Annotated in this window: 42 protein-coding genes and 4 tRNA genes; 26 read left to right on the plus strand and 20 right to left on the minus strand. The window is 69.5% G+C overall.

Going from position 1 to position 43,075, the window contains the following annotated elements; translation table 11 throughout:
* Window positions 1-168: 168 nt before the first annotated feature.
* The 6 genes from EBL84_RS14605 to folD all read right to left on the minus strand — a co-directional run bounded on the left by EBL84_RS14605 (window position 169) and on the right by folD (window position 5,482).
* Window positions 169-561: a biopolymer transporter ExbD gene (locus EBL84_RS14605; protein ID WP_123141487.1), complete on the minus strand. Its 393-nt coding sequence runs from the start codon at window positions 559-561 to the stop codon at window positions 169-171.
* A complete protein-coding gene (locus tag EBL84_RS14610; RefSeq protein WP_123141488.1) occupies window positions 561-1,208 on the minus strand; it encodes a MotA/TolQ/ExbB proton channel family protein in 648 nt (215 codons plus the stop codon). Before EBL84_RS14610 ends, EBL84_RS14605 begins: the two co-directional genes overlap by 1 nt.
* A 17-nt stretch (window positions 1,209-1,225) precedes the next feature.
* Complete coding sequence (locus EBL84_RS14615; protein ID WP_123141489.1) at window positions 1,226-1,747, minus strand: molybdopterin-dependent oxidoreductase; 522 nt, start codon at window positions 1,745-1,747, stop codon at window positions 1,226-1,228.
* A 26-nt stretch (window positions 1,748-1,773) separates the two neighbouring features.
* Window positions 1,774-3,756 (minus strand): TonB-dependent siderophore receptor, encoded by a 1,983-nt coding sequence (locus EBL84_RS14620; RefSeq protein WP_123141490.1) that lies wholly within the window; start codon window positions 3,754-3,756, stop codon window positions 1,774-1,776.
* A 368-nt stretch (window positions 3,757-4,124) separates the two neighbouring features.
* Entirely contained in the window at window positions 4,125-4,571 is a 447-nt protein-coding gene (locus tag EBL84_RS14625; RefSeq protein WP_123141491.1) for a PGPGW domain-containing protein, read from the minus strand.
* Window positions 4,572-4,624: 53 nt separating this feature from the next.
* Window positions 4,625-5,482, minus strand: a complete 858-nt coding sequence (folD, locus tag EBL84_RS14630; RefSeq protein ID WP_123141492.1) for a bifunctional methylenetetrahydrofolate dehydrogenase/methenyltetrahydrofolate cyclohydrolase FolD — start codon at window positions 5,480-5,482, stop codon at window positions 4,625-4,627.
* Window positions 5,483-5,646: 164 nt separating this feature from the next.
* Between folD and EBL84_RS14635 the strand changes: the two genes are divergently transcribed.
* The 9 genes from EBL84_RS14635 (at window position 5,647) to EBL84_RS14670 (ending at window position 8,762) form a co-directional block, all read left to right on the plus strand.
* Window positions 5,647-5,723: transfer RNA gene (locus EBL84_RS14635), tRNA-Pro, on the plus strand.
* A gap of 60 nt (window positions 5,724-5,783) precedes the next feature.
* Window positions 5,784-5,860 (plus strand) — tRNA-Arg (locus EBL84_RS14640).
* A 121-nt stretch (window positions 5,861-5,981) separates the two neighbouring features.
* Window positions 5,982-6,057 (plus strand) — tRNA-His (locus EBL84_RS14645).
* Between the two features lie 65 nt (window positions 6,058-6,122).
* Window positions 6,123-6,198, plus strand: a tRNA-Lys gene (locus tag EBL84_RS14650).
* 133 nt (window positions 6,199-6,331) lie between these two features.
* Entirely contained in the window at window positions 6,332-6,496 is a 165-nt protein-coding gene (locus EBL84_RS17125) for a hypothetical protein (RefSeq protein WP_190287981.1), read from the plus strand.
* Entirely contained in the window at window positions 6,496-6,888 is a 393-nt protein-coding gene (locus EBL84_RS14655; protein WP_123141493.1) for a hypothetical protein, read from the plus strand. Before EBL84_RS17125 ends, EBL84_RS14655 begins: the two co-directional genes overlap by 1 nt.
* Before the next feature lie 94 nt (window positions 6,889-6,982).
* Window positions 6,983-7,360 (plus strand): DUF4124 domain-containing protein, encoded by a 378-nt coding sequence (locus EBL84_RS14660; protein ID WP_190287982.1) that lies wholly within the window; start codon window positions 6,983-6,985, stop codon window positions 7,358-7,360.
* Between the two features lie 370 nt (window positions 7,361-7,730).
* Window positions 7,731-8,324, plus strand: a complete 594-nt coding sequence (locus EBL84_RS17395) for a superinfection immunity protein (RefSeq protein ID WP_223807029.1) — start codon at window positions 7,731-7,733, stop codon at window positions 8,322-8,324.
* A 3-nt stretch (window positions 8,325-8,327) separates the two neighbouring features.
* A complete protein-coding gene (locus EBL84_RS14670) occupies window positions 8,328-8,762 on the plus strand; it encodes a zinc ribbon domain-containing protein (protein WP_123141495.1) in 435 nt (144 codons plus the stop codon).
* Window positions 8,763-8,817: 55 nt separating this feature from the next.
* On the opposite strand, the gene EBL84_RS14675 is transcribed toward EBL84_RS14670, so the two are convergent.
* A complete protein-coding gene (locus EBL84_RS14675) occupies window positions 8,818-9,378 on the minus strand; it encodes a tetratricopeptide repeat protein (protein WP_123141496.1) in 561 nt (186 codons plus the stop codon).
* A 974-nt stretch (window positions 9,379-10,352) separates the two neighbouring features.
* Here EBL84_RS14675 and EBL84_RS14680 point away from each other — a divergent pair.
* Both EBL84_RS14680 and EBL84_RS14685 read left to right on the plus strand, forming a co-directional pair.
* Window positions 10,353-10,838 carry a pilin gene (locus EBL84_RS14680; RefSeq protein ID WP_082806176.1) on the plus strand — a complete coding sequence of 162 codons (486 nt, stop codon included), beginning with the start codon at window positions 10,353-10,355 and terminating at the stop codon, window positions 10,836-10,838.
* 67 nt (window positions 10,839-10,905) lie between these two features.
* Window positions 10,906-12,414, plus strand: coding sequence for a sulfatase-like hydrolase/transferase (locus EBL84_RS14685; protein WP_123141497.1), 1,509 nt, complete (start codon window positions 10,906-10,908; stop codon window positions 12,412-12,414).
* Between the two features lie 36 nt (window positions 12,415-12,450).
* Here EBL84_RS14685 and EBL84_RS14690 read toward each other — a convergent pair.
* A protein-coding gene (locus tag EBL84_RS14690; RefSeq protein WP_369958052.1) for an IS3 family transposase occupies window positions 12,451-13,558 on the minus strand; the annotation gives its coding sequence in 2 pieces (ribosomal slippage) (window positions 12,451-13,306 and window positions 13,305-13,558; 1,110 coding nt in all).
* Between the two features lie 41 nt (window positions 13,559-13,599).
* Window positions 13,600-13,983, minus strand: a complete 384-nt coding sequence (locus EBL84_RS14695) for a hypothetical protein (RefSeq protein ID WP_123141498.1) — start codon at window positions 13,981-13,983, stop codon at window positions 13,600-13,602.
* A gap of 498 nt (window positions 13,984-14,481) precedes the next feature.
* On the opposite strand from EBL84_RS14695, the gene EBL84_RS14700 reads away from it, so the two are divergent.
* A complete protein-coding gene (locus EBL84_RS14700; RefSeq protein WP_062273843.1) occupies window positions 14,482-14,748 on the plus strand; it encodes a hypothetical protein in 267 nt (88 codons plus the stop codon).
* Window positions 14,749-14,756: 8 nt separating this feature from the next.
* On the opposite strand, the gene EBL84_RS14705 is transcribed toward EBL84_RS14700, so the two are convergent.
* The 3 genes from EBL84_RS14705 to EBL84_RS14715 all read right to left on the minus strand — a co-directional run bounded on the left by EBL84_RS14705 (window position 14,757) and on the right by EBL84_RS14715 (window position 16,997).
* Complete coding sequence (locus EBL84_RS14705; protein WP_123141499.1) at window positions 14,757-15,599, minus strand: DUF3037 domain-containing protein; 843 nt, start codon at window positions 15,597-15,599, stop codon at window positions 14,757-14,759.
* Window positions 15,589-16,317, minus strand: a complete 729-nt coding sequence (locus EBL84_RS14710) for a hypothetical protein (protein WP_123141500.1) — start codon at window positions 16,315-16,317, stop codon at window positions 15,589-15,591. The genes EBL84_RS14705 and EBL84_RS14710 overlap by 11 nt, the downstream gene beginning before the upstream one ends.
* A 452-nt stretch (window positions 16,318-16,769) precedes the next feature.
* Complete coding sequence (locus EBL84_RS14715; RefSeq protein ID WP_123141501.1) at window positions 16,770-16,997, minus strand: hypothetical protein; 228 nt, start codon at window positions 16,995-16,997, stop codon at window positions 16,770-16,772.
* A gap of 349 nt (window positions 16,998-17,346) precedes the next feature.
* Between EBL84_RS14715 and EBL84_RS14720 the strand changes: the two genes are divergently transcribed.
* The 6 genes from EBL84_RS14720 (at window position 17,347) to EBL84_RS14745 (ending at window position 25,998) form a co-directional block, all read left to right on the plus strand.
* Entirely contained in the window at window positions 17,347-18,606 is a 1,260-nt protein-coding gene (locus tag EBL84_RS14720; RefSeq protein WP_223807031.1) for an efflux RND transporter periplasmic adaptor subunit, read from the plus strand.
* Between the two features lie 30 nt (window positions 18,607-18,636).
* Window positions 18,637-21,777: an efflux RND transporter permease subunit gene (locus tag EBL84_RS14725; RefSeq protein WP_123141503.1), complete on the plus strand. Its 3,141-nt coding sequence runs from the start codon at window positions 18,637-18,639 to the stop codon at window positions 21,775-21,777.
* A 10-nt stretch (window positions 21,778-21,787) separates the two neighbouring features.
* Window positions 21,788-22,057, plus strand: coding sequence for a hypothetical protein (locus EBL84_RS14730; protein WP_223806097.1), 270 nt, complete (start codon window positions 21,788-21,790; stop codon window positions 22,055-22,057).
* A 39-nt stretch (window positions 22,058-22,096) separates the two neighbouring features.
* The gene (locus EBL84_RS14735; RefSeq protein WP_123141505.1) at window positions 22,097-24,865 is read left to right on the plus strand and encodes an AMP-binding protein; all 2,769 of its coding nucleotides are present in this window, start codon (window positions 22,097-22,099) and stop codon (window positions 24,863-24,865) included.
* A 23-nt stretch (window positions 24,866-24,888) separates the two neighbouring features.
* The gene (locus tag EBL84_RS14740) at window positions 24,889-25,545 is read left to right on the plus strand and encodes a class I SAM-dependent methyltransferase (protein WP_148040308.1); all 657 of its coding nucleotides are present in this window, start codon (window positions 24,889-24,891) and stop codon (window positions 25,543-25,545) included.
* A gap of 123 nt (window positions 25,546-25,668) precedes the next feature.
* On the plus strand, window positions 25,669-25,998 hold the full coding sequence (locus tag EBL84_RS14745) for an SMR family transporter (protein WP_123141507.1): 330 nt from the start codon (window positions 25,669-25,671) through the stop codon (window positions 25,996-25,998).
* A 6-nt stretch (window positions 25,999-26,004) separates the two neighbouring features.
* Here EBL84_RS14745 and amrA read toward each other — a convergent pair whose 3' ends face one another.
* On the minus strand, window positions 26,005-26,619 hold the full coding sequence (gene amrA / locus EBL84_RS14750) for an AmmeMemoRadiSam system protein A (RefSeq protein ID WP_369958058.1): 615 nt from the start codon (window positions 26,617-26,619) through the stop codon (window positions 26,005-26,007).
* Window positions 26,606-27,388 (minus strand): AmmeMemoRadiSam system protein B, encoded by a 783-nt coding sequence (amrB, locus tag EBL84_RS14755; RefSeq protein WP_123141509.1) that lies wholly within the window; start codon window positions 27,386-27,388, stop codon window positions 26,606-26,608. The genes amrA and amrB overlap by 14 nt, the downstream gene beginning before the upstream one ends.
* Window positions 27,389-27,613: 225 nt before the next feature.
* Here amrB and EBL84_RS14760 point away from each other — a divergent pair, with 225 nt between their 5' ends.
* Both EBL84_RS14760 and EBL84_RS14765 read left to right on the plus strand, forming a co-directional pair.
* A complete protein-coding gene (locus tag EBL84_RS14760; RefSeq protein ID WP_123141510.1) occupies window positions 27,614-29,575 on the plus strand; it encodes a transglycosylase SLT domain-containing protein in 1,962 nt (653 codons plus the stop codon).
* A gap of 249 nt (window positions 29,576-29,824) precedes the next feature.
* Complete coding sequence (locus EBL84_RS14765; protein ID WP_132229271.1) at window positions 29,825-30,367, plus strand: hypothetical protein; 543 nt, start codon at window positions 29,825-29,827, stop codon at window positions 30,365-30,367.
* A 7-nt stretch (window positions 30,368-30,374) separates the two neighbouring features.
* Here the strand turns inward: EBL84_RS14765 and EBL84_RS14770 are convergent, their stop codons facing one another.
* Both EBL84_RS14770 and EBL84_RS14775 read right to left on the minus strand, forming a co-directional pair.
* Window positions 30,375-31,175, minus strand: a complete 801-nt coding sequence (locus tag EBL84_RS14770) for a sulfite exporter TauE/SafE family protein (RefSeq protein WP_123141512.1) — start codon at window positions 31,173-31,175, stop codon at window positions 30,375-30,377.
* A gap of 58 nt (window positions 31,176-31,233) precedes the next feature.
* Complete coding sequence (locus EBL84_RS14775; RefSeq protein ID WP_123141513.1) at window positions 31,234-32,391, minus strand: class I SAM-dependent methyltransferase; 1,158 nt, start codon at window positions 32,389-32,391, stop codon at window positions 31,234-31,236.
* Between the two features lie 152 nt (window positions 32,392-32,543).
* Here EBL84_RS14775 and EBL84_RS14780 point away from each other — a divergent pair, with 152 nt between their 5' ends.
* The 3 genes from EBL84_RS14780 (at window position 32,544) to EBL84_RS14790 (ending at window position 36,056) form a co-directional block, all read left to right on the plus strand.
* A complete protein-coding gene (locus tag EBL84_RS14780; protein WP_123141514.1) occupies window positions 32,544-33,044 on the plus strand; it encodes a DUF2452 domain-containing protein in 501 nt (166 codons plus the stop codon).
* A 34-nt stretch (window positions 33,045-33,078) separates the two neighbouring features.
* Complete coding sequence (locus EBL84_RS14785) at window positions 33,079-33,726, plus strand: heme-binding protein (protein WP_123141515.1); 648 nt, start codon at window positions 33,079-33,081, stop codon at window positions 33,724-33,726.
* A gap of 350 nt (window positions 33,727-34,076) precedes the next feature.
* A complete protein-coding gene (locus tag EBL84_RS14790; protein ID WP_123141524.1) occupies window positions 34,077-36,056 on the plus strand; it encodes a methyl-accepting chemotaxis protein in 1,980 nt (659 codons plus the stop codon).
* Here EBL84_RS14790 and EBL84_RS14795 read toward each other — a convergent pair.
* From EBL84_RS14795 to EBL84_RS14810, 4 genes are all read right to left on the minus strand, one after another.
* Entirely contained in the window at window positions 36,034-37,266 is a 1,233-nt protein-coding gene (locus tag EBL84_RS14795; RefSeq protein ID WP_123141516.1) for an NnrS family protein, read from the minus strand. The two genes, EBL84_RS14790 and EBL84_RS14795, sit on opposite strands and share 23 nt — an antisense overlap.
* 197 nt (window positions 37,267-37,463) lie before the next feature.
* On the minus strand, window positions 37,464-38,516 hold the full coding sequence (locus EBL84_RS14800; RefSeq protein WP_123141517.1) for a cytochrome-c peroxidase: 1,053 nt from the start codon (window positions 38,514-38,516) through the stop codon (window positions 37,464-37,466).
* Window positions 38,517-38,645: 129 nt separating this feature from the next.
* A complete protein-coding gene (locus EBL84_RS14805) occupies window positions 38,646-39,131 on the minus strand; it encodes a GNAT family N-acetyltransferase (protein ID WP_123141518.1) in 486 nt (161 codons plus the stop codon).
* 41 nt (window positions 39,132-39,172) lie between these two features.
* Complete coding sequence (locus EBL84_RS14810) at window positions 39,173-40,132, minus strand: DMT family transporter (RefSeq protein WP_123141519.1); 960 nt, start codon at window positions 40,130-40,132, stop codon at window positions 39,173-39,175.
* Window positions 40,133-40,274: 142 nt separating this feature from the next.
* Here EBL84_RS14810 and EBL84_RS14815 point away from each other — a divergent pair, with 142 nt between their 5' ends.
* From EBL84_RS14815 to EBL84_RS14825, 3 genes are read left to right on the plus strand one after another with little or no spacing between them, the layout of a single operon-like run.
* Entirely contained in the window at window positions 40,275-41,780 is a 1,506-nt protein-coding gene (locus EBL84_RS14815; protein ID WP_123141520.1) for a DNA-3-methyladenine glycosylase 2 family protein, read from the plus strand.
* A 45-nt stretch (window positions 41,781-41,825) separates the two neighbouring features.
* Window positions 41,826-42,308, plus strand: a complete 483-nt coding sequence (locus EBL84_RS14820) for a methylated-DNA--[protein]-cysteine S-methyltransferase (RefSeq protein WP_123141521.1) — start codon at window positions 41,826-41,828, stop codon at window positions 42,306-42,308.
* A 22-nt stretch (window positions 42,309-42,330) separates the two neighbouring features.
* On the plus strand, window positions 42,331-42,999 hold the full coding sequence (locus EBL84_RS14825) for a haloacid dehalogenase type II (protein WP_123141522.1): 669 nt from the start codon (window positions 42,331-42,333) through the stop codon (window positions 42,997-42,999).
* Window positions 43,000-43,075 lie beyond the last annotated feature (76 nt).

Genomic DNA, 43,075 nt, shown 5'->3' on the forward strand with positions numbered 1-43,075 from the left:
CGGGCGCGGCGGCGAGCCGCAGGCGTAGCGGGGTGTCCGCGGCGCGTTCGCCGCCCTCGGCCATCGGTACCCGCCCGGCGGCGAGCGCGAGCAGCGCGCCCTGGAGGACCAGGGCGAGGGTGCCGGCGAGCCACCAGGGCATCTCGGGCAAGCGCGGCGCGGGGGGAGTCATGCCCCGACCTCGCGGGTGGCCAGGGCGATGGCGGTGATCCCGGCGGCGCGACAGGCGTCCATCACCGCCACCAGGTCGGCGAGCGCGGCGGCGCCGGCGCCGGTGATGGTCACCTGGGTCCGCGGGCCCTTGTCGCGGAGCAGCGCGGTGAGCCGCTGGTGGTCGAGCGGCGCGCCGGCGACGCTGATCGCGCCGTTGCGGGCGAGCACGATCACCACGTCGGCGGGGTCGAGGCGGGAGGCCGTGGCGCTCGCCGGGAGCTGGCCGTCGAGCCCGCGCGCGGGGAGGGTCTCGAGGGTGGCGAGGATGAAGAAGGCGAGCAGGAAGAAGATGATGTCGATCATCGCCACCACCTCGATGCGCGCGCGCCGGCGGGGGGGATAGGCCATCAGCTCGCCCCCGCGCCGCCCGCGGCGCCGGCGAAGCGGTTGACCAGCATCACCTTGATGACCTCGAGCTGGTGCCCGGCGCGGCGCGCGCGCTCGCCGAGGGCGTTGAAGGCGACCAGCCCGAGCACCGCGATCAGCAGCCCGGCGGCGGTGGCGACCAGCGCCTCGGCGACCCCGCCGGTGACCGCCTGGGCGCGCCCGCTGGCCTCGCCGCCGAGCGCGGCGAAGGCGTGGAACATGCCGACGATGGTGCCGAGCAGGCCGAGCAGGGGGGGCAGGGTGACGGCGGTGTCGAGCACCCACAGGCGCCGATCGAGCTGTGGCTGGATGGCGAGGATGTGCTCGTCGAGCCGGGCGGCGAGGGCGCCGGCTGGCGCCGCCGTCTCCGGCGGCGTCAGCGCGCAGCGCAGCAGCGCGGCGTGGACGGCGTGGGGGCGGGCCTCGAGCAGCCCGGCGAGCCCGCCGCGATCGGCCGCGTCGAGCCCGGCGAGGGCGCGGGCGAGGCGCTCGCCGCGCCGATCGAGGCTGCGCAACGCCCAGCCGCGCTCCAGGCTCACCGCCAGGGTGAGGGTGAGCAGCAGCGCCAGCGGGTAGAGCAGGCCGCCGGTGTGCGCGGCGAGGCGCGCGAGGGTATCGAGCGATGGCATGGTCGGTCTCCGTCGCCTCAGCGCGCCAACTGGCGCACCTCGATGTGGTCGAGCCAGCGCACGTGGCGTGCGCCGGTCTGCTGGTCGGCGCTGGAGATCAGCGCGATGCGCCCCTCGGTGTCGTCGAGCGGTTGGCCGTCGTGTCGGAAGTACACCAGCACCTGCTCGCCGATCGGGGTGTTGAACAGCTCGCCCCAGGAGAACACCACCTGATAGCCGTCGCTGGCCCCGGCGGTGACGGCGAGGGTGCGCAGCCCGCGCGGGGTGTCGACCTTGGGGTGGGCGCGCGCGACCAGGTCGCGCAGCAGCACCCCCTCGAGGTGGTGCTTGTCGGCGATGTGCGCGCCGGTGTGGCAGATCACCGGCACCCGCTCGATGCGGTGCAGCGGCAGCTTGGCGAGGTCGGCGACGGTGAGCTGCTGTGGCTGCTCGACCGCGCCGTCGATCGCCAGACGGTGCGAGACGAAGGGGTTGACGGCCTGCGCCGGGGCGGCGGCGAGGGCGAGCAGCAGGGCGATGAGACGGGGTGATGGGCGCATGGGGGAGTCCTCCGTGGGCGTTGGGGTCAGAATCGGTAGTTGGCCTCGACGAACCAGGTGCGCCCGGCGGCGGGGTAGCCGGCGCTCGGCGCGTAGTTGCTGTCGGCGAGGTTGCGCACCCCGGTGGCGAGCGTCACCGCGCTGGCGGGGTGTACGGCGAGCTTGAGGTCGAGGGTGGTGAAGGCGTCGAGGCGCTCGCTGTCGGAGCTCCAGCGCGCGCCTTCGTGACGCAGATAGAGCAGCGTCTCCCAGCGCTCGGCGGGGATGAAGCGGGCGTGGGCGGTGAGCTTGTGCGAGGGCACCCCGGTGAGGCGCCGGTCGGGGTCGCTGCGGTTGTCGCGGTCGATCAGGGTGAGGTGGGCGCCGAGCTGCCAGCGCGCGCCGAGGTCGGCGTTGGCGCCGAACTCCATCCCGAACACCTGGACCTCGCCGACGTTCTGCATCTGGTAGCGGTCGGGCTCGACGTCGTCGACGCGCTGGATCAGGTCGGTGATGCTGCTGGCGAACAGCGCCGCCTCGAGTTCGAGCCCCGGGCGCGGGCTGCCGCGATAGCCGAGTTCGTAGTTGAGGGCGTGCTCGGTGCGCAGGTCGGGGTTGGGGATGGCGGTGTCGAGGCGCAGCGAATAGCGGTCCTTGAGCGTGGGGAAGCGGCTCTTGCGCGCCACGGTGGCATAGAGCAGGTCGTTGCCGTCGGCGTCGAGCGACCAGAACAGCCCGGCCTGGGCGTCGGTGGCCGATTGCGCGTCGGGCAGCGCGACCGGGTCGCTGATCTTGTCGACGCGCAGCGGGCGCATGCGGTGGTGGGCGAGGCCGAGGGCGAGACGCAGCCGTGGGCCGAGGGTGATGCTGTCCTCGAGGCTGATCGAGTTCAGCGCGTCCTCGAAGGCCTCGGTGCGCTCGATGGTGTCGTCGGCGTGGTGGCGCTGGTGCTTGTGGTGCAGCGCCAGTTGCAATTGGTGGTGGTCGAGCCGGGTGCTCTCGAGGGTGATGCTGCCGCCGAACACCCGGTCGTCGTAGATGCTGCGCCCGCTCGGGCCGAGGCTGCCGCGCCCGGAGGTCTTGCGGGTGGTGTAGCTGGCGTCGGTGTAGGCGTCGACGGCGTTGTCGTAGTCGTCGAGATAGAGGCGCAGGCGCAGCCGTTCGTGCTCGCCGAGCGCGGTGCGCGAGAGGAAGTAGACCCCCTCCTTGTCCCAATAGGGCCAGCGCCAGTAGCGCGCCGAGCGCGCGTCGGTCGACGGCGGTTGTCCCTTGGTGGCGTGCTGGCGGTAGTAGCTGATGGCGTACTCGTCGTCGCCCCGGGGTGTCCAGCCGAGCTTGAGCGAGAGGTGCGCGTCGCGCTGATCCGAGTTGTCGCGTCGTCCGCCGTCCTCGGTGGCGGTCGGCTGGAAGTCGTCGGAGAGCGGGAAGCCGTCGCTGTCGCGCCAACTCGCGCCGAACTGCAGGTACCACTGGCCCTGGTTGGTGCCGAGGTTGAGCGTGCCGGTACGGGTGTGGTCGGCGGCGAGACCGACGGAGAGATCGCCCTCGAGCGCCCGCTCGGGGCGGCGCGAGACCAGGTTGATGGCGCCGCCGAGGGTGTTGGCGCCATAGGCCATGGCGCTGAAGCCCTTGGCGACCTGGATCGCCGAGAGATCGGTGGTGGTGAAACGGCCGAGATCGAGATAGCCGTCATAGGGGACGGAGACCGGGATGCCGTCGATGAAGATCGGCACCTGACGGGCGTCGAAGCCGCGCAGGTCGAGGGTCTGCTCGTTGCGGCTGTTGGTGGTGACGCTCACCCCCGAGAGCAGGTCGAGGGCCTCGCCGAGGGTGTCGCGGTCGAAGCGGCGCAGGGTCTCGCTGGTCAGCACCGAGGCGACCTGGCCGCTGTCGAGCGCGCCGAGCGCCGGGGTCGGCGCGCTCACCGTGATGGTGCCCAGGGTGTAGACCTGCTCGGCGGGGGTGGCCTGGACGCCGAGGCCGAGGCCCAGCAGTCCGCCCAGGGAGAGGCGTTGCGTCCACGCGTTCACTGTCGTTCCTCCGGTCGGGGCGCCGGGGCGCCCGGGGATCAGGGCCGGGGAGGGTCGCTATATTCGTTGTTATATAACGCTAGACGTGGCCACCCCTCGGCTGCGGTCGTCGTGCGAGGGGCTTGAAGCAGGATCGGTGCCAACCATCGGGCATCGGCGGTCGATGAGGTGCTATCGCATTGTCTGGTAGGAGTTTTTTGGGTGAGCGACAGGCGGCGTCGCGGCGCTCGACGAGGGAGCGTTATGTCGTTTTGTATACAACGCGCCGCACGCTGAGGGGCGTCGCGCGTGCGGCATGCCCCGGAATGGGGCGCGGATCGGGGGTGCCCGGACGGGAACGGGGACCGTGCCGGGCGGGGCGGGGCGGCTCAGCGCCCGGCGTGTTCGTCCGGGGCCGGTGGCAGCACCGGCGCCAGACCCCGGCTGCGGCGCAGCCAGTTGATCGCGCCGAGCAGCTGGGGGTTGGCCGCGAGCCGGCGCTCGAGCCGATACTTGCCGGGGAAGTCGAGGAGGATCAGCCCCATCAGCATGGTCAGCAACCCCTGGCCCGGCAGCACCAGCATCAGCAGGCCGCAGAGCAGCAGCAACGCGCCGCTGAGGTTCTTGACCAGGCGCAGCACGGCGTGGACCAGCGGGTGATGACGGCGCAGCCGGTCGGGGCGGTGCGCCGGGGCGGCGAAGTAATCGACCGGGATCAGCGCCACCAGGAAGGGCAGCGAGAGCAGCGAGAGCAGGAACACGGCGACGGACAGGCCGGCGATCCAGGCGCTCAGCGCCTGGTGGACCTCCACCCAGTGCAGTGCGGTTTCGATCATGGTGACGGGGATCCTGAACGGGCGCCGGGCGCGACGGCGCCCGGCGCGCGGCCTCAGCCGGCGGCGTGCAGCTCGGCGGCCTGGAGGGTGTTCTCGAGCAGGCTGGCGATGGTCATCGGACCGACCCCGCCGGGCACCGGGGTGATCCAGGCGGCGCGCTCGGCGCAACCGGCGAAGTCGACGTCGCCGACCAGCTTGCCCTCATCGGTGCGGTTGATGCCGACATCGATCACCGTCGCCCCCGCCTTGATCCACTCCCCCGGCACGAAGCCCGGCCGACCGACGGCGGCGACCACGATATCGGCCCCGCGCACCTTCTCGGCGAGGTCCTTGGTGCGGCTGTGACAGATGGTCACGGTGCAGCGCGCGGCGAGCAGCTCCAGGGCCATCGGCCGACCGACGATGTTCGACTGGCCGATCACCACCGCGTCGAGCCCGGCGAGCGACTGGCCGGTGCGCGCGAGCATGGTCATCACCCCCTTGGGCGTGCACGGGCGCAGCAGCGGCATGCGCAGCACCAGGCGACCGACGTTATAGGGATGGAAGCCGTCGACGTCCTTGGTCGGCAGGATGCGCTCGGTCACCAGCGCCTCGTCGATCTGCTCGGGCAGCGGCAGCTGTACCAGGATGCCGTCGATGGTCGCATCGGCGTTGAGCCGGTCGATCAGCGCCAGCAACTCGTCCTGGGTGGTCGAGGCCGGCAGCTCGTGCAGCTCGGAGCGGAAGCCGACCTCGGCGCAGGCCTTGCGCTTGTTGCGGACATAGACCTGGGAGGCGGGGTTCTCGCCGACCAGCACCACCGCCAGGCCGGGGGCGCGCTGGCCGGCGGCGAGCAGGGCGTCGACCCGGGTCTTGATCTGCTGGCGGATGTCTGCGGCGATCGACTTGCCGTCGAGGAGTTGTGCGGTCATGGTCTTCCTAATGATACGGGGTCAATGGCGCATGATATCGTGCGCGACGGTGGCGATGGAATCCGTCGTCGGCGAATCGGACGATCATTGGTGCTTGACAGCGGGGAGGCGGCTGCGTAAATTAAGCGCTCTTCGATTTCGGGTCGAACTGATTCGATCGAAACCGGGGTATAGCGCAGTCTGGTAGCGCGCCTGCTTTGGGAGCAGGATGTCGGGGGTTCGAATCCCTCTACCCCGACCAAGGTCAGCCGCCAGGTCGCGAGCACGGACAGATGTCCTGCCCGCCGCTGCGCCGCCACGAGCGCCCGTAGCTCAGTCGGATAGAGCAACGGCCTTCTAAGCCGTGGGTCGCAGGTTCGAATCCTGCCGGGCGTGCCAATCGCAAGCCACGGCAACGAAAATCGGGCTTGGCGAAAAAAAGAGCTTGCATCTCTCCAAGGATTGGGTATAATGCACAGCTAATCGCATCGGCGATATCGACGAATGCGAAGTAGCTATGGTGGACGTAGCTCAGTTGGTAGAGCGCAGGATTGTGATTCCTGTGGTCGTGGGTTCGATCCCCATCGTCCACCCCAAATTAAAGAGTACGTAAGTTGACAAGGCAGCAAAAGTCCTTTAAGCTTAACGGCTCTAGAAAAACGGGCCGTTAGCTCAGCTGGTAGAGCAGTGGACTCTTAATCCATTGGTCCTAGGTTCGAATCCTAGACGGCCCACCAAATACGAAAAAGGCCCTCCGTTCGCGGAGGGCCTTTTTTATTGCTTGCGATTTCCAGTCGCCAGCCGCTTGGCCGACCTTGCTCGGAATGGTGCAGCGGACGGCGCCGGGCATGGGCCATGTCGAGGGCACGGATGACCAGCTCGGCGTTCATGCGTGCACGCATCGACCAGCCGAGAGCCCTCCAGTCGATGCTCGGTGCCGAGTTCGCCGCGCTCGAGGTCATCGGCAAGGTGCTGCTCGACCCGACCAAGACCGGCGCGGGTCGGTCCAGGTACTTCCGCGTGCAGATGGTCTGATGCGCCTCACCCGGCTCGACAGCGGCGCCACGCTCGAGCTCCCGGACGATCTCTACTGGGAGGACGAGCACGCCCGCACCGGCGTGCGCCAGAGCATCACCCCCAGCCTCGGCGGCGCGGCCCTGGTGCAGGTCGCCACCCTGCAGTATCGCGCCCTCACCCTCCGCCCCTGGGCCGAGGACGCCGCCTGGATCGACCGCGACCGGCTCGACACCCTCAGCGCCTGGGCCGCGCTCCCCGAGCTGGCGATGACCCTCGAACGCCACGGCCACAGCCATCAGGTCCGCTGGCGCTACGACGGCGACGGTCGCGCCATCCTCGCCGAACCCGTGCTCTATGCCGCGGATCAGACGCCGTATTGGCGGATGACCTTGATGCTGCTGGTGGTGTAGATCCACACGCCTCTCAGGTCAATCGCAAGGGAGGTGAATCATGCACGGGACAGCAATGACCTTGGCCGTCGTCGCCACGCTCTGGTGAGCGGCGGTGTGGGCGGGCGTCTACACGTGCACGGACCCCGACACCGGGGCGGTGACGTTTTCGCAGGTGCCATGTGCTGGCGAGTCCGAGCGCGTCAAGGTCTGGGCCGCTTCGGCCCGCGACACGTCTCGCCCGAGCATGGAGGCGCTTGCCGAGCACTGCGTCAAAGAGGCCCGTTTCAAGGATCCTGCGAGCGCCGAAATCGTCGAGATCGGTGATATGGGCTCAAAGATCATCACCTATGCCAATCGCGAGATCGTTGCGCAACGGCTGCCGATCAAGGTGAACGCGCGCAACGGCTACGGTGGATACGGCGGTGCGACCTGGTACGACTGCTACCTCAGTCGCGCAAGCAATCAGGTGTTCATGGTCGTCGCGCGGTAGCGGCCGCTGCGGCACGATCGTCTGATCGTGCCGCGCAACGGCCTTGCCGTTTGTACGAAAGGCCAGTGTCTGCAGGGTTTGCCGCTGCAAGGCGCGCAACGACCGGGAACACCGCTCGGCGATCCACTACCAGGCGTCTGCTGGACACCCAATGCCGTCTCGGCATCCACCCTCTTTGCTGCTCGGCGCGGGCGTGCCGCGACACGCTCGGGCGTCGATCCGGCGGCGCTGCGGCGACGGACGCGCCCGCCCCGCATGAAACCGTGCGCTATATATTGCCGAGTGGAGGCCTGGCCGATGACCGTGCTGTGCGCGTGGCCGGGCGGGTCTCTCGGGTGGCACAACCGATGATTTGCAAAGGAGCGCGGGCATGGGCGATACACTCGACGATAGCGAATGGCGGCGTTGCCGTGCGTGCCAGTGTCAGACGATGGTCGCGAGAGACGCGTCGACCTGGGTCTGTCGCAACTGTGGGGTGGAGAACGGCGGGCATCCGGGCCACCGCCCCCAGACGGCCCGTTCCGGGCAGAGCCCTCGTCGCGTGCGGCACAGCGCGGCACGCGTGCGGGCGAAGCGCGACGGGGGGCGTCGCGCCAGGGGCGGCGGGGGCGGTACGCTGTCCGTCGGCAAGGTGTTTGACATGGCCGTCCGAGGGGTGCTGATCCTTCTGGTCGGTCTGCTCGTCGTCACGCTGATCGGGCTGACGGCCGTGGAATCCGTCTCCTGGGCCGCGCTGCTCAACCTGGGCGCCATGGTGTTCGCGCTCGTCCTGTACTTCCTCCCCGCTCTGGTCGCGCAAGAGCGACGTCACACCAAGGCCGTGGCCATCTTCGTGCTCGATCTGTTCCTCGGCTGGACCTTCCTCGGTTGGGTCGGGGCGCTGGTCTGGGCCTTCACCGAGGACAATCGCGATCGGGCGACCGAAGCCGGGGTGAGCGATCCAGCCTCGACGGCGAGGGGCTGAACAATGGCACTGCTGATGCTGTGGGTCCTGTTCCCGGTCTTCAGCGGCGTGATCGCGAGTGCCCGCGGGCGGGACGTGTTGGGCTGGGGGTTGGTCGGGCTGCTGTTCGGGCCCTTCGGTCTGGTCGTCGGGTTGTTGCCGTCGCTCGCGCCCCGGCCCGCGCGGGGCGCGCTCGCGCCAAGGTCGATCGCCTGCAGCCAGTGCCGTGAGCCGATCGCCTTCGACGCCAGGCGCTGCAAGCACTGCGGCACGCGCTATCCCTACCTCCAGGAACCGGCCCGCTCACAGGTCGCGCTGATCGCCGATCGCTATGCGGCGTCGCGCGCGCCGGCGGCGATCGCCGAGGAGATGAACCGCAAGGGCATGCACCCCGCCGATCGGCGCGCGCGCTGGGCGCCGGCGGATATCGAGGCCATCATCGAGCACCACGTGCGCTGAGCCGCGACCCGGTGCGGCGTCAGCCGGCGGCCTGACTTCGGTCCGCGCGAGAGACCTACCCGGCGGTCGCCTGCAGCGCCTCGAGCAGCACCCGTCGCTCGGCGGCGTCGAGCAGCTGTTCGAGTGCGCCCAGGTCCTCGCGCGCACGCGCCTGCAGCCCGCTCGGGCTGCCCAACTCCGCAGTCAGCGCCTGCGCCAGCGCCGAGCCGCGCGCCGCCGCGCGCCCCAGCCAGGCGCTGCCCGCCGCCTCGTCGCGCGTGCCGCCCTCGCCGAGCACCAGATCGCGCCCCAGCCAACACATCGCATCGGCGTGTCCGGCGCGCGCGGCCTGCTGGAACCAGTCGCGCGCCTGGGGCGGGCGCGCGCGTTCGAGCAGCCACACGCCGAACTCGTACTGCGCGCCGGGGTCGCCCTGGTCGGCGGCGAGCGCCAGCGTCCGCTCCGGCTCGGTGAGCCTGGTGCCGGTCAGCGTCAGCAGCGCGCTCAACTCCACCCGGGTCTTGCCATCGTCACCGTCACGGATCGCCGTCAGCCGTCTCTCCTGGATGTAGCGCTGCAGCGTGCGTCGGCTCAGTCCGGTGACGGCGCTCGCGGTGTTCAGACAGATCGATGGCATCTCCAGTGTTCTCCCGGTTGCTCGACGCTGGCCCGTCCGTGGTCGTGGTCCTAAAGGTTGGGGTTGGCGCGACACCGCCCAACGCGTCGCCGACCATCGCGCCGGCGAGTGGTCACTGTTTGATTGGCAAGGTTGGGTTGTTTGCGTGTGGTGGTCGGCACTCCCTGCCCGAGCCATCGCTCGCTGCGACGCCTCCTCGTCCCCCCGACCGGATTGAACCGCAAAGCGTCAAGGCGCGCAAAGGCGCGAGGGCGAGGATGAGACCCCTTCGGCGATCAGTTGCCAGGGGGGAGAACCGCAACGCCGCGAAGGACGCGAAGAGACAAGGCGGAAAAGCCGCCAGCTGCCAGCTGCCAGCTGTCAGTCGCCGGTCGCCGGTCGCCGGTCGCCGGTCGCCGGTCGCCGGTCGCCGGTCGCCAGGGGATTGGACCGCAAGGTCGCGCAGCATGCCAAGAGGCGAGCGGAGCAGCCGTCGGCGGTCAGCCTCCCCGCAGCGGACGGTTGCGACCAGCTGTGGCGCGGGAGCCAGTCAACCGGTCTCCTCACGGGTGGCTGGCGACTGATCGCCGGGCACGCTGCGTTTTGCCCGGCCGACGCTTGGCGGTGTGCTTCGCGCCTTTGTGGTTCGACCCTGTCCCCCGTCACCGCCCACGCCCTCCGATCGGTCCCGCGCCACCGCCCCCGGCCCGCACCCACTGGTGGCTGATGGCTGGTGACGCGACTGTCACCCCCTTGGCATGTCAGTCTGTGGACTGTCACCCCTGCTGGCCGGACACGGGCCTGTGGATTGTCGCGGGGGTTCGGGTGACAGCCACTGCCGCGCTCATCCCCTGATCGCAAAAACAAAGGCTTGCACAGACCTCGCATGGTTGGCCCGGAACTTGATAACAGGGGCACCAGGACCGGCACCGCCATGTCGGCCCCGTCTCCCGACGAGACAGGCTCAGTTCATCCCAAAACCGGAGAACCACTCCATGAAGAAGCAACTACAAGCCGGCTTCACCCTGATCGAACTCATGATCGTGGTGGCCATCATCGGCATCCTGGCGGCGATCGCGCTGCCGGCGTATCAGGACTATATGGCCAAGGCCAAGATGTCCGAGGTCATTCTGGCGGCGAGTCAGTGTCGAACCACGGTTGCTGAGGTCTATCAGTCCGGTACTACCGCCAATGCACCAGCCGCAGGTGCCTGGGGGTGTGAATCGAGTTCTGGTACCCAATACGTTGCATCTGTGACGACTGGCGCGAATGGGGCGATTACCGTGACAGTTGCGAACGATAGTATCGACGCGGCGTTGAATGGTACTACGATCGTCTTGACTCCGACTACCGCTCCTGGTACTGCTGCAACAACCGCTGATATGCCGACTCAACTTTATGGGTTTGAGTGTGCAGGTGCAACTGGTAGTGGTACGGTTCCGGCAAAATACCTGCCTGGCTCTTGCCGTTCGACGCTCTGATCAGTTAGCGAGTAAATAAATGGGCAGCGGGCCTTAGTGGTTCGCTGTCTTTTTTTGTGAGGCGGAGATGAACCTGATTTTAATACCTGTTGTTTCAAGTCTTTTGCTATTTTTTCTTGCGGTGACACTGTTTTCTTCAGGTTTTGTTTTTTGGATTAGCATTTTACTTGCTTTTTTTTCTTTGTTGTTAAGTCTTTTTTTCTATGTGTCTGACAGATTTACAGGTGAGGGCGTCAATCAGGCTGTGTTTTTTCATCTGTATAAAGGTTTTGAGGGGGTAGATGTTTTTTCTTTTAAGTTCGAGTTGATCGTTTTTTTCTCGTTTGTTTTTTTGTCTGTTGTTTTTTTTGTTTTTATCGTTAATTTCAGGTGTCGGCGTCCTGTTTTTTTGATTTCCACTTTTACGCAGCTTGTGATTTCATTTTCAGTTGCCTGCTTCGCGGTTTTTTTGCATCCTTCCATCATAGAAGCAAAAATGATTTTAAGTCAGTGGTGGTCGCCGAGAGATTTGATTGTTTTAAACCATGAGATGTCTTCTTTTGAAGATTTTGATGTTGCTGTTAGTGGTCGTCGTGATTTGGTTTTTGTTTATGCAGAGAGCTTGGAGAGGACTTTTTTTGAAGATTCCTTGTTTCCTGGCCTCATAAGCAAGATTGAGCAGCTAGAGGCTGGAGGTTTGTCTTTTGCTGGGATTCGGCAGGCTCCAATGACTGACTGGACTATTGCTGGAATGGTTTCGAGTCAGTGCGGAATCCCTCTTGCTACATACAAGTCTAATCGAAACGACTTTTCTGATGGCCTCAGGTTCGTTCCTGGTGCGACCTGTGTTGGTGATGTTTTGCGGTTTAATGGCTACCGTAATGTTTATGTCGGAGGCGCTAGTCTAGATTTTGCGGGCAAGGGTCGCTTCTACAAAGAGCATGGATTTGATGAAGTCTACGGGATGGAAGAGTTGCAGGCTGTGGCCGAAAAGCCTTTGGCTACTTCTAAGTGGGGTGTTTATGATGATCATGTTTTCGAATTTTCGCTAGAAAAATTTAAGGAGCTTGCCGATGAGGGTGAACATTTTTCTCTGTTTGTCCTGACGCTAGATACTCACCCTCCGAGCGGGCATGTTACTCCTGGTTGTGATGATGTTGTCTATGGAGTTGGCGAGTATCCAATTCTTAACGCAGTAAAATGCGCGGACTCAATGATTTATGACTTTGTGCTTTCAATCGAAAAAGAGGCGAAATCCAGGGGGCGAGACGTTTTGGTGGTTGTCGCTTCAGATCATTTGATGATGAGGAGCGATGCGTCTGGCTTCTTTGAGGGTAAAGATGAGGAAAGAGCAAATCTTTTTATAGTGCGTGGGGAGAATGTTCCTAGTGGGGTTGTCGAGCGCGAATCAACAACATTGGATATTTATCCGACATTGCTAAGCATGCTCGGTTGGAATGTTGACTCTTTAGCCTTGGGGCGAAATCTTTTGTCTGAACAAGAAACGCTTGTTGAGAAGTACGGAAAACACAATTTTTTTGAGATGGTCAAGAAATGGAGAATGGGTTTGTGGAAGACTTGGTCTGCTGATTCTTGATGGGTAAATTTGAATGAAATTGTCAACTCCCACTTTTTAGGTCCGTCCATAAATAGACACTGCAGCATGTCCGCGGCGGTTGAGAAACTCGATTGGTGAAAGATCGCCGAGCGATTCGTGCGGTCGGCGCAGGTTGTATTCGTCGAGCCAGTCGTCTGCCTGTTGGCGAACCTCCTCGAGGGTGTTGAAGAGCCAGGCATCGAGGACCTCGCGGCGGAAGCTGCCGTTGAAGCGCTCGATGAAGCCGTTCTGGGTCGGTTTCCCGGGGCTGATGAAGTCGAGGGCGATGCCACGTTCGGTGGCCCAACGTTGGAAGGCGGTGCTGGTAAACTCCGGCCCGTTGTCGAGACACAGACGCTCGGGGCGCCCCCGGACGCTGATGACCTGTTCGAGTACGCGGATGACGCGCGCCGAGGTCAGCGAGACGTCGACCTCGATACGCAGCGCCTCGCGGTTGTAGTCGTCGATGAGGTTGAAGGTGCGATAACTCATGCCGCTGTTCAGCGCATCGCTCATGAAATCGGCCGACCATTGCAGGTTGGGACGGATCGGTTGCACCAGCGGTTGCGGCGGGCGGAGCGCCCGGAGCCGCTTGCGCCGACGCCGCAGATTGAGCTTGAGCGCGCAATACACCCGCCAGACCCGCTTGTGGTTCCAGGGATGTCCGGCGCGGCGCAGCCGCACATAGCGCTTGCGGAACCCGGCGGATGGATAGCGCTCGGCCAGCGTGCTCAGCGCCTTGATCAGCGGCCCGTCGTCACGCGGGCGGGCGTGATAGTCGAACACCGAGCGACTCAGCCCGAGCAGTCGACAGACGCGCCGCTTGCTCACACCCTCGGCTATGGACTCACCCACCAGGGCGCGCCGCGCCCTGGTGCTCAGCGCTTTTTTCGACGATCTCCTTCAGGATCTTGTGATCCAGGCTCAGGTCGGCGTACATGTGCTTGAGCCGGCGATTCTCCTCCTCCAGCGCGCGCAGCCGCTTCAGGTCCGAAGCCTCCATCCCCCCGTACTTCGAGCGCCATTGATAGAAGGTCGCCGCACTGACGCCCAGCTCCCGGCACACGTCCTTGACGGCCACTCCAGACTCAGCACGACGCAGTGCGTCAACGATCTGCTGCTCGCTGTACTTGCTCTTGCGCATGTGGGCTCTCCTCTGCTCGGCCACCATCATGCCGTCGGTCTCTACTTTTCGCTGGACCTATTTTTGGGGAAGGGGACAGGGGCGGTGGTGCGACGGTCCTTGTGCAGCAGCAGGACGAAACCGAGCACGATCACCAGGGTTGCGGGGAAGAAGCCATAGAGCCAGGGCTGTTGGTCGGGGCGGACGAGTTGCAGTGCGAGAGCGAAGACGATCGTCACCAGCGCGCGCACGAAGCCGTATTGCAGCAGCCGTTGCAGGATGGTCCCGGCCGTGTTGGCGGGTAATGGCAGGATGATCCCGCGCTTGAGCAGCGCGTGACCCAGCCCGAAGAACAGGAGCAGCGCGAACCCGGCCAGTACCAGCGGATGACGCAGCAGCGGGGCGAGTTGCGAGAAGTGTTCGATCAGCGCGGTCGGGTCGTCCATGAGGCTGGGGCTGTTCCAAGGGAACCGGCATCAAGGATCGCAGCTTACCCCCGCCGGAGTAAAGCACCGGGCACCGCGATCCGGTATCCGCGGAGCGGACGAGCGACCAGCTTCCAGCGGTCAGCCGCCAGCCGCCAGCCGCCAGTAAGGAGGGCCGACGCAGATGACCGGCGGTTGACGGGCAAGATCCCTCTGTTGCGGTTCGAATCAGCCACCAGCGATCAGCGATCAGCCTCCTGCCTCCAGTGATGAGTGCCGAGCCTGCCCTCCGGCTGACCGCTGATCGGTCATCACCCTTCGTGCCCTTTGGGTCTTTGCGGTTCTAGTCAGCCGCTAGCGATCAGCCTCCAGCCGCCAGTGCTGGTGGCTGATGGCTGGCCGCTGGAAGCCGATTGCATTCCCCCCTGGCGCCAGCGGTTAGAATGCCCCGCTCGGGTGTCGTTCGATGCCCATCGACGGTGGCGCACGGGACGGCGCGGTTGCTAACGAGGTAGAGGTATGAATGAGCTTTTCACCCGGCACGAGCTGGCCTGCATCCTGTTGCGGGTGCCGGAGACCGGGGATCTGTCGCTCGATCGCTTGATCGCGCAGTCGCGCGCGCTGGACCATCGCTCTCCGATGGAGATGGCGGTGGCGCTGGAGCAGTCGGTGCGGCGCGAGGGTGCGGTGCAGCAGGCGCGGCGCAAGGCGGCGATCGACGACGAGCTGGCCCATCTGCTGCGCGAGCAGCAGCGGGCGCGGGCCGAGGTCGGCGGGGCGGACTAGCGCCGCGCTCAGTAGGGCGGGGCCTTGATCTGGCCGGCGGCGTAGGCGATGCGGTCGAAGTAGGCGGCGCGCTCGTCGGCGTCGGCGTAGTTGTAGAGCTGCTGGGCGTAGTCCGAGAGCAGGTCGATGCTCGGCTGCACCGCCTCGAGGATCTCGTCGGTGGCCGCCTGGTAGACGACCAGCGGCACGGTCTCGCCCTTGAGCTTGCGCGCGGCGGCGTCGAGGGTCAGCGCCTTGAGCGCCGAGGCCTTGAACTTGGCCCCGCGCAGGGTGCTCGGCGAGCCGCTGAAGTCGATCGTCTCGGTGACGATCCAGCGCTCCTTGCGCAGCGCGAAGTCGACATAGAGGTTGCCGTGGCCCTCGATCGGGTACTTGGGCACCACCATGCCGCGGTCGATGTCGTCCTCCTGCTTGGCGAGCAGCTGCAGCACCTCGAACTGCTGGCGGATGACGGTCTCGAGCCGGGTGACGGGCTCGACGCGCTTGTGCTTGAGCGGCGGCTTGACCAGGTCGGAGAGGATCGACTGCACCTGCTGCTCGTAGTCCTGGCCCTGTTCGAGATGGAACTCGCCGAGCGCCGAGAGACGGATGCTGCCGAGGTTGGCGAGCACCTGGTGCTGCTGCTCGGGGCGCTCGATGCCCTCGATCAGGGCAGAGAAGTAGGGCGGGTAGTCGCGCAGCATCTGCTCGTCGAACCTGGGGTCGAGCGCGCGCACCTTGTGCAGCGAGGGCAGCAGGCGCACGTCGAGTCCCGCGGGGCGGAACACCACCACGCCGATGTTGACGGTCTCGCCGCGGCGGGTGTCGGGGACGACGCGGATGACGGCGTACTTGAGACGTTCAGAAGGCATGATCGATCACCGTGGCGACCTGCTCGAGCCGGGCGATGCGCTGGTTGCGCCACCAGTCGTCGAGCTTGACCGCGATGCCGTGCGGCAGCCAGTGCGGCGGCAGGTCGCGACAGCAGCGTTCGAGGGTATCGTTGGGGAGTGAGTAGAGCCGGCCGGTGACGCGCAGCGCGGCGTCGCGATCGAAGCCGTGCAGGCGCATCAGCGCGTGCGCCACCACCAGGGTGTTGCAGGTCGGCGAGAGCATCGGTACCGGCCAGCCGGCCATCAGCAGGGCGCGGCTGAAGTCGGTGGCGACCACCGCGGCGACGCTGTGGTTGGGGTCGCGCCGCACCAGGAAGTTGCCGAGATGACGGTTCTGGTTGCCGACGAAGAGGTCGAAGGCGAGGATCGCCGAAAGCACCTGGCTCGACACCCCGCCCTTGGTCATCAGCAACACCCGCGCCTCCTGGGTGGCGAGGGTGCCGCCCTCCCAGGGCGAGGCGAAGGCCATGGTGCCGTCGGGCAGTTGCGCGATCTCGCCGCCGAGCACCGGCAGGTCGCAGGCCAGCGCCAGGCGGGTGCAGATCAGCTCGGTGGCGGGGAGCAGCGCGGCGTCGCTGCTGCGCTTGATGGCGTAGGTCAGGCCGTCGATGCCGACGCCGATCGCGCGCAGGTCGTTCTCGCCCAGATCGACGGGGTCGAGACGCACGATTTCCAAGGGCCACAGGCGTCCCTGCATGAGGGGGCTCACTCCTTGCGGGCCAGGGGGTCCGCAATCTGGTTCAGTAGTTCGAGATCGGCCGCGCCCGACCGCCCGCCGTCGAGCACCGTCGCACTGCGCACGGACGCGGCGCGCGCCCGGTGGTGCCTGGGCGGCGCGTCGGCGGTGGACGACGACGGGGAGGGCGGCGTGGTCGCTGCGGGGCCTGCCGGCTCTTCGCCGCTCGGCAGTGATGCGCCACCTAAGGGCTAGCGCCCGGGCGGTGTCGGCACGGGCCGCGAGGTCATCTGCCGCGATGTGCCGCCGCGTGCGACCGGCTCGCGCCGGGTCGGCGACTGCGCGCAGCGCCGCTGGCCAAGCCGGTTGCGCCAACGCATCCGTACAAGCCTACAACCGAAGTTGTCGGACGGCAAACACCGCCGCGCCGGGGCGCCGCCGCCGGGTGTCCGCGGTCGGTCTCGACGTCGCGCTCAGTCGAGCGCCTGGGCGGCCTTGAGATGGCTCTCGCAGCCCTCGCGCTTGAGCGCGTCGGTGCCGGCCTTGTCGACACAGCGTTGATACTCATCGATCAGTCGCAGGCGTTCCTTGGCGACGGTCTCCTGCGCCTTGTAGGCGCGTTTCTGGGCCCGCGCGGCGCCACCACAGGCGGTGGTCGAGAGCGCGAACAGGGCGACGAGCAGCAGGGTCAGCAGGCGCATGGTCTCGGTGGTCTGGGCAGGTTGAATTTTGGGTCGCGTCAGTCTAGCAAAACCGCCCCGATCTTGTGGGTTGCATGGGGCGAGTGGTTAGCGCTCTCGGCGCTGCCGAGACGGGCTGAGCGCGTTCGTCCGAGCCCGGCGCATGCTGTCACGAGGCTAAGCGATTGTTTTCATAAGGGCGCGATGTGCGATCGCGTCAGGCGCGAAAATAAGGTTATTGCGTTGCTGCGGTGGCGGGCTAACCTTGTCCCCAGTGAGTGTGCGACTTCCCCGGTGCCGGTCTGGCTCGGTCGGTTGCACCCGGCGCCTTGCCCGGCGCCCCCATGCCACCTCGCGCGGAGGATGTTCCATGGTTTCGATGCCGCGCGGCGCCGTGCCGCTCCGGTCTGCCCGTCGCTCGGGGGCGGTGTTGTCGTTGTGTTCGCTGCTGATCCTTGGCTGTGTCCCCGGCGGTGATGCGCCGCCCGCCGCCGAGCCGCCCTCGGTCGGGGTGATCGCCGTCACCGAGGAGCGGGTCAATCCCTATTTCGAGTTCGTCGGCAAGACCCGCGCGGCCGATACCGTGGCGCTGCGCGCGCGGGTGACCGGCTTCCTGCTCGAGCGCGCCTTCCAGGAGGGCGGCCAGGTCGAGACCGATGATCTGCTCTTTCGCATCGAGCCCGAGCAGTATCAGGCAAGCCTCGCCCAGGCCGAGGCGCAACTGAGTGCCGCCGAGGCCTCGCTCAACCGCGCCCAGGTCGATCTCGCGCGCTATCAGGAGCTGGCCAAGGCCAAGAACGTCAGCCAGCAGAAGGTCGACGAGGCCCAGGCCGAGGTGTTGGTGCAGGAGGCGGCGGTCGAGACCGCCCAGGCCGACATCCAGAAGGCCCAGCTCAACGTCGACTACACCGAGATCCGCGCGCCGATCGCCGGGCGCATCGACCTGGCCGCCTTCGATGTCGGCAACCTGGTCGAACCCGCCTCCGGGGTGCTGGCCACCATCAACCGCATGGACCCGATCAAGGTCGCCTTCTCGATCGCCGAGACCTGGTACCTGGAGCTGGCGCAGGCCGGGGCGCGGGCACGTCAGGGACAGGACCCGGATGAGCTGGCCGCCCCCGGCAAGCAGCATTTCGTGCCGCAGATCCGCCTGCCCGACGGCTCGCTCTATCCCCACGACGGCTGGTTCGACTTCTTCGACAACAAGGTCGACGAGACCACCGGCACGGTGCTGATCCGCGCCCAGTTCCCCAACCCCGACCAGCTGCTGCTGCCCGGGCAGTTCGTCACCGTGGTGATCGAACGGCGCGAGGCGGTCTCGGCGGTGGTGGTGCCGCAGGCGGCGCTGCTCACCGACCAGGGCGGCAGTTATGTGCTGGTGGTCGGCGACGACGACAAGGTCGAGCGCCGCCGGGTCAAGACCGGGCAGCGCTTCGGTACCCGTCAGGTGATCGAGGAGGGGCTCGAGTCCGGCGAGCGCATCGTGCTCTACGGCATCCAGAAGGTGCGCCCGGGTATCCAGGTGCGCCCGGAGACCACCACGCCGCCCGGCGACCCGCTCGCCGCGACCGGGCCGGGTTCGAGCGGCGAGAACGGTGGCGGCGATGGCGACGACGCCGCGCGCGACTGAGCCCATGGGCGAACCGACCGGAGCATTGCGATGACGCTGTCCAAGTTCTTCATCAACCGGCCGAAGTTCGCCTTCGTCATCTCCATCGTGATCTCACTGGCCGGGGTGCTGGCGCTGCTCGGGCTGCCGGTGGCGCAGTTCCCCGAGATCACCCCGCCGACGGTGAGCGTCAGCACCCAGTACGCCGGGGCCAGCGCCGAGGTCGTCGAGGAGACGGTTGCCGCCCCCATCGAGCAGGAGGTCAACGGCATCGAGGGCATGATCTACATGTCCTCGAAGTCCGACAACGACGGGCGCTACAGCCTCACCGTCACCTTCGAGATCGGCACCGACGCCGACATGGCCCAGGTCAAGGTGCAGAACCGCGTCGCCCAGGCCGAGCCCAAGCTGCCCGAGGAGGTGCGCCGCCAGGGGGTGAAGACCGAGAAGCAGTCGACCAACATGCTGCTGATCGTCAACCTCTACTCGCCCGACGAGAGCCTCGACGCGCTCTATCTCAACAACTACGCCACCATCAACATCAAGGATGCGCTCGGGCGCGTCAACGGGGTCGGCAAGGCCGAGATCCTCGGGGTGATGGATTACGGCATGCGCTTCTGGCTCAAGCCCGATCGCATGACCGCGCTGGGGGTGAGCGTCGCCGATCTCCAGAACGCGGTGGCGACGCAGAACGTGCAGGTGCCGGCCGGTCAGATCGGCGCGCCGCCGGCGCCGGTCGATCAGCAGTTCCAGTACACGGTGACCACCAAGGGGCGGCTGACCGAGCCCGAGGAGTTCGCCGACATCATCATCCGCATGAACCCCGACGGCTCGGCGATCCGCGTCGGCGACGTCGCCCGGGTCGAACTCGGCGCCCAGGCCTATTCGGCCTCGGGGCGGCTCGACGGGCGCCCCTCGGTGGTGCTCGCCGTCTACCAGACCCCGGACGCCAACGCCCTGGCCACCGCCGCGGCGGTGCGCGCGCAGCTTGCCGAACTCGCCGAGCGCTTCCCCGAGGGCATGGAGCAGGCCATCCTCTACGACACCACCAACTTCATCTCGGCTTCGATCGACGAGGTCAAGGTGACGCTCTATCAGGCCGTCGGCCTGGTGGTGCTGGTGGTGTTCCTGTTCCTCGGCGACTGGCGCACCACGCTGATCCCCGGCATCGCCATCCCGGTGTCGCTGATCGGCACCTTCGCGGTGCTCGCGGTGCTCGGCTTCACCCTCAACACCATCGTGCTGTTCGCGCTGATCCTGGCCATCGGCATCGTCGTCGATGATGCCATCATCGTGGTCGAGAACGTGCAGCGGCTGATGGCCGAGGAGGGGCTCGACCAGAAGGCGGCGACGGCCAAGGCGATGGATCAGGTCGGCGGCGCGGTGATCGCCACCACCCTGGTGCTGCTCGCGGTGTTCGTGCCGGTCGGCTTCATGCCCGGGATCACCGGCCAGCTCTACCAGCAGTTCGCGGTGACCATCGCGGTGGCGGTATCGATCTCCTCGATCAACGCCCTGACCCTGAGCCCGGCGCTGTGCTCGGTGCTGCTGCGCCCGGGGCGCAAGCCGCTGCGCTGGCTCAACTGGTTCGAGCGGCTGTTCGGCCGGCTCACCGCGGGCTATACCGCCGCGGTGAAGATGACGGTGCGCCGCGCCGCGCTGATCTCGTTGCTCTATGTCGGGCTGATCGCCGCCACCGGCTGGCTGTTCACCCACCTGCCCAGCGGCTTCCTGCCCGAAGAGGATCAGGGCTACTTCTTCATCGAGGTGCAGCTCCCCGACGCCGCCTCGCTCACCCGTACCGAGACCGTGCTCGGGCGTGTCGAGCAGCAACTGCTGGAGATCCCCGGGGTGACCAATGTCATCTCGGTGTCCGGCTACTCGATGCTCAACGGCGCCTTCGGTTCCAACAGCGCGCTGGTGATCCCGGTGCTCGCGCCCTGGGCCGAGCGCCAGGAGCCCGGGCTGCGCCTGCCGGCGATCGTCGCCGCCGCCCAGGGCGTGGCCGCGCGCACCATCGATGCCAACGTCATCCCCTTCGTGCCGCCAGCGATCCCCGGCCTTGGCAACTCCGGCGGCTTCTCCTTCGTGCTCCAGGACTACAGCGGCGGCGACCTGCAGACGTTCGCCGCGGCGATGCGCGGCTTCATCGTCGAAGCCAACAGCCAGCCCGAGATCGGCAGCGCCTTCAGTACCTTCCGCGCCGACGTGCCGATGCTCTTCCTCCAGGTCAATCGCGACAAGGTCGAGACCCTGCAGGTGCCGCTCAACGAGCTGTTCGCCACCCTCCAGGCCCAGCTCGGCTCGGTCTACATCAACGACTTCAACAAGTTCGGCCGCACCTGGCGGGTGATGGCCCAGGCCGAAGGGGAGTTCCGCGACACCCCGAGCGACATCCTCCGTCTGTTCGTGCGCAGCAGCGACGGCGAGATGGTGCCGGTGGCCACCCTGGCCGAGGTCGAGACCATCACCGGGCCGCAGATCATGGCCCGCTACAACCTCTTCCGCTCGGCCGATATCTCCGGCGCGGCCGCCCCCGGCTACAGCTCGGGGCAGGCGATCGCGGCGATGGAGCGCACCGCCGACGAGACCCTGCCGAGCGGTTTCGGCTACGAGTGGACGAGCATGTCCTACCAGGAGATCGAGGCCGCCGGGCAGGCGCCGCTGATCTTCGGTCTGGCGCTGCTGTTCGTCTATCTCTTCCTCGTCGCCCAGTACGAGAGCTGGTCGATCCCGCTGGCGGTGCTGCTGGCGGTACCGGTGGCGGTGTTCGGCGCCCTCGCCACGGTCGGCGCCGCCGGGCTCGACGTCAACCTCTACACCCAGATCGGGCTGGTGATGCTGATCGGGCTGGCGGCGAAGAACGCCATCCTCATCGTCGAGTTCGCCAAGGAGCAGCGCGAGGTCGAGGGGCTGTCGATCTACGATGCCGCGGTCAAGGCCGCGCGGCTGCGCTTTCGCGCGGTGATGATGACCGCGCTCTCCTTCCTCCTCGGCATCCTCCCGCTGGTGTTCGCCTCGGGGGCCGGGGCGGGCTCGCGGGTGGCGCTGGGCACGGCGGTGTTCGGCGGCATGCTCGCCGCCACCGTGGTCGGTATCCTGCTGATCCCGGTGACCTATTTCGTCATGCAGTCCCTGCGCGAGTGGCTCAAGGGCGCCGGTTGGCGCCGCCGCGCCGATGCCACCCGATAGCCCCACGGCGATGCGCGCGCTGATCGCGCGCATCCGCCGCGAGCTGCCGCTCGACGACCCCGCAGCCCGGGTCTGTCACGGCGCCTGCGCCGGTGGCTGCGCGCCCAAGCTGCTGGAGTTCATCGAGCAACAGCTCGACGACTGGGAGTGGCGCCTGGCCGCCGGTGCCCGCCCGGGGCTTGCCGAGCTCTCGGCGCTCGCGCGCAGCGCCCGCCGGGTGCACGCGGTGCTGGTGCGCGAGGGACTGCTGGCGGCGCCCGCCGAGCCCATCCACGACTGATGCCGGGCGCCGCGCGCGGCGCCAGGAGCGAAAAGCCTCATGTCCGACCCCGCCGACCCGCTGCTGGCGCTGGTGCGCGCCTTCGCCCGCGATTCGCGCCTGGCCATCGCCCCCGAGACCATCGGGCCCGACACCCGGCTCGAGACCGACCTCGGGCTCGACAGCCTCAGCCGCGCCGAGCTCAACGCCCGCATCGAGCAGGGACTCGGGATCGAGCTGCCCGAGCGCGCGCTGCTCGCCGCCACCGTCGCCGAACTGCAGGCGCTGGCGCGTGCGCGCGGCGCGGTGGGGCCGGGGCCGACCCTGCGCCTGGTGACCGACCCCGACGCCCACGCCGGCACCCCGGCGGAGGCCGAAACCCTGCTCGAGGTGCTCGACTGGCACTGCGCGCGTCAGGGCGAGCGGGTGCACATCCACTGGTACGACGCCGAGGACCGCGTCCACCCGATCCGCTATCGCGAGCTTGCCGAGGGCGCGGCACGGGTGGCCAACCGGCTGCGCGGCGCCGGGGTGCGTCCTGGTGAGACGGTGGCGCTGATGCTGCCGAGCGGGCCGGATTACTTCTTCAGCTTCTTCGGCGTGCTGCGCGCCGGTGCCGTGCCGGTGCCGATCTACCCGCCGGCGCGTCCCCAGCTCATCGAGGATCATCTGCGCCGGCATGCCCGCATCCTCGCCAACGCCGGCTGCGTAGCGATGCTCACCGAGGGCGCGGCGGCGCGGGTCGCGGCGGTGCTGCGGCTGCAGCTGCCGGCGCTCGGCGCGGTGCTCACCCTCGACGGACTCGATCGCGAGCCGAGTGTGATCGAGGCGCCGGCGGCGACGGCCGACGACCTCGCCTTCCTGCAATACACCTCGGGCAGCACCGGCGCGCCCAAGGGGGTGATGCTCAGCCACGCCGAGCTGCTCGCCAACATCCGCGCCATGGGTGAGGCGGTGGCGATCACCCCCGAGGACCGCTTCGTCAGCTGGCTGCCGCTCTATCACGACATGGGGCTGATCGGCGCCTGGCTCGGCAGCCTCTATTTCGCCATCCCCCTGGTCTCGCTCTCGCCGCTGGCCTTCCTCGCCCGCCCCCGGCGCTGGCTGCAGGCGATCGCCGATCATCGCGCCACCCTCTCGGCGGCGCCCAACTTCGCCTACGAGCTCTGTCTCAGTCGCATCGGCGAGCAGCAGCTCGCCGGGCTCGACCTCGGCAGCTGGCGCCGCGCCTTCAACGGCGCCGAGCCGGTGAGCGCCGAGACCCTGGAGCGCTTCGCCGCGCGCTTCGCCCGCTGCGGGCTGCGCGCCGAGACGCTCGCCCCGGTCTACGGCCTGGCCGAGGCGGCGGTGGGGCTGTGCTTCCCGCCGCCGACCCGGGGGCCGAGGATCGACTGCATCGACCGCGAGCGCCTCGCCGAGAGCTGCTATGCGCTGCGTGTCGACTGTGACGACCCCGGCGCGCAGCGCGTGGTCGGCTGCGGCCGACCGCTGCCGGGCTATCGGCTGCGAGTGGTCGACGCCCGGCGCGCGCCGCTGCCCGAGCGTCACGAGGGGCTGGTGCAGTTCCAGGGGCCCTCGGCGACCCGGGGCTATTACCGCAACCCCGAGGCGAGCGCCGCGCTGATCCATGACGGCTGGCACGAGACCGGCGATCGCGGCTATCTCGCCGACGGCGAGATCCATCTCACCGGCCGGGTCAAGGATCTGATCATCCGCGGCGGGCGCAACCTCTACCCCTACGAGCTGGAGCAGGCCATCGGCGCCCTGCGCGGGGTGCGCCAGGGCTGCGTGGTGGCCTTCGCCGCGCGCGATTCGGGGCAGGGCAGCGAGCGCCTGGTGGTGGTCGCCGAGACCAAGGAGCGTGACCCCGGGCGGCGCGCGCTGCTGCGCCAGCGCATCCTCGCGCGCGCCGGCGAGGTGCTCGGCGCGCCGCCGGACGAGATCGTGCTCGCGCCGCCGCGCGCGGTGCTCAAGACCTCCAGCGGCAAGCTGCGGCGCGGCGACACCCGCGCGCGCTATCTCGCCGGGCGCATCCAGACGACGCCGGCCTCGCCCTGGTGGCAGCTCGCGCGGGTCACCCTCGCCGGGCTGCGGGTGCGCATGCTGGCCGACCTCGGCACGCTGCCGCAGCGGCTCTACGCCGTCCATGTCTGGCTGATGCTGGCGTTGATCGCGCCGCCGTGCTGGCTGGCGGTGGCGCTGCTGCCGGGGCGGGGGCTGCGCTGGGCGGTGGCGCGGCGTGCCGCCGGGTTGCTGCGCCGGCTCGTCGGCGTGCGCCTGGAGGTCGCGGGGCGCGAGCGGCTGCCCCCGCCGGGCGCGCCCTGGGTGCTGGTGGCCAACCACCAGAGCTATGTCGATGCCCTGGTGCTGGCCGAGGCGATCGGCCGGCCGCTGTGCTTCGTCGCCAAACGCGAGCTGGGACGCAACCGGCTCGCCGCCTACTTCCTGCAGCGGCTCGACTGCGTGCTGGTCGATCGCTTCGATGTCCGCGCCGGCGGCGCGGCGCTCGCTGCGCTGCACGCGCGGCTCGCCGCCGGGTGTCCGCTGGCGCTCTTTCCCGAGGCGACCTTCCGCGTCCGCCCCGGGCTGTTGCCCTTCCGCATGGGTGCCTTCGCGCTGGCCGCCGAGACGGCGGCGCCGCTGGTGCCGGTGGCGCTCGACGGCACCCGCGAGCTGCTCGCCGGCGCCCGCCTTTTCTCACCGCGACGCGGGCGGGTGAGGGTGTATATTGGGCCGCCGCTGGTCCCCGAGGGCGCCGGTTGGGGCGCCGCGGTGGCGTTGCGCGAGCAGGCGCGACAGTGGATCGAGACGCGGGTGGCGGGCGGTTGAACGACTTCGAGCGTGGAGGGGTGATGCAGAGAGATACCGACCGACGGATGCTCGAGCAGATCGAACAGCAGGCCGATCTCGCGACTGCGCGGGTACTGGAGATCGGTTGCGGCAGTGGCCGGGTCAGCGCGCGCCTGGCCGCGCGTGCCGGTACGCTGGTGGCGCTCGATCCGGTACAGTCGGCGCTGCATGCGGCGCGCGCGCGCCTGCCCGCTCAGGCGCTGGTGGCGGCGAGCGGCGAGCGCCTGCCGTTCGCCCCGGCGAGCTTCGATCTGGTGGTCTTCACCCTGTCGCTGCACCATCATCGCGATCCCGCGCGGGCGCTCGCCGAGGCGTCGCGGGTGCTGGCCCCGGGCGGGCGGGTGCTGGTGATCGAGCCCGACGAGAGCGGGCGGCTCGAACGGGTGTTCGCCCAACTCGTCGACGAGGGTGCCGAGGTCGCCGCGGCGCAGCGCGCGGTGGCGCGCTGTCCGTTGCGCCTCGCCTACGACGCCGGGTTCAGTGGCTGCTGGCGCTTCGAGGATCGCAGCGAGCTGATCGGCTCGGTGTTCGATCATTATGCGCTGCCCGAGGACCCGACGGCGGTGGCGCGCATCGATGCGCTGCTCGGCCCCGATGGCGCCGCGCGCCCGATCCTGCTCGAAGACCGCATGCGGCTGCAGACGCTGCTGCCGGGCTGAGCGCGCGCTCGCACGGGCATGCTCTCCGGGGTCCTCGACCGGACCCCGATCCATTGAACCGATTGCTCGACCGGGCCGCCGCACGGCGAGGCCGGCGCGGCACTGTGATTCTTGAGTCTACGTATGGGTTATGTGTATCTCGGGCTGGCGATCATCGCCGAGGTGATCGCGACCTCGGCGCTGAAGTTCTCCGACGGCTTCACCCGGCTGGTGCCGAGTCTGGTGGTGGTGATCGGCTATGCCGCCGCCTTCTACTGTCTGGCGCTGGTGCTGCGTACCATCCCCATCGGTGTCGCCTATGCGATCTGGGCGGGGATGGGGATCGTGCTGATCGCGGTGATCGGCGCCCTGGTGTTCGGTCAGGTCCCGGACTGGCCGGCGATCCTCGGCATGGGGCTGATCCTCGCCGGGGTACTGGTGATCAACCTGTTCTCGCGCACCGCCGGACACTGAGACGGGCTAGGACGGTGGGGCCGGGGTCTCGCGCAGTGCTGCGACGGTGGCACCGAAGTGCTCGGTGGTGTAGCGCTCCAGACGCAGCTCGGGCGGCCAGTCATCGGCGCCGAGCCCGGCCTTGAGACGCAGCGCGGCGAGGAAGGCGGCGGGCTCGGGCAGTTGCGCCCAGACCGCGGGCAGGAAGGTCGCGCGGCGCCGTCCCGCGCGCAGCACCACGCCGTCGACACCGGGGCGCAGCGCGGCGCGGCACCCGGCCTCGTCGGTGCAGTCGATCGCGACCGGCGGGGAGAGCACCGAGATCTCCAGGTGCAGCCCGTCCAGCTCGGCGCCGTCCAGCGGCGCGAAGCGCGGGTCGGCGAAGGCGGCGGCGTGGGCGTTGGCGGCGACATCACGCACCAGCGCCCGCCGCGGTTCGAGGCTGCCGACACAGCCGCGCAGCGCACCGGCGTGCTCGAGGGTGACGAAGCAGGCGCCCTCGGCGCGCAGCGGCGGCGGGTAGCGCGCGGGGTCGGGGTCGAGCCGCGCGCCGCCCGCGAGCCCGTGGTCGATGGCCTGCAGCGCCACGCGCAGCAGCAGGGTGCGGGCCGCGGCGTCGAGCGCGCGTTCAGTGGAAGGCATAGGCGCCATAGCCGACGACCTGTTGCGGGGTCCCCGAGACCGCGCCCGAGTCGCCGAGCGCCAGGGTGTGCGCGGCCAGCCCGTGGCGTCGGGCGAGCGCCAGCAGGCCGCGCAGCGGATAGCAGCCGCAGGCGTGATCCGGGGTGATGGCCGCGGCGTCGAGCCGCTCGATCGCCGTCGAGGTGGCGCGATCGAGTGCCTGGGCCTCGGCGCGCAGCTGGTAGTGGCTGAGATCGGAGCTGACCACGATCAGCGTCTCCGCGCCGCCCCACAGCGCCTCGAGCAGGGCGACGAGTTCGGCCGTCGGGGTCTCGCCGACGACCAGCGGGACCAGCGAGAAGTCATCGAGCGCGCGCTGCAGGAAGGGCAGCTGGACCTCCAGGCTGTGCTCCTCGGCATGCGCGGCCTCGAGGGTGTGCACCCAGTCGAAGGCCAGCGCCTGGGCGATGGCGACCTGATCGAGCACGACCTCGCCGAGCGGGGTGGCGAAGGCCGTCGCCGCGCTGGTGGCGATGCCGCGCACCGCCACCCGGTGCGCCGGGCCGAGCAGCACCACCCGGCGGATGCGCGCGCGCGCCTCGCCGAGCGCCGCATAGGCGTGTCCGGCGATCGCGCCGCTGTAGCGATAGCCGGCGTGGGGGACGACGATCGCCTTGGGCGTCGGGCCGGTGGCGGCGACGGCGAGATAGCCGTCGATCTCGGCGCCGAGCGCCTCGGGGCTGGCCGGGTAGAAGCGCCCGGCAACGGCGGGTGGTCGAGTCTGTGGCATGTCGGTTTCTCCCGATCGGGACCCATCGACGCTGCTGGTCGGGCTTGGTTATGCTAGCGACTCCGGGCGCCGTCGCCCGGGACCATGCCCGTTGACTGATGCGCTGGCGCGGGAGTCCGTTACCGTGCGAATCGATCGTGATGCGCGACCGCATCCCCTGTTCCATTATCGTCGTTGTCGGCGAGAGGGCAACGCCCGCGCCGTCGCGCCCTCCCGGATGCGCGGGTGAGCGTGGTGGCGCCGTTTGCCCGTCGCTGGCCTCGTCGTCTCTGGCGCGCGCCCTTGCTGGTGCTGATGCTGGCGGTGGGCGCGGCGCAGGCGCGTGGTCTCGACACGCTCCAGGCACGCGCCGATTTCCTCGCCGCCGAGCGCGCGCTCGAGCAGGGCGATGGCGAGACCTTCGCCCGGCTCGAACGGGCGTTGCGCGACTATCCGCTCCATCCCTATCTGCGCTTCGCCGAGCTCACCGCCGACCTCGACAACACGCCGGACGCGGCCATCGAGCGTTTCCTCGCCGTCGAGCCCGAGAGCCAGCTCGCCTGGCGGTTGCGCCGCGCCTATCTCGAACGCCTCGCCGCAGCCGGGCGCTGGGCCGATTACCGCAGGCTCTATCGGCCCGAGGAGGATGTCGAGCGGCGCTGTCTCTATCTGCGCGCGCTGATCGAGACCGGCGCGAGCGCGCGCGCACTCGCCGAGGTCGAGCCGCTGTGGCGCAGCGGGCGTTCTCAGCCGGATGCCTGCGACCCGGTGTTCGACGCCTGGCGCGACGCCGGGGGACTGACCCCGGAGCGGGTGTGGGCGCGCATCCGGCTTGCGCTCGAGGCCGGCCAGGACGGACTCGCGCGTCATCTCGGCGCCGATCTGCCGGCGCGCGAGCGCCCCTGGCTCGAACGCTGGCTGGCGCTGCGCGCCGCCCCCGAGCGGCTGCCTGACACCGGCGCCGCGCTGCCCCCGCAGCCGCTGCGCGCGGTGATCCTCGCCGATGTGCTGACACGGCTTGCCGCGCGCGATGCCGAGCGCGCGCGTACTGCCTTCGCGCGGTGGCGCGCGGCGCTCGACCTCGACGCCGAGGCCGCCGACCGGGTCCGCGCCGCGCTCGGCGAGGCGCTGGTGGAGCGCGGCGATGCCGCCGGCGGGTTCGCCCTGTGGGACGGGCTGCGCGCCCTGCCCGAGACGCTCGATGCGCAGGCGCGACGGCTGCGCGCGGCGCTCGCGCGGGGCGAGTGGGACTGGGTGGCGCGCTGGGTCGAGCGCATGCCCGAGGGCGAGGTCAAGACCGATCGTTGGCTCTACTGGCAGGCCCGCGCCGAGGCCGAGCTGGGGCACCCGGAGGCGGCGCGGGCGCTGTTCGCGCGCGCCGCCCGCGCGCGCAGCCTGTGGGGTTTCATGGCCGCCGACCGACTCGACCTGCCCTATCGCATGCACCACCGGGTGACCCCGGCCGAGCCCGCGCGCATCGCCCGCCTCACCGCGCTGGCGCCGGTGCGGCGGATGCGCGAACTCGACGCCCTCGGGCGCGACACCGAGATGCGCCGCGAGTGGCGCGCGCTGACCCGCGACCTCGACCGCGCCGACCTGCTCGCCGCGGCCTATGTCGCCGATGTCTTCGGCTGGCACGATCAGGCGATCCGCACCCTGGCGCGCACCGATTACTGGGACGATCTGGCGCTGCGCTTCCCGCTCGCCCATCGCGCCGAGGTCGAGGCCGCCGCGCGCGCCCAGGGGCTCGCCCCGGCGTGGGTGTTCGCGGTGATCCGCCAGGAGAGCGTGTTCGCGCGCACGCTCGCCTCGCACGCCGGCGCCGTCGGGCTGATGCAGCTGTTGCCGAGCACCGCGCGCGACATGGCCGAGGCGCTCGGCACGCCGCTCGAGTCGCGCTGGGCGCTGCTCGACCCGGGGCGCAACATCGGTCTCGGCAGCGCCTATCTGGCGCGGATGCAGGGGCGTTTCGAGCATGTCGCCCTGGCCACCGCCGCTTACAACGCCGGCCCCGCGCGGGTCGCGCGGTGGCGCCCGACGCGCGCGCTCGCCACCGACCGCTGGATCGCCACCATCCCCTTCGTCGAGACCCGCGGCTATGTCGAGCGGGTGCTCACCTACCGCGCCATCTACGCCGCCCGACTCGACAGCGCCCACCCCCGGGTCCGCGACTGGCTGGCGCCCCGGGTCGCGCCAGCGGAGGAATGAGGCGGGGCGTCAGCGACCAGCGACCAGCCGTCAGCCGTCAGCCGTCAGCCGTCAGCTACCAGCTTCCAGCGGGCGCTCTTCCCCCACCGTCGCCGCAAGACATCGGCCTCTGCCGTCGTCAGTGCGCCAACCCTCCCCACTGGCGGCTGGCGGCTGGTGGCTGGCGGCTGGTCGCTGGAGAGCCCGCCGCGCCGGTCCCGTCTGCTACACTAGCGCGCCTTCCGTGGTCACCGTTGTCGTTCCCTGTCCATGTCCATGCTGTCCCTCCGTCGTTCCTCGTGGGTCTGCGCGCTGTGCGCGTCGTTGGCCGTCGCGCCGCTGGCGCTGGCCTCGGGGGGGATCTCGCGCGAGGCGATGGCCGATGCCATGGCGCAGATGATGGAGGCGATGGGGTTGTTCGCGCCGCAGCGCGGCGGCTGGTCGGGGCAGGCCGGGGTGCCGGGCTGGCCCTCGGCCTTCGATACCTTGGGGATGCCCGGCGCCGGAGGCATGGAGCGGTTTGCGCGCTCGCTCGGGGAGGCGGCCGGGGTGACCTCGCTCGATGGCGAGTGGGAGGGCAGCGACGGCAGTCTGTTGATCGTGCAGGGCGATCGTTACCGGCTCTACTCGGCCCACGGCGGCTATATCGACGGCGAGCTGCGCATCGCCGAGCGCTGGCTGGAGCTGACCAACCCGCGCGCCCAGTTCGATCATCGCTTCGAGTTCGCGCTCGACCGTGGCCGGCTGGCGCTGCGCGACGCCAGCGGCCAGATCTTTCTCTACCGTCGTCTGGTGCTCGGCGCCGAGCGCTGAGCGGGACTCAGCCGCCGAGCGCGAGCCGGGTGGCGATCAACAGCAGCAGCGCGCCGAACAGCCGCTTGAGCAGCGCCACCGGCAGCGTGTGGGCGAGCCGCGCACCGAGCGGGGCGCTGGGGATGCTCGCCAGCAGGATGGCGAGCACCGCCGGCCAGTAGACGAAGCCGGTGCTGCCGACCGGCAGGCCCTCGCGTCCCCAGCCCACCACCACGAAGCCGATCATCCCGGCGATGGCGATCGGCAGTCCGCAGGCGGCCGAGGTGCCCACGGCCTGGCGCATCTCCACCCCGTGGGCGCCGAGAAAGGGCACGGTGAGGGTGCCGCCGCCGATCCCGACCAGCGCCGAGAGCCCGCCGATGCCGCCGCCGGCGCCGAGCATGCCGCGCCAGCCCGGCAGCGGGCGATCGCCCGCCGGGGCGCGTGCGCGCAGCACCATGCGCAGCCCCATCACCGCGAGGAAGACGGCGAACAGCCGCCGCAGCCAGACCTCGGGCAGCACCCCGGCGAGCGCCGCGCCGATCCAGGCGCCGAGCACGATCCCCGGGGCCAGACGCGCGACCAGCTCCCAGCGCACCCCGCCGCGACCGTGGTGGGCGAGGGTGGAGGCGATCCCGGTGCCGATGATGGTCGCCAGCGAGGTGCCGACGGCCAGGTGCGCGAGCCAGGGGCCGCCGAGGTCGAACAGCGGGAAGAGCAGCATCAGCGCGGGGACGATCACCGCCCCGCCGCCGACCCCGAAGAGCCCGGCGAGCAGGCCGGAGCAGAGACCGAGGGCGATCAGCGCGATGACTTCGACGAGCGGCATGGTGCGGGTCCTGTGACGGCGACAAAGCCGCCATCATAGCCCGCCGTGGCCGCACCGGTCAGAGTCGATCGCCGAGATCGCGCTCGCCGAAGCCGCGCCACGGACCGTCGAGTCCGCGCGTCAGCCCGATCACCTTGAAGCGTTCGCCCATGGCGTCGGGCAGCAATAATTGCTTGGCCTGCTGGGCGAGATCGAGCGGGTCGGGGGCGGCGGCGAGCAGGGTGTCGATGCCGCAACCGATGAGAAAATGCGCCTGGGTGGTGAACCCGGCCAGCCCGAAGCCGGCGCGCGTCGCGGCCTCGGCCACGGCGCTGAAGTCGACATGGGCGGTGATGTCCTGCAGCCCGGGGTGACGGTAGGGGTCGTCATGGGCGCGATGGCGGTGGTGACACATCAGCGTGCCCATGTCGCGCTCGGGGTGGTAGTAGAGCGGACGCGGATAGCCGTAGTCGGCGAGCAGCACCAGGGCGTGTTCGAGCGCGCCGTCGAGCGCGGCGAACCAGGGACCGAGCCGGAGGTTGATCTCGGAGCCGTAGCCGGGGGCGCGGGCCAGCCCCGCCGCCTGCAGCGCCTCGACCGCCTCGACCAGCCCCGGCGATCGCGCCGCGGCCTGGACCTCGCGGAACTGCCCGTCCTCGCCGGTGACGAAGACCTCGAGCACCTCGCCCGCGGCGCCGATGGCGAAGCGGTGCACCGGCATGGCGTCGAGCACCTCGTTGCCGATGACCACCCCGTTGAACCCCTCGGGCAGCCGTTCGAGCCAGTGGCAGCGCGCGGCCAGCGGCGCGGGCAGGGTGGCGAGGCGCTCGCGCTGGGCGGCCTGCAGGTCGGGGCTGGGCTCGAGGATGAGATAGCGCTCGGGCAGCCGGTCGAGCGCGGCGAGTTGTGTGATGACCTGGGCGGCGAGCGCGCCGCTGCCGGCGCCGAACTCCAGCACGTCGCCGCCGCCGAGCCGCGCCAGCGCCTCGGCGCACTGCGCGGCAAGGCACTGGCCGAACAGCGGCGAGTACTCGGGGGCGGTGATGAAGTCGCCGCCGCGGCCGAACTTGGGCGCGCCGGCGACATAGTAGCCGAGCCCGGGGGCGTAGAGCGCCAGCTCCATGAAGCGGTCGAAGGGCAGCAGGGCGTCGGCGCTGGCGGCGATCTCCGCGTCGATGCGCGCGCTGAGTGCGGTGCTGATGCGTTGGGCGTGGCGGGTCTCTTCAGGGGCGTGCATGGTATGGCCGGCTCGAAGCGATGGGGCTGGATTGGTGGGTAGAATACCCGGCATCGACCCTCGATGTGCACCACCGGGCCTCGGATGTGGCTGGAGTTCTTCGTCCGCCAGCGCCATCTGTTGCCGGTGAGATCAGTGATTCAGGAGATTGCATGAGCGACGACCACAAGCCGGTGCTGCACACCGGAGACGAGCGCAGCGCCCCCTATCCGGTCAGCCGGCTGGCCCCGGCCTTCGATACCCGCGAGCTCACCGCCGAGGTCGAGCGGGCCGAGGCGATGCTCGGTGCCCGCACCGGGGCCAAGCTGCGCGTCATTGCCGATCAGATCAAGCTGCTCCAGCAGGAGGCGCGCAAGGTGCTGGCCGACGCCCAGGTCGAGCAGGCGCTCAACCAGGCCCAGTGCGCCTTCAAGCGTATCCCCGGCAAGACCTATCACCTCTATCGTCGCGCCGATGGTCGCACCTTCTTCTCGATGCTCTCGCCGGAGGACTGGGGCGGCGCGGTGCCGCACGCGTTCGTCGGCTCCTACCGGCTCGAGACCGACTATTCCTGGACCCCGGCCGAGCAGCTCGGTGCGGACGACGACACCGGCGAGCTGGTCAGCCAATTGTTGCGCATCGGCGGGCTGGGTCCCGAGTCCGGCGAGCGTTGAATCCCCCCTGTTTCCGACCCCGGAGGTTTGATCAATGAAGTTCGTGCTGATCCTGATCGGCGCCATGGCCGTGCTCGGCGTGGTCGCCATGGCGGTGTTCGTGTTCGTGGTGCAGAACGTCGAGACCCCGGATTACCGGGTGGTCGAGCGCGACGAGACGATCGAGATCCGTGACTACCCGGCGCTGATCGTCGCCGAGGTGCGCCGCGACGGCGACCGGCGCGCGGCGCTGAGCGCGGGTTTCGGGCCGCTGGCCGGCTATATCTTCGCCAAGGAGCGCGAGGGCGAGTCGGTGTCGATGACCGCCCCGGTGACCCAGACGCCCGCCGACGAGCCGATCGCGATGACGGTTCCGGTCACCCAGACCCCGACCGACGCGGCGGGTCAGTGGGCGGTGCGCTTCATCATGCCGGCGCGCTACGACCTCGACAGCCTGCCGGCACCGGCGGGCGAGACGGTGCGGCTGCGCACCATCGCGCCGCGCCGCGTGGCCGCGATCCGCTTCTCCGGACGCGCCACCGATGCGTTGATCGCCGAGCAGGAGTCGAGGCTGCGCGCCTGGCTCGAGACGCGCGGCCTCGCCGTCGCCGGCGCGCCGACCTATGCCTACTACAACGACCCCCTCACCCCGGGCTTCCTGCGTCGCAACGAGGTCATGCTGGAGCTGGCCGCGACCGACTAGGCCCGACTGACCTCGCCCGCGCTGTCCGTGCGGCGCCGTCCGCACGGACAGACGCGCGATGGATTGACTTTTCGTGTCCTTTCCGTGTGGTCCGCCGCGCCGCCCAGGCGCGGGGGCGAGACCGTCTTTCTGCCGTCGCACCCCCCTTGTCAATGATCGGGAGGGCGAAGGTCAGTTGTCCGCCGCCGTCCGGCACGACCTTGTGACTGCGAGCATCCGTACACAGATAGGTCTCACCGAGTCGCGTGCCAGGCCCCTCCCGCCGATGATGAATTGGCCGCCGTCTCCGCCTCCGGGGGCACTGGTGTGGCGCGCGCGCCTGCCTCATCAGTCAAGGGATGAATCGCTCCATGTTCAAGCATCTGAGCCTGAAGGTCGCGCTCGCCGTCATCCTCGCCATCGCGCTGTTGTCGTTGCTGTCGCTCTCCGGGCTGGTGATCTCGCGTCAGTTCGATCAGGTGGCGCAGGCCCGGCACAACCGTCATCTTGTCGACGTCGCCTATGCGGTGGAGGCGGTCGCCCACAACCTCGCCGTCGAGCGTGGACTCTCGGCCGGCTATATCGGCTCGGGCGACGCCGCGCTGCACCGGAAGATCCTCGCCCAGCGCGAGCGTGCCGACGCGGCGCTCGCCCGGGTCGAGGCGCTGATCGACCCCGCGCGGCTCGGCTACGGCGATCTGGTCGATGGCCTGCGCCGGCTGGTGGAGCTTGCCGCCGGGCGCTCGCGTATCCGCACCCAGGTCGACGCGCGCAGCGGCGCCGAGGCCTTCGGCTTCTACTCCGATATCAACGCCAACGCCCTCGATCTCTTCGTCAAGTGCATCGGTCATGTCGGTGACGACCTGGCCCGTCGCCAGCTGTTGATGTCCTGGCACCTCGCCTGGGTCAAGGAGAAGCTCGGTCAGCTCCGCGGCAAGGTCAACGGCGTGCTCTCGGTCGGCGAGATCACCCCGGCCGCGCAGCAGGCGCTGCGCTTCTATGTCGCCGATCTGCGCCGCGCGGTGGGGCAGTTCAGCACGGAGACCGCCCCTGGGTTGCAGCGCCAGTTCAACGTCGTGGTGAACTCGGAGACCGCGCGGATGATGGATCGGGTGCAGAATCGCCTGCTCGCCGAGTCGGGCACGCTCACCGGCGAGTACCCGTCGCCCGCCGACTGGTTTGCTGCGGCAACGCGCTATATCGGCGAGGTCAAGGTGCTGATGGACGCGGTCAGGACAGGCATCCTCGCTGCCATGGAGCAGCGCCAGTCGCGGGCGCAGCTGACCGTGGCGGTCTCCTTCGTCGTCTTTGGGGTGCTGCTGGCGCTGGTCGCGCTGGTCTCGGTGGCGGTGGCGCGCAAGCTCACCGGCAAGATCGATCGTGTCAGACAGGCGCTCGATCGCATCACCTCGACCGGCGATCTGTCGCTGCGTCTGGCCGACGACTCGCGCGACGAGCTGGGGCTGATCCTGCGCGCGGTCGATCGCATGGTGGCCAACCTGCGCGAGGTGGTCGAGCAGCTGGTGGTCAGCGACCGTTCCACCAGCGCGAGCATCCACAAGGTCGAGAGCGTCTCCGACCAGGTGGTGGCCCAGGTGGCCAGTGCCGATGGCGCGGTGCATGGCATCTCCGGGGTGACTCAGTCGCTCAACGAGACCTCCGGGCGGATCACCGAGGCCGCCGAGGGCGCGCTCGACAGCACGGTGCGGTTCACCGAGCTGTCGCGGGAGGCGCGAGAGATGACCCAGGGCACCCAGCAGGCGATCGAGGCGCTGGCGGGGATGAACGAGCGCGCCTTCGGTTCGACGGCGAGCCTCAACGACAAGAGCCAGTCGATCGCGCGGATCCTCGACAGCGTCAACGCCATCTCCGAGCAGACCAACCTGCTCGCGCTCAACGCCGCGATCGAGGCCGCGCGCGCCGGCGAGAGCGGGCGCGGTTTCGCGGTGGTCGCCGACGAGGTGCGGCAACTGGCCATCCGCAGCCAGACCGCCACCGGTGAGATCGGCGGGGTGCTCGCCGCGATCAGGAGCGAGGCCGAGGCGCTGCGCCAGATCATGGAAGAGATCCGCGACACCAGCCAGCGCACCTCGGAGCGCAGCGCGCGCTCGCTCGGCAACATCGACAACCTCCATGCCCAGATCGAGGGCATCCGCGAGCAGATCGAGCTGGTCGCCGAGGCCGCGCAGCGTCAGCACGCCGCCGCCGAGGAGATCGCCGCCGAGGTCGCGACGGTCAAGGGCGAGTCGGGCGAGATCGCCAGCGCCATGGCCGATCTGCGCTCGCTGATCGCCGATCTGGAGTCCTCTCACGGCGCGATGACGCGGATCATGCAGAAGTTCCGGGTGTGAGGGGTGCGCGCGCGCCGGCCGATGGCTGCCTCGGGGCGTCCTTCGCGCCGGCGCGACAGCCGATGAGACCATCGGCCCGCGGTCTGACCAGCATCGGCGCGTAGACCCACAGAAAGAGCGCGAAGGCGCCGATCCAGCACGCGCCGCCGACGACCAGCCACACGGTGTAGCCCTCCGGCACCACCACCGGCCCCAGCCCGCGCGCGAGCGCCGCGAGGTTGATCAGCGCGAAGGCGACGCGCGTCGTCCGCCCGGCGCGCATCGGACGGCCGCTGTGCCCGAGCGTGACCCGCGCCATCATCCCCAGCGTCACCACCCCGATCGCGCCGACGGTCAGCGCGTGCAGCGCGCCGCGCGGGGCGAGTGCGCCGAGCGCCGAGAGTCCGTCGAGCACCAGCCCCAGCGCCAGCCACAGCAGCCCGACATAGAGCACCGCGAGCAGCGGCGTGCGCCAGAGGCGTCGGTCGTGCCAGCCGGCGAGACGCACCAGCAGCGCGCCGCCGAGGGCGATGGCCAGGGCACCGGCGAGCACGCCGAGCGGCGCGATCAGGTCGGTCAGCGCCAGGGCGAGGCCGAGCGCCGGGAGCGCGCGCTCGAGCGCGGGCCAGGTGCGCGGTCGCGCCCCGGCGAGCCCGCGCTCGATGAAGAAGGGCATCACCCGCGCGGAGATCAGCACCAGCAGGATCACCACCAGATCGAGCATCAGCCGGTGACCGCGCGTCTCGCCCCCGGCGAGCCAGCCCAGCGCGCCGAGGTGCGCCATCGCCCCGGCCAGGGACATCGCCGCGAGCAGCGCCATGAAGGCACGGTTGGCGCGGTTGGGCCCGTGCCACAGCGTGTCGCGCAGCGCCACGGCGAGCGCCGGCAGGAAGGCCAGATCGAGCGCGGCGGCGAGCAGCGGCGGCCCGCCCAGCCAGGGCGCGACCCGTCCGGCGAGCCAGAGCGCGAGCAGCGCGGCGAGCGTGGCCCCGGTGGGGGTGGCGACCCCGGTCCAGTTGCGCGCGGCGGTGAGCAGGAAGCCGGCCATCACCGCGGCGAAATAGCCGAAGAGCATCTCGTGGGCGTGCCAGCCGACCCCGCCGAGGTGGTGCGGCCAGGGCCAGTACCCGTGGAGCATCGCCAGCCAGAGCACGATGTCGGCGATCGCCGCGAGGGTGGCGGCGAGGAAGAAGGGGCGGAAGCCCTGTCCAAGGACGGCGGGTGTGGGCATGGGGGATCTCGATCGCTGGATGAGCCGCCGCGCGGCGGCGGTTGTTGGCTGGGTGCGGCGCGGGGCCGCAGGCAGCGTCGATCAGGCTAGCGAGGACGGTGCGGCGGCGGCCTTGATGCGGGTCAAATCGGCCGCCGCCGGGCGGGGTGGGTCGGCGCGCGCCCCTCGCGGCGGAGGGGCGCGGCGCTGGGTGGTGCTCAGGGCTGCGGCTTGGGCGTGGTCTCGGTCTCGGCCGGCAGGATCGGATAGGTGATCGTGGGGACCTCGCCGGTCAGGGCCTCGAGGAAGGCGGCGATCTTGGTCGCCTCGCCCTCGCCGATCTCGCTGCCGAGCTGCGCCGTGCCCATCACCGCGACGGCCTGTTTCAGGTCCCAGATCGCGCCGGAGTGGAAGTAGGGCGCGGTGAGCGCGATGTTGCGCAGCGGCGCGGCGCGGAAGACGTATTCATCGGTCGCCGAGCGGGTGACCTCGAAGCGTCCCTTGTCCGTCGGCGGCAGGATGTCGGCCCCCGGGCGCTTGAGCAGACCGAACGGGAAGTAGCCCTGACCGCCGAGGTTGACGCCGCCGTGACAGGCGGTGCAGCCGCGGTTGATGAAGAGCGCCAGCCCCTCCTTCTGCTCGGCGCTCAGCGCGTCGTCCTCGCCGCGCATGAAGCGGTCGAAGGGGGCGTTGGGCGTCACCAGCGTGGTCTCGAACGCCTCGATCGCCTTGGCGGTGTTGTCGAAGGTGACCGGCTCGGGCGCGTCCGGGAAGGCGGCGGCGAAGTGCTCGACGTACTCGGGCATGCTCTGCAGCGTGGCGACCACCTGTGCGGGTTCGTTGGCCATCTCGACGGCGGCCTGGATCGGTCCCTTGGCCTGAGCCTTGAGATCGGCGGCGCGTCCGTCCCAGAACTGCGCGACGTTGAAGATGGCGTTGAACACCGTCGGCGCGTTGCGCGGCCCGCGCTGCCAGCCGTGACCGACCGAGGTCGGCAGGTTGTCGTCGCCGCCCATCCCCAGGTTGTGACAGGTGTTGCAGCTGATCAGCCCGCTTGCCGAGAGGCGCGGATCGAAGAACAGCATCTTGCCCAGCGCGACCTTCTCCGGCGTCACCGGGTTGTCCACCGGATCCTCGATGACCTCGGGGATGGGTTGCAACCTCGCCGTCTGCGCCTTGGCGCGCAGCGCCTGATCGTCGGCCGCGACCAGCGTCGGCGCGATCAGCGACAGGGTGAGTGCAACGGCAAGCATCTTCATCTGGCTCATCATGGCTGGATTCCTGCTCCTGAATTGGCGGGCGATGGACGCGCGTGCCGGTTCAATGGGTATGGAATGCAGGGGCACGCCCCTGAACCTTAGCAGATGCGTCCGGCCTCGCCGCCCGGGCACGGTCCGGTTTCAGCCGAGCGTCTTGGTCATGGCGACACAGGGGAGTCGCACGCCGCCCGGTAGTCGATGGTGGCCGGGGCCGACGTCGAGATAGCCGCGCGCGGCGTAGAAGCCCCGTGCGTTCAGCGTCGCACGGGTCGTCAGGGTGAGGATGCCGGCCGCCCCGGCGCGCTGCTCCATCGCCTCGAGCAGTGCCGTGCCGACCCCCTTGCCGACGGCCTCGGGGTGGACGTAGAGGGCACTGATCTCCGCCGCCTCGGGATCGAGGATCGCCAGCCCGACCGCTCCGTGTCCGGGCTGCTCGGCGACCAGCACCAGTTTTTCCGCCAGCGCCCGGTCATAGACGGACGGGGTGAGCAGGGCGGTCCAGGCGCGCAGCGCCTCGGCCTCGTAGTGCCCGGCGCACAGACCCTGGATGGATGCGATGTGCAGCCTTGCGAGGTCCTCGCGGTCGCTGGCCGCTGCCTGTCTGATGGGTGTCGCGAGCGCCTTCATGGCTGTAGTCCTCGGTGTGGTCCGGCTGATCGGGTGCGTCCCTATCGTATCGCTCGCCCGCCGTCAGGGCGCGACGACGGTCGCAGGCGACGGACAAGCCGCGCGAGCGCATCGCCGCCGAGCTGGAGGTAACCGATGGCGCCGATGATCAGTACCAGACCGAGACCCTGGAGCGGCAGCAGGCGCTCGTCGAGGATCGCCCAGGCGGCGACCAGGGTGATCACCGGGCCGCTCAGCGCGATCAGGCTGGCGCGCGCCGCGCCGGTGTGGCGGATGCCCTCGAACAGCAGCAGGAAGGGGAGCACGGTGGCGATCACCACCATCAGCGCCACCCAGCCGAGGCCCTCGGCCGGGATGGCGAAGTCCGCGGGCGAGGCGCCGAGCAGCGCATAGCCGCAGAACACCAGGAAGGTGCTGGTGTTGGTGAGCGCGGTGCAACGCGCCGAGCCGATGCGTCGGGCGGTGTCCTGGACCCACACCAGGAAGCAGGCATAGCTCGCCGCCGAGACGAGCCCGCAGGCGATGCCGATCCACCCGGCCGGGCCGAGATCGCCGGCGAGGCCCCGGGGGGCGAACAGCAGCGCCAGTCCGCCGTAGCAGACCACGAACACCGCCAGCTCGCGCCGGGTGGGCCAGCGCCGCGCACGCCAGGCGACGAGCAGTTGCACCATCAGCGGATAGGTGAACAGCAGCATCCGCGAGGGGCCCGCGCCGAGTCGGTCGATGGCGACGAAGTCGGCCACCGTCGCCAGGGTGAACAGCAGCCCGATGAGCAGCCCGTCGCGCCAATCGCGCCCGGTGAGCGGCGCGGCGGCGGGCGAGAGCGTGCGCGCGGCGATCCAGTAGAGCGGCATGGCCAGCGCGATGCGCAGCATCAGCATCCCGCCGAGGGTGATCCCGCTGGCCAGCGCGAGCTTGGCGAAGATGCCCTTGAAGGCGAAGCCGGCGTTGGCGAGCAGCACCATGAGAAAGGCGCCGTGGGGGGTGGTCTGATGATTCATCGCCGTGGGTTGCCGGGTGGTTGTCGTGTCGCGCCGTCGCGGGCGCGGGGGGGAGAGCGAGTTCCGAAAATCGCTTGTCCGTCGTCGCCGCCCGGTCGGAGAATTCTCGCCGAGCACCAGCACATCCGCGCTCGGAGCGAACATGACCTCGACCATTGCACCCGATGATCTCGCACTCTACCGCAGCGCGCGGTTGCGCCGGGATGCCGATTTCGACGGTCGCTTCTACTTCGGGGTCAGGACCACCGGCGTCTTCTGTCGCCCCTCCTGTCCCTCGCCGCGGGCGCGGGAGGAGAACGTGGCCTATTTCGCGACCCTGTTCGAGGCCGTCGAGCAGGGCTTCCGGCCCTGTCTGCGCTGCCGCCCGGACATGCGTTCGTGGACGCGCCACGCTCACGTCGAGGGCGGAGAGCTCGTCGCCATGGCGCTGGACCTGATCCAGCGCGGCTATCTGCACCACCACGGCGTCGACGACCTGGCCGCCGAGCTGCTGCTCTCGGCCCGCCAGCTCCGTGCCCTGTTCGTGCGTTTTCTCGGCGTCCCGCCGGTCAAGGTCGGGGCCTTGCAGAAGGCGGTGCTGGCCAAGGGGCTGCTGCTCGACTCGACCTTTCCGATCACCGACATCGCCTTCGCCTCGGGGTTCGGCTCGGTGCGGCAGTTCAACGAGGTGTTCAGGAAGGTCTTCGGTCAGACACCAGGAGCATTACGCGAGATGAGACGCCATCAGGGGCTCGAGGACGGCTGTCTGTCCTATGCCCTCGACTACGACCCCGGATTCGACTTCGGTCGCGTCCTCGATTTCCTCCGCCGCCGCGCCATCCGCGGCGTCGAGGTCGTCACCGCGACACAGTACGCGCGCACCTTCCGCGTCGCCCTGCTCGGGCGCGCGGAGGTCGCCGAGGGCTATTTCGTGGTCACCGACGACCCGGCGCGCTCGGCGCTGGCGCTGCGTATCCACTCCGCACACATCGCCTGCGCGATGGAGATCGCCGCGCGGGTCAGGCGGATGTTCGATCTCGAGACCCGTTTCGCCGAGATCCAGGCGCGCTTCGCCGCCGACGACCTGCTGCGCCCGGGGCTGGAGGACGGCGCCGTGCCCCGGCTGTCGGTCGCCTTCGATCCGTTCGAGTTCGCGGTGCGGGCGATCCTCGGTCAGCAGGTCTCGGTGCGCTTCGCCGGGGAGCTGGCGGCGCGGTTGGCGGCGTGCGCCGCGCAGCCGACCCCGGCGGACTATCCCGAGGGGCTCGACTGGTTCTTCCCCGATCGCGCCCGGCTGGCGGGGTTGGATCTCTCCACGATCGGGCTCGCCAGGGCGCGTCAGGCCGCCGTCCACGCGCTCTGTCGGGCGCTGGAGGCGGGGGTGTTCTCGCTCTCGCCCCACCAGCCGGCCGACTCCTTCAAGCGCGACATCCTGTCGGTCAAGGGCATCGGCGAGTGGACCGCCGACTATGTGGCGATGCGCGGTCTGGGGCTGGTCGACAGCTTTCCGGTCACCGATCTGGGGATCGTCAAGGCGCTGACGCGCGAGCGCCCGATGACACGCGCCGAGGCGCTGCGTCACGCCGAGCGCTGGCGGCCCTACCGGGCCTATGCCGCGCTCTGCCTGTGGAACACCAACGCGGTGCGTGCCGCGACCGCCGAGCCTTGACCCGGCGCCGCGCACGCGCGCACCCGCTCACCCTGGAGCCGAACCATGGACTACACCCGATTCGACACCCGGCTCTGCGCCGTCGTCCTCGTCGGCGACGCGCGCGGGCTGACACAGCTGCACCTCGACAGCGGCGAGCGCGGTGCGCGTGCGTTTAGCATCGAGCCCGACTGGCATCATCGCCCCGAGCGCTTCGCCGCCGCCCGGGCCGAGGTGAGGGCCTATCTCGACGGCGATAGAAAGGCGTTCACGGTGCCCATCCACCCCACCGGCACGGACTTCCAGCGTCGGGTCTGGGCCCGGCTCGGCGAGATCCCCTACGGCACGCTGACCACCTATGGCGAGATCGCGCGCGCGATCGGACGGGCGGGCGCGGCCCGCGCGGTGGGCGCGGCCATCGGCCGCAACCCGATCCCGTTGATCATCCCCTGTCACCGGGTGATCGGCGCCGACGGCGGACTCGCCGGTTTCGCCCACGGCTTGCGCATCAAGCAGGCGTTGATCGACCTGGAGGCCGGCGCGCGCTGAACCACACCAGCAGGAGACGACCATGACCCAGACCCTCGCCTTCGACGTCTACGGCACCCTGATCGACACCCACGGGCTGATCCCGGCGCTGACCCCGCTGGTGGGCGAGGCCGCCCCGGCCTTCTCCCGCGACTGGCGTGCCCGCCAGCTCGAATACGCCTTCCGGCGCGGGCTGATGCGACGATACGACACCTTCGAGCGTTGCACCCGCGACGCCCTGGAGCAGACCTGCCGGGTCTACCGGATCGCCCCCGACGCGGCGCGGCTCGATGCCCTGATCGACGGCTACCGGCGGTTGCCGGCCTTCGCCGACGTCGCCCCCGGGCTGGCCGCGCTGGCGCGCGCCGGACACCGGCTCTACGCCTTCTCCAACGGTACCGCCGAGGCGGTCGAGACGCTGCTCGATCATGCCGGGATCAGGGACCGGTTCAGCGGTGTGGTCAGTGTCGAGGCGGTGCGCGCGTTCAAGCCCGATCCGGCCGTCTACGCCCACTTCCTCGCCACCACCGGAGCGCGGCCCGAGCACGCCTGGCTGGTCTCGAGCAACCCCTTCGACATCATCGGCGCCCGCGCGACGGGCATGCGCGCGGCCTGGGTCCGGCGCGACCCCGAGCAGCCCTTCGACCCCTGGGGCGACGAGCCTGATCGGGTGGTGGCGGATCTGGTCGAGTTGCAGGGAGAACTTGGGTGATAGTGCAATGGGTGCTTTCTATGAATGGTATTTTTCTTCAAAAAGCTCATGAAAGAATTTATTTAAATATTTGAAT

This window comes from Marichromatium sp. AB31 (genome assembly GCF_003718685.1).
GTDB classification, from domain to species: Bacteria; Pseudomonadota; Gammaproteobacteria; order Chromatiales; family Chromatiaceae; genus Marichromatium; species Marichromatium gracile.

Excerpts from the sequence above, each read along its gene's own strand:
- EBL84_RS14715 (WP_123141501.1), bottom strand. The coding sequence starts at position 16,997 with ATGCGCCTGCTGACCCTGCTGCTCGTCGCCCTGTTCGCGCTCTCGACC.
- EBL84_RS14610 (WP_123141488.1), bottom strand. The coding sequence starts at position 1,208 with ATGCCATCGCTCGATACCCTCGCGCGCCTCGCCGCGCACACCGGCGGC.
- EBL84_RS14655 (WP_123141493.1), top strand. The coding sequence starts at position 6,496 with ATGCGCCTCACCCGGCTCGACAGCGGCGCCACGCTCGAGCTCCCGGAC.
- EBL84_RS14615 (WP_123141489.1), bottom strand. The coding sequence starts at position 1,747 with ATGCGCCCATCACCCCGTCTCATCGCCCTGCTGCTCGCCCTCGCCGCC.
- EBL84_RS14790 (WP_123141524.1), top strand. The coding sequence starts at position 34,077 with ATGTTCAAGCATCTGAGCCTGAAGGTCGCGCTCGCCGTCATCCTCGCC.
- EBL84_RS14810 (WP_123141519.1), bottom strand. The coding sequence starts at position 40,132 with ATGAATCATCAGACCACCCCCCACGGCGCCTTTCTCATGGTGCTGCTC.
- EBL84_RS14825 (WP_123141522.1), top strand. The coding sequence starts at position 42,331 with ATGACCCAGACCCTCGCCTTCGACGTCTACGGCACCCTGATCGACACC.
- EBL84_RS14735 (WP_123141505.1), top strand. The coding sequence starts at position 22,097 with ATGTCCGACCCCGCCGACCCGCTGCTGGCGCTGGTGCGCGCCTTCGCC.
- EBL84_RS14700 (WP_062273843.1), top strand. The coding sequence starts at position 14,482 with ATGAATGAGCTTTTCACCCGGCACGAGCTGGCCTGCATCCTGTTGCGG.
- EBL84_RS14780 (WP_123141514.1), top strand. The coding sequence starts at position 32,544 with ATGAGCGACGACCACAAGCCGGTGCTGCACACCGGAGACGAGCGCAGC.
- EBL84_RS14730 (WP_223806097.1), top strand. The coding sequence starts at position 21,788 with ATGCGCGCGCTGATCGCGCGCATCCGCCGCGAGCTGCCGCTCGACGAC.
- EBL84_RS14625 (WP_123141491.1), bottom strand. The coding sequence starts at position 4,571 with ATGATCGAAACCGCACTGCACTGGGTGGAGGTCCACCAGGCGCTGAGC.
- EBL84_RS14815 (WP_123141520.1), top strand. The coding sequence starts at position 40,275 with ATGACCTCGACCATTGCACCCGATGATCTCGCACTCTACCGCAGCGCG.
- EBL84_RS17125 (WP_190287981.1), top strand. The coding sequence starts at position 6,332 with ATGACCAGCTCGGCGTTCATGCGTGCACGCATCGACCAGCCGAGAGCC.
- EBL84_RS14720 (WP_223807031.1), top strand. The coding sequence starts at position 17,347 with ATGGTTTCGATGCCGCGCGGCGCCGTGCCGCTCCGGTCTGCCCGTCGC.
- folD (WP_123141492.1), bottom strand. The coding sequence starts at position 5,482 with ATGACCGCACAACTCCTCGACGGCAAGTCGATCGCCGCAGACATCCGC.
- EBL84_RS14740 (WP_148040308.1), top strand. The coding sequence starts at position 24,889 with ATGCAGAGAGATACCGACCGACGGATGCTCGAGCAGATCGAACAGCAG.
- EBL84_RS14670 (WP_123141495.1), top strand. The coding sequence starts at position 8,328 with ATGGCACTGCTGATGCTGTGGGTCCTGTTCCCGGTCTTCAGCGGCGTG.
- EBL84_RS14745 (WP_123141507.1), top strand. The coding sequence starts at position 25,669 with ATGGGTTATGTGTATCTCGGGCTGGCGATCATCGCCGAGGTGATCGCG.
- EBL84_RS14710 (WP_123141500.1), bottom strand. The coding sequence starts at position 16,317 with ATGCAGGGACGCCTGTGGCCCTTGGAAATCGTGCGTCTCGACCCCGTC.
- EBL84_RS14705 (WP_123141499.1), bottom strand. The coding sequence starts at position 15,599 with ATGCCTTCTGAACGTCTCAAGTACGCCGTCATCCGCGTCGTCCCCGAC.
- amrB (WP_123141509.1), bottom strand. The coding sequence starts at position 27,388 with ATGCCACAGACTCGACCACCCGCCGTTGCCGGGCGCTTCTACCCGGCC.
- EBL84_RS14775 (WP_123141513.1), bottom strand. The coding sequence starts at position 32,391 with ATGCACGCCCCTGAAGAGACCCGCCACGCCCAACGCATCAGCACCGCA.
- EBL84_RS14770 (WP_123141512.1), bottom strand. The coding sequence starts at position 31,175 with ATGCCGCTCGTCGAAGTCATCGCGCTGATCGCCCTCGGTCTCTGCTCC.
- EBL84_RS14725 (WP_123141503.1), top strand. The coding sequence starts at position 18,637 with ATGACGCTGTCCAAGTTCTTCATCAACCGGCCGAAGTTCGCCTTCGTC.
- EBL84_RS14785 (WP_123141515.1), top strand. The coding sequence starts at position 33,079 with ATGAAGTTCGTGCTGATCCTGATCGGCGCCATGGCCGTGCTCGGCGTG.
- EBL84_RS14675 (WP_123141496.1), bottom strand. The coding sequence starts at position 9,378 with ATGCCATCGATCTGTCTGAACACCGCGAGCGCCGTCACCGGACTGAGC.
- EBL84_RS14820 (WP_123141521.1), top strand. The coding sequence starts at position 41,826 with ATGGACTACACCCGATTCGACACCCGGCTCTGCGCCGTCGTCCTCGTC.
- EBL84_RS14805 (WP_123141518.1), bottom strand. The coding sequence starts at position 39,131 with ATGAAGGCGCTCGCGACACCCATCAGACAGGCAGCGGCCAGCGACCGC.
- EBL84_RS14795 (WP_123141516.1), bottom strand. The coding sequence starts at position 37,266 with ATGCCCACACCCGCCGTCCTTGGACAGGGCTTCCGCCCCTTCTTCCTC.
- amrA (WP_369958058.1), bottom strand. The coding sequence starts at position 26,619 with ATGCCTTCCACTGAACGCGCGCTCGACGCCGCGGCCCGCACCCTGCTG.
- EBL84_RS17395 (WP_223807029.1), top strand. The coding sequence starts at position 7,731 with ATGGGCGATACACTCGACGATAGCGAATGGCGGCGTTGCCGTGCGTGC.
- EBL84_RS14765 (WP_132229271.1), top strand. The coding sequence starts at position 29,825 with ATGTCCATGCTGTCCCTCCGTCGTTCCTCGTGGGTCTGCGCGCTGTGC.
- EBL84_RS14605 (WP_123141487.1), bottom strand. The coding sequence starts at position 561 with ATGGCCTATCCCCCCCGCCGGCGCGCGCGCATCGAGGTGGTGGCGATG.
- EBL84_RS14680 (WP_082806176.1), top strand. The coding sequence starts at position 10,353 with ATGAAGAAGCAACTACAAGCCGGCTTCACCCTGATCGAACTCATGATC.
- EBL84_RS14685 (WP_123141497.1), top strand. The coding sequence starts at position 10,906 with ATGAACCTGATTTTAATACCTGTTGTTTCAAGTCTTTTGCTATTTTTT.
- EBL84_RS14695 (WP_123141498.1), bottom strand. The coding sequence starts at position 13,983 with ATGGACGACCCGACCGCGCTGATCGAACACTTCTCGCAACTCGCCCCG.
- EBL84_RS14800 (WP_123141517.1), bottom strand. The coding sequence starts at position 38,516 with ATGATGAGCCAGATGAAGATGCTTGCCGTTGCACTCACCCTGTCGCTG.